We start from the raw sequence: 57,671 nt of genomic DNA, 5'->3' as shown, positions 1-57,671 counted from the left end.
ACCGTTAATCACAAGAATAGAAACCTTAGAAAATAACTCAAATCCCCCCCCAGAAAAAACCAAATTAAAAGAGATAAAAAACCTCAAACCCAGTAAAATAATACCCGAAGAAAAAAGAAAATATTTACCCCGTCATCAAGTATGGCAAATCCTCAAAAAAACTAGCTTCGTGCAACATTCAGGCTACGATAACTTCCTTAAAGCCACTCCCCAAGAACTAGAAAACTACCATATATTCTTCGATACCGATAAAAAAAGATTTTATGTAGAAGAAAAAACTAAAGACGATAATTGACAACAAGTCAAACTTCATATTATGATCGTAGTAAATAAAGAATCATTTAAAAAAATAAAACAACAATGTTAAAAAAACTAGGATTATTCTTATCTTCCTTAGTATTAGCAATGATGGTAGTAATCTCCGCAACTGCCCCCGCTAATGCTGACACCGTAGAAGTAAAAATGGGTGCAGACAGTGGAATGTTAGCTTTCCAACCCTCTGAAGTAACCATCAAAGCAGGGGACACCGTAAAATGGGTAAACAACAAACTAGCCCCCCACAACGTAGTTTTTGATAGTTCAGCCCCTAATGCAGAATCCTTAAGCCATAAAGGTTTAGCCTTCTCTCCCGGAGAATCCTTTGAAGTAACCTTCTCCGAGCCAGGGCAATATAACTACTACTGTGAGCCTCACCGTGGTGCTGGAATGAACGGAAAAATTATTGTTGAATAGTTTTAACCAAAAAAAAATATTTTCGCCCCCACATCCATGGGGGTTTTTTAGTCCTCAAATTTATAGCCTACCCCCACCACTGTTTTTAAAAAGTTAGGCTGAGCAGGATTTATTTCTATCTTTTTGCGTAAACGACGAATATGGGTATCGACAACCCTTTCATCGCCAAAAAAATCAGCCCCCCAAAGTTTATCAATCAATTGGGTACGACTCCATACCTTATGGGGATAACTGACAAAAGTAGAAAGTAAATTAAACTCAAGGGCCGTTAAATCTAACTCCTCCATAAGTTCTCCTTCTAGTTGTCTAGTGGCACTGTGTTCGTCTAAATTGACACAAAAATGAGTTGTTTGATAGATTTGAGCCTGTTGCATCGCCCCATGGCGTAAACTGCGCCTCAACAGCGCCCTTACCCTTGCCACTAACTCTCGGGTGCTAAAAGGTTTTACTAAATAATCATCAGCGCCCGTAGAAAGTCCTACGATGCGATCGATTTCCTCCCCCTTCGCCGTCAACATCAAAATATAAGGATCTTTTTCTAAGGGTTGATTGCGTAAACGATTACATACTTCTAAGCCATCTAATTTAGGCAACATCAAATCCAAAACAATTAAATCAGGTTTAACCTCCTTTGCCTTTGTTAAAGCCGATAAACCATCATAAACCACACTACAATTAAATCCTTCCCTAGTTAAACAGGAGTTGATTAACTGAGCAATTTCCTTTTCATCTTCCACAATTAAGATTTCCATGATCAATTATCAACAAAAAATTCAAACAGCTACAATTAATTTTAATATTCAAAAACAAAAAATCATCCCGCCTAATCTGCCAACACTCACTAGCTGTGTCAAAATAAAGTGCTAAGATACTTTAAAATTTAATTTCTATTTCTAAAATAGTCCCAACCTTAACCTATAGTTACTTTTATGTTTCAAAAACTATTAACTACCAAAACCTGTAAATATCTAATTTTAGCCTGTTCTGCCCTTTGGGTTAGCTCCATTAATCCTGCGGTAGCTCAAAACACCATGGAAACAGAAGAAAACATCATTGCCCCCATCAGTCAAACAGATAATCTTTTAAGTCTTGAAGGAGGGGAAAAATTAATGGCCGAAGCCGAACAAGCCATTAACCAAGGTAATTATGACCTAGCCGAAACCAAATTACAACAGGCGCGCAGGGTATTTAATCAACTATCAAACTTTTATTTACAAATAGCCGACAGTTTTTCGGGTATTGATAATGATATTACTAGCTCCCAACGTTCTGGGGCTTTACGTACCGCCAGTTTAAGGGATGAAGCAACCTATCAATTAGCCTTAGTTCATCGCGCCCAAAATAAACCCGAATTATCCGTACCTTTATTAATTCAAATTATCCGCTCTCAAAATCCCACCAGTGAATTAGGACAAAAATCTTATCAACAATTATACGAAATTGGCTTTGTACAAACCCCCTTTGAAGGTCGTCGTCGCTAAAGTCTTTATCTGTATAGGTTGAATTAATCTCAACCCTAGGTAAAAATAATCACCCACCAATCTTGGCAAGGGTCGATGATATAATCAGTTTTAGTGGTGAAATTTTTTCACCATTTGTCTTTTGCATACTCATTAAATCACAGTAGAATTTATGGTCAGCTTGGAACAAGTAAAACAAATGATTCAATCTCAACTTCCCGATGCAGAGGTTGTGGTTAGAGATTTGACAGGAGGAGGGGATCATTTAGAGGCGATCGTTGTTTCCAAAGAATTTGAGGGCAAAACAAAAGTTAAACAGCATCAGTTAGTTTATGGAGCTTTAAACACCCACCTAAAATCCGAAGCAATTCATGCCCTCGCTCTCAAAACCTTTACCCCCGAAACTTGGGCCACCGCCAGTAAGTAAGTATTACTTGTTTTAACTTTTTCTGTTTGAGAGAATAAAACTAACTTTTACTCTATCCACTATTCAATAAAATAATATGACACCTGAACTAAAGCAACGTATCGACGAAATCATCCAAAGTTCTCCCATTGTGGTTTTTATGAAAGGAAATAAACTCATGCCCCAATGTGGTTTTTCTAATAATGTGGTACAAATTTTAAATACTTTGGGTGTACCCTTTGAAACTTTTGATGTTTTGGCTGATTATGATGTTCGTCAAGGAATTAAAGAGTATTCCAACTGGCCCACTATTCCCCAAGTGTATGTTAATGGCGAGTTTGTCGGGGGCAGTGATATTTTAATTGAACTTTACCAAAATGGTGAATTACAACAAATGGTTGAGGTTGCCTTAGCTTCTTAAGATTCATTGTTTTAAGATTCCCTAAGGCAATAGGGGTTACGTAAAAATTCTGGAAATTTACTAGGGTGGGCAATGCCCCCCTATTTTTTTTAACCAACTAGCACATTAACTAGCTTTGGCAAGATAAACTACAGCGCCCAGACTTGAGGCCATCTCCTCAGGGGAAATTTTACCATCATGGTTAACATCCATGGCATCAAATACAGCGTCAGCCCCAGCCCATTCTTCTCTACTGATAAAGCCATCGCCATCTAAATCATAAACATGGAATATATCTTCGATCGCATGGTTTAAGGTATCATTACCCTCTATTTTTGCTAAACGGGCGCTAAGTAAATTTTCAAGGGTTTCTAGGGCTTTAGTAAATCCTTTAATACCTTCATCTAACTTATCATTAGCCATGATGTCTTTATCGTGCATCTCATCAAAAGTCCCTTTATCCACGGTAATTTTTTCTATTTCCATAGAAGAAGCCGTTTCAGGACATAACTTTCTAGGTAATTCTTGCTCCGTGTTTTTCAGATTTTGCAACAGTTGAGGGGAAATTGTCAATAAATCACACCCTGCTAACTCAGTAATTTGTCCTATATTACGAAAACTAGCACCCATTACCTCGGTTTTATAACCAAATTTTTTATAATAGTTATATATTTGAGTAACAGACTGTACCCCCGGATCATCTGCCCCTGTATAGTCTTTACCTGTATTTTTTTTATACCAATCCAGAATCCTACCCACAAAAGGAGAAATCAAAGTAACTCCAGCTTCTGCACAGGCCACCGCTTGATGGAAACCAAACAACAAGGTTAAATTACAATGAATCCCTTCTTTTTCGAGGATTTCCGCGGCTCTAATTCCTTCCCAGGTAGAGGCAATTTTAATCAATACTCGCTCCCTATCAATTCCAGCCTTTTCATATAAGGAAATAAGGTAACGGGCTTTAGCAATGGTGGCTTCAGTATCATAGGATAAACGGGCGTCAACTTCCGTGGAGACTCTACCGGGTACAATTTCTAAAATTTTTGTTCCGAAGGATACGGCTAACCAATCGATGGCTAGTTTAACAACTTCTTCGACAGGGGCTTTTTCCCCTAATTCCTGTCTGGCTTCGACGAGGGTATCATCAACGATGCTTTGATATTCTGGCATCTGGGCAGCAGTGGTAATCAGAGAAGGATTGGTGGTGGTATCTCGGGGGGTAAATTTTTCGATCGCCCCTATATCACCAGTATCAGCTACCACGATAGTATATTGACGTAATTGTTCTAATAAATTAGTCATTTGTCCTCCTTGGGAATTTTTTTACCAAATATTACTACTCACAAAACTTGAGTGTCTATTTCTGGCTTATCCCTTTGATCTTAGCAACAAAAAGATTTATTCATACTTAAAGGTTATTTTATGATTTTTGGGTGTTGCTAATTTTGAGTATGAAACATTATTGAATTACAGTAAATGTATAGTATTAAAATTATTATTACTATTGCCCATTCCCTGCCGATTCCAGAAAATGTTATATCGAACTCAGGTTAACTAATTACAGCACTTCCCGTGCCTTGAAACATCAGCCAAGAGAGAATAAAATTAAACATAAAAATAGTAATCAAAGAAATAACTACCGCTGCGGTGGTAGATTGTCCAACTCCTTTTGCCCCTCCGCTAGTGGTTAAGCCCCAATTACAACCAATAATCGCCACTACCGCTCCAAAGATAGCTGATTTAATGATACAAGCGATTACATCCCAAGTGCCTAAAAAATTACGAATAGAATCAAGGAAAACCCGACTAGGAATATCATACACAGAATCAGCAATGACTAACCCCGCCGTTACACCCACCACCAGAGAAGAAATGGTCAAAATGGGAAGCATTAAAAAACAAGATATAACCCGGGGAGTTACTAGATAATCCACTGGGTCTGTTTTTAAGATTTGTAAAGCGTCAATTTGTTCTGTTACCTTCATCGTACCTATTTCCGCCGCAAAAGCACTGCCTACCCTTCCTGCTAATACTACCGCCGTTAATACGGGGGCTAATTCACGGGTAAGGGCGATCGCCAGTACCCCCCCCACAGCACTCGTAGCCCCAAAATAAATAAACTCCCTCGCCACCTGAATAGTGAATACCATACCCACAAAAGCCGCCGTAATCAAAGCAATAGGCAAAGAAGCAGGCCCGACAAAAGACATTTGCTCAATGGTATTAAAACGATAAACCTTAAATTGAAGCAGATGAATAAAAATCTGTCCTGTCAAAAAAAGTGCCGAAGATATACGCTGAAACAGTTTATTCATTATTGTATGAGCAATGAGGGCAGTTGTTAATTATATCCTAATCAACATTAAAAGCGAAAAGAAACATTGACATAAGGCCCATTCTGATTAACATTTACCTCAAAATCTGTCGCCCTAGTCAAATTAGAACCATAACTCGTGTAACCAAAACGGTAACCAAAACCCAAGGAAGTCTTACCCTCAGAAAACTTCCAATCAAGCCCCGTGCCTAAATTCCATTGATTTAATCCATCAATGCCAAAACCCGAAAAAGAACCCCCCGTAACCCATGCCCACTGAGGAGAAAGATTAACCCTCGCCCTCGCACCGATAATCGGAGATACCACCGTAGTATTACCATTAAAACGAGCTTGTCCTAGCCCCGGACTACTAAAATTTAAACCTAAATCAACCCCTGTAATATTAACTCCCCCAAAAACATCAAAAACCGATCGCCCCAGGTCAAATTCCGTTTCAACCCCATCAGGATTAACCTTAGAGCGATCGTAAAAACGATAAGCCCCCCCCAAAGACAAAGACCATAACTTGCTATCCGCTGAAGCATCCAACCGCACAGGAATAGAACCTAAGGAGGGGGGCAACCTACGACTTATAGAAGCCCTACTATCCAAGGATAAATAATCAAAATCTGCGAAAACTCCCCAACGATATTCGGGATTCCAAGCCTTCATTCTTCCAAAAAAAGCAAAATTCAGATCATCCTTAATACTTCTTCTAATTTGACTCGCATCTAAAGAAAAATCCCCACTCACGCTCCCCGCCGCGGCATCACCATAAATAGTAAAAGGGACATAAATAGAAGGTTGAATTAAAAAATGCCAAGAGTTGTTAGACGGCCTAACTTCTTCCATCTCCAAATCCGATGCACTCTGAGCCACAAGTTTATTATCATTCCCTAAAAAATCTTGATCCATCATCAATTCCCCATGACCAAAACTAGAATTATCTACCCTTTGGATAACAGTAATGTGGTTATGGTTATACTCTCCCAAAATAACGGGATTAAGAGTCGGCAAAGTTTTTGATTGGATTAACGGTTGATCAACATCAAAAGTAAAATTATTATCTAATAGATTGGTAATCATCAAAGTGTAATTATTACTATCAGACTCTGAAAAATTAATCTGCGTCTCCAAGGCTTGAGAAGCAGAAGCACTAACCACTATTATCGGAGCAACAAACCAAGAACATTGCCACAGACTTTTTTTCAACATCAGAGTTGACCTCTACACCAAAATTATTAAATCATCAAAATTATAAAATAAATAACCTCAGTTCGGGATAATAGTTGTGTTGTATGGTAGGGGATGTACCATGGTACGTCCGTACAGGCTTTTGGTTGCAGGTGGTAAGTCATAGTTTGTTAATGATTCATTGTCCATGGCGAATTCTTCACACCTTTAAAAAGCTAAAAATCTTATTCCTAACTCGAGTTAACATATAGTTTTTGTCAACTTCTTAACCTGATACCCGATACCTGACACCTTATAGATTATCCCTAGTTACAGTTTGGTTAGTTTTTCCCAATTAGTTCGTTTTAGTTTCTGAGCCATACTTTTTGAATTTCATTAATAATTTCAGGGGAAGGGGAAGGTTTAATTTCTACGGGGGGATTTATTTCCATACCAAGAATATTATTACTCCAAGGGGTATCATTAATGGTTGTTAAATTAATGTTATCATTTATGGGTCTAAAACCATATTTTGCTAGAATAATTTGTTGATTTTCCGCTAATAGATAATCTATAAATTTTTCTGCTGATTTTTGTTCAGTTTTGTTTAAGTTATTATTCAGAATTACGGCGGTGGAAAAAGTTTCGATGGTTGGATTGGGATAATAAATTTGATACACTTTATTTTGATTTGTTTGTGACCAGCGATATAAGGCAATGCTTTCGTAAACTAGACCAACATCAGCATCATTTTCCCCTCTGACAATAAATTCTTGTAGTAAAATATCAGTGGATCTTGGTGGTTGATATACGGAGTTTTTAAGTAAAGAAAAAAGTTGCTCTACTTCAGTATTAGTAAGATTATTAATGCCTAAATTATTCTGATTTAGTTTATTTTCTGCCCATAAATTAAGGGTTAATTGTCCACTATTAGAACGGGTGGGATCTGTCATAAGAAGATCAAAACTTCCCCAGTCATTATTACCTCCTATATCTTGCCAATTTTTGCTTATTAATGCTTGTTCTAGTTGTCGCCAATTAAATTGATCGTTAGGAAATAAAATGTTTCCCCTTTCTTGCCATGCGATCGCCACTAAGAGAGTTTTAGCAATGGGTTGAGGATTATTATAAAATGGTTTTTCTTGCCCGATCGCCCTTAATCTTGTCTCTAATTCACTAATTAATTCATCACTAGCAGGAATAATAATAGCTGGTTGAAAATCATTTTTTTGATTAATAATATTATTAATAATATCTTGAGATCCTTGAATTTTTAAGTTTATTTGAATATCGGGATAATTTTGCTCAAAAGTTTGTTCTATTTCTGCTAAAGGTTCTTGTAATTCTGAACCAATGATCACATTTAAAGTTTTATTTTGATTGGGTAATGGTGCATAGGCGATGATGGTAGATATGGTTATAAGGGCGCTGGAAATAATCTTTTTATTCATAACTTTTTACCTAATTATATATAGCAGTCCTGAATTATTTGTCAGATTGTTAAATTAAGTTATCCCTTTTTAAAGGGGGCTAAGGGCGATCGTATTTTCATGACTCAAAATTTAATCAAAAAAATTTAAGTAAATTGGCGAAATTAATTATAGCTCTTATTTTATTAAGACTCTTATGAACAAGGGGTTTAAACCCCTTGCCTAAATCCATTTAATTATGTCTACTTACTTATACCAATACATCCATACTTTCTTGAAAATTATTTAATTCATTATTTAAATCTTTTAATTCTTGTATTTCTTCCGAATTATCTAAATTAGCAGACCTTAATTTATTTTGTAATTGCTGTAAAACCCCTGCAAATTCAGTAATAATAGTGACGATAGAAAAAACTTGAGCTTCCCTTGCGTCTTGTCCTTCTTCTACCAACTGTAAATTATTTTTTAGGGTATTTTCTAATTGTTGTAATTGTATTAAAGCCCTTCCTTTACTATTTTTTTGTTGGCTTTTTACTTGTTGAAGTTGTTTATTTAATTCTTCCCTAGATAATAAAGAATCTCCCCCCGCTAATTTTTGGGTTAAATGATTTATTTTTTCTGGTAGTTCTAAGGTGCGCTGGCAAGTATATTCTACGGCGGTTAATAATTCCATTTGGGAAGAATGTTGTAATAGTTTTTGGGCTTCAATTCTTAAATGTTCTGCCTTACTAATTAATAATTTTGCTTGGATTTTAGCATTATTTAATTCTTGTTCTAAAATAGGGTTATTTAAATTAACTTTGGGTGGTTCTTTTTTGGCTAGATAATCAGCCCCGACAAAAGAAATAGCTCCCGTGATGGGCAACATTAACCAAGGAGAAAGTTTTATCGCCCTTGCCCCAAAAACTAAACAAATACAAGCAAATAAAACTGCCAAAGGATAATTAAGAGGATTAACTATTTTCATAGATTTTTAGATAGATAAAAGTATTAAAATTCTACTTGTAAATTTTCCATAACTTGGGCAATGGTTTCGGGATCTCCTTTACGATAATAACCGCCATTTATCTGGGCAATTTCTTGTAGAATATCAGGGCTAAATTCTCCTTCATTACCATAACCAATGGTAAAAAAAGCAATCCTTTCATCACTATTAAAACCGCTTTTTTGTAATTCCTGTTCTAATTGTGATAGGTTCACCTGTGAGCCTGAATCTTCCCCATCGGTTAAAATTAACACTGCGTTAATGGCTTCATCTTTGAGATTTTCTCTCAACCAATTACGAGCAAAAAGGGCGCTGTCGTATAGTCTTGTACCTCCCCCTGCCTGTAAGGAAGAAATATAGTTAATGGCTCTGAATTTATCTTCTGGTGAGCTACTAACTCGCAAGGGTTGCCCTATTTCACTATTAAAGGGGATGATTACGATTTCTTCTTTGCTACCCAGATTGTTGATATAACTAAGTAAGGTATTTTGAACAGAACTAAATTTAGTTCCCTGCATGGAGCCAGAAATATCTACCACCACCGCCACTAGGGAGGGTTTTTTGGCATAGTTTTGCCAACTTTCTAACATCACTTCTACCACTTCGGGCTGAGGAGGACGATAGGATTCGTAGGTGGGGTTTGGATTTACTCCAAATTCGGCACTAAATTTGTTTCCCAATGGTACTCCAGGCACCCCAGGGCGTAATCCTAGGCTAACGGCGATCGCCTGAATCTCTGGTTGACGCATAAATTCGATGATGGCTTCACTAGCTTCTTTTTCTTGGGGCGTAACCCAAGGGGCATTGGGCAAAATGGAGCGAATATCAGAACTGAAAGTGGATTGGGGATATACCGCTTGATATTTTTGGCTGTTATCCCCTTGACTGTTGGCGGCAATAACCAAAGACTCATAAACCGAACCAACGGAAGCCCAAAATACGCCATTTTCCACCATGGATTGAGCGAGAGAGCCAGTGGAAATTCCGTAACGGGTAACTTTTTGCTGAATCTCCCTCACTTCCTCTTGATGGGCTTCTATGTCGGCGATGGTTAAATCTTCGGGGGGTTTGTTGGCAACGGAAGCAAATTGTGCCACAAGGGTTTGTAGTCCTGAATTAGAGCGGGTGGGGGCGGTTTGTACAAAGTGTATGGGTAGGGGAAGGGCGCTCGAGTCTAGTTGCTGATAGTTATCATATTGTTGTAATACGGTATATAAATTTGGAGCTTTGGCCAAGGCTGGTGCTAATTCGGTGGTGGTCATAAACACCATGGGGCTATACACCAACAGGGGAGAATCGGTAATGGGGGGAATGTAGTTTTGTCCTGGAAATATTTTATCGATTTCGTAAATTAGTTGATTTTGATAGATAGGGCCGTCGAAGGAAATAAGGCTAGGAAATCTCTCATCATCGGGCGAAGTAGAGCCGTTGGCTAGTTGTTGAGAAAGTGATACTACTTCTTGAAATACATCTCCGCTTCCTTTAATGTCGCACACTAGATAATATCTTTCTCCGCTACTCAATTGGGGTTTGGTGGCGTTAAGTTTTTCGGCGGATACTTCGCAAAATTGTTTTAAGTCGCTTCCTGCTAAAAATCTGATGGGAATACCCTGATTGTTGTTGACTTCGTTGGGCATAGACTCACAGCTGATAAGGCCTATGAGAGATGAAATACAAAGAAAACTGATAATTCTTTTTTTCCTAAGCATAAAAAACTAGGGTTAAGGGCGCTGGTATTTTTATTTTAATCAGGAAATGTAAAAAGTTATCATAATAATATTTATCTTAATAAAAAATATTTTTTACTATTAATAAATAGACATCAATTATTTTTATAGTCTTCTGAAATGAACAAACCATAATTGGTTGAAAAATAAAAGAGAATAGGTATTTTTTTTAAATCAACCTGCAAAAATCAAAATAGAAAAAACAGTTAAATATTATTAACGGGGTAAATTCATTAGCCCTGTGATTAATTATAGAGTGGGAAATCGGAAAAATTTCATAATTATTTATTTTCCTAATTATCCCACTTTCTTATTAAACCTTACATCTTATTTATACAGGCTTGTACAAACCCAGAGAATAAAGGATGAGGTTGATTTGGGCGAGACTTAAATTCAGGGTGAAACTGAGTAGCGATGAAGAAAGGATGATTAGGTAATTCCACAATTTCCACTAAACGCCCATCGGGGGAAGTGCCACTAATTTTGTAACCAGTGTCTAGGAATTGGGTACGATAACCATTATTAAACTCATAACGATGACGATGACGCTCATAAATTACCTCCTCCTTATACAAAGAATAAGCGAGGGTATCAGGGGCAAGACGACAAGGATATAAACCCAAGCGCATTGTGCCTCCTAAGTCGATTACGTCCTGTTGTTCGGGTAATAGGTTAATGACGGGATTAGGGGTTTTTTCGTCAAACTCGGCACTGTTAGCACCCTCGAGGTGAGCGATATTTCTCCCCCATTCAATAACACTACATTGCATTCCCAAACACAAACCAAGGAAGGGGATATGATTTTCCCTTGCATATTGAATTGCTTTCACTTTGCCATCTACTCCCCTAGTGCCAAAACCCCCTGGCACTAAAATTCCTTGCACATGGCTAAGATATTTGTCAGCGCCATTAGTCTCTATATCTTCCGCATCCACCCAACATAATTCGATTTCACTATCTCCATGGATTCCTGCATGGATAAGGGCTTCTACCACCGATAAATAAGCATCGCTGAGTTGAATATATTTACCAACGATCGCCACTTTTAACCGATAATTGGGGCATTGCATTTTCTCTACCAAATTTTCCCATTTTGCCAAATCTGGACTACGATTATCCAAACGCAATCTTTGTAATACTTGTTCTGCTAATCCTTCTTTTTCAAGAATTAACGGCACTTCATAAATACTACTAGCATCGGAGGAAGTGATCACTGCCTCAGGATAAACGTCACAAAATTCGGCTATTTTATCCTTGATATTACTGGGTATAGTGCGATCGCACCTACAAACCAACACATCAGGTTGAATCCCCAACGAGCGCAACTCCTTCACAGAATGTTGAGTAGGTTTAGTTTTTAACTCCCCTGCCGCCGTAATCCAAGGAATAAGAGTAACGTGCATATATAAAACATTATCACGACCCACATCCTTCCTAAACTGACGAATAGCCTCAAGGAAAGGTAAAGACTCAATATCCCCCACCGTACCACCAATTTCAGTGATTACCACATCAGGGCTATTATTTTTTGCCACTCGATGAATTCGATCCTTAATTTCATTGGTAATATGGGGAATCACCTGCACCGTTGCCCCCTGATAATCTCCCCTTCTCTCTTTATTAATTACCGATTGATAAATAGAACCCGTAGTAACGCTATTTAACCTTGAACTAGAAGTATCTGTAAAGCGTTCATAATGTCCTAAATCTAAATCCGTTTCCGCCCCATCATCGGTTACAAAAACTTCCCCATGTTGATAGGGACTCATTGTACCAGGATCTACGTTAATATAAGGATCTAACTTCAAGATAGACACAGAATAGTTACGAGACTTGAGCAAACGCCCCAAACTCGCCCCCACAATACCCTTTCCAATACTAGATACAACCCCACCCGTGACAAATACAAATTTAGTCATTTCCAATAGAAATTTGTTGAGAATTTAAAATAATAGTTAGCAATAAAAATAAAGTTACCGAAAGTTAAATCAAGCCCGTGGTAATATTCATCAAAAAAAACCCTTCTCCCCTTAGAATTTTAAACCCTTTTGAGGGCAAGGATATTATATAGCTTGTTATCTTCCCTTCCCATGGCTCAAGTCAAAAGAAGGGTTATATTAAGACACTTGTTTTTCAGTAACATCATAAAAGTCATCCATCCATTGTTAACCCTTGATCGTTTCTTGTCAATCGTTAATAGGGAGATAGGGGGTAGGGGTGATGGATGGGCAATGGTTTAAGTCTTTTGTATTTCTGGGGGGAATCACCCCATGGGAGAGGATATTTATTAACGGGGATTTCATGGCACAATAATCCTAGTGAGTTATTCAGGAGTTATATTTATGCGTCTTTTACACACCATGTTAAGGGTAGGTAATTTAGAAGAATCCATCAAATTCTATTGCGATGTTTTAGGAATGAAGTTGTTAAGACAAAAAGACTATCCTGGAGGAGAATTTACCCTTGCTTTTGTGGGCTATGGGGATGAGGCCGATAATTCCGTCATTGAATTAACCTACAATTGGGGTAAAGATAGTTATGATATTGGGGATGGTTATGGACATATTGCCCTTGGGGTAGATGATATTTATACTACCTGCGACAAAATTAAATCCCTTGGGGGTAAGGTAATCAGAGAACCAGGACCTATGAAACATGGTACTACAGTAATTGCTTTTGTGGAAGATCCTACGGGTTATAAGGTGGAATTGATTCAAACAAAAGATAAATAGGGCAATTACTAATGATTGTCTTTTTTTTTAAAGCCCGATCATTGTTTTTCGGCAATCCTTAGTTTAGCAGAGCGCGATCGCCCATTAACCTCTTGCTCTTGTTTACTGGGGGTGAGGGGCTTTTTGGTAATAATTTTGAGGGCATCGTTATCCCGAAATTGATATTTAACGATTCTATCTTCGAGACTATGAAAACTAATAATAGCGATTCTGCCTTCTGGTTTAAGCCATCTGGGGGCGTTGCCCAAAAAAGTGGTGAGGGAATCTAATTCTTGATTAACCGCAATGCGTAAGGCTTGAAAAGTTCTCGTGGCGGGGTGTATTCTACCATAACGAGCCTTGGGGGGGTAACAAAGGGCGATCGCACTGGCTAACTGAGTGGTAGTGGTAAAAGGGCGTTTTTCGACAATTTTTCGAGCAATGCGACGGGATAACCTTTCCTCCCCATACTGATAAATTAAATCAGCAATTTCCTTTTCTTGCCAATGGTTAACTATTTTTTGTGCCGTCAAAGACTGGTTTTGATTCATCCTCATATCTAAAGCCCCTTCATGGCGGAAACTAAAACCCCGCTCGGGATGATCAAATTGAGGAGAACTAACCCCCAAATCAGCCATAACGCCATCAAATTGATTTTTTTGCCCTTGAAAATCGGCAAAATTACCATGAAAAAAAGTGATTCTTTCTAAATAAGAAGTCGGTAATCTATCACGGACAGAGGCGATCGCATTTTCATCCAGATCAATCACCGTCATTGTAATAGTATCATCATAACCCAATAAAATTTCCGTATGTCCTCCCCCCCCTAAAGTAGCATCAAGATAATGACCATGGGGCTTAGGATTAATGGCCTCCACCAACTCTTGAGCGAAAACAGAAACATGGAAAAAATCAGCGGGAGATGAAGTCATAAAACAGCATAGTAAATATTAATTACATTGTTCGATTTTTGTCATTCCTTGTCAACATTTAATTGTTAATATAAAAATGCAGAACACATTCTAAAGTCATGACCAAGGCTGTTGTTTATCCTATTGTTGTTGCCACCATATTCGTTAGTGGTTGCTATCCCATCGAGAATATTAAACAAAACTCCCTAGCCAATCAACAACAAACCTCCTACGCCGCCAACAATTCTCCAGAGGACGAAATACCCACCGATATTTTTAGCATCATAGAAAATGAAAAAAGAAATAACATAAAACGTCCCACCAATACTGCCGAAAGACGGCAAATGTTTTATGATGAGTTACCCCCTAATTTTCATCAATTGCCAAGGAGTGAACAAATTAAAATTAGAGACAGACTCATTTATTCTACCATGGTAGAATTTAGGGAACAATCAGACATAAATAGTGTAAATGAGGATATTTATGAATATGATTTACCATCCTCTGAAAATAGCAACACGGGTAGTTCATCTTCCCATGTAAATGTCTTTGATTACGGTATTCCCTATAGCGGTTCAGGGGCAGAATAGATTTTTAATATTAACAGAAATAATCAAAAAAACTAGAATACCAAATCTTAAAAGTGGTAATTTATCTAATATTTAAAATTAAGTTCAACGACCATCCATAAAATTAGTTTTTTAAGCTAAACTGTTGATAGCTTATATTATAAAAAACTAACTAAAAATCGTGGATAACAACAAAGCTGATAAAAATGATATGCTCTATCCTCGTAGTCCCTACCATGGAGAATTTACCCCAGAAAACTTAGTTTTTAACGCTAACTTACAAGAATTTGCCCAAAAAGTAAGTTATATCTGTAACCTCGAAACCAACGGTAAAATATCCTCCAATCAAGCCTATCAACAAATTAGGGTTTTATGGAAAGAGTTGAAAAACAGTATTAAAAACCTGAACCTAGAAGAATAAATTTCCCCAAAAAATTGGGCAGACTATTGCCCCATAAGGTGACATTTGGTTAAAAAAAGTTAATAATTAATATCAAGTCACCCATAACTGATAGATAATGCAGCCAACTGATCCGAATAAATTTACTGAGAGTGCTTGGGATGCCATCGTGCGATCTCAAGAAGTATGTCGTAACTTCAAAAATCAAAACCTAGAAGTAGAACACCTTATTTTGGCGTTATTAGAAGAAAATAGCATCGCAGGGCAAATATTCACCCAAGCTAAAATAGATTTACCTACCCTAGAAAAACAATTACGCACCTTTGCCACTCGTCAGCCAAAAATGTTCAGTGTCAATCAACTGTATCTAGGACGGGGCTTAGATTTACTCTTAGATAGAGCCGAGGCTTGTCGTGATAGTTGGCAGGATGACATTATCGGCGTATCCCACATCTTAACAGCTTTTTCAGAAGATGAACGCATCGGCAAGCGCACCCTACGCACTTTTAATCTCGATGCCCAAGATTTTCAGTTACAAATAAAATCTTTTAAAACCAGCATCGAACAGGCAGAAGAAACTACCCAAGAGCAAGAAAATCAGGAAGGAGAAGAAAAAGAAGGCGCTCCCCTAGAAAAATATGGTAGGGATTTGACCGAACAAGCCAAAGCAGGAAAACTTGACCCCGTCATTGGTAGGGATGATGAAATTAGGCGAGTAATTCAGGTGTTATCCCGTCGTACGAAAAATAATCCTGTGTTGATCGGTGAGCCTGGGGTGGGTAAAACGGCGATCGCCGAGGGTTTAGCCCAAAGAATTGTCAATGGAGATGTACCAGAATCTTTAAAAAATCGTCAACTGATTTCCCTTGATATGGGAAGTCTCATTGCAGGGGCAAAATATAGAGGACAATTTGAGGAGAGGTTGCGATCGGTATTAAAAGAAGTAATCGAATCCGATGGGCAAATCATTCTTTTTATCGATGAAGTGCATACCGTCGTCGGTGCTGGTTCACGGGAAGGGGGTGCCATGGACGCAGGAAACCTTCTTAAACCCATGTTGGCAAGGGGCGAATTAAGGTGTATCGGTGCCACCACCCTAGATGAATATCGTAAGCATATAGAAAAAGATCCCGCCCTAGAGCGTCGTTTTCAACAGGTATATATCAAACAACCCACCGTAGAAGATACTATTTCCATCCTACGGGGTTTAAAAGAGCGTTATGAAGTCCATCACGGGGTTAAAATTACTGATTCAGCACTTGTTGCTGCGGCTACCCTTTCCCACAGATATATCACGGATCGTTTTTTGCCCGACAAAGCCATCGATTTGGTGGATGAAGCCGCCGCAAGGTTGAAAATGGAAATTACCTCCAAACCTTTGGAATTAGAGGCTTTAGATAGACGCATAATGCAGTTACAAATGGAGAAACTGTCTTTAGAAGGAGAAAGTCAACGCTCTGGAATGTTGGTAGTTGGTCGAGGATCAAACGAAAGACTAGAGCGTATTCAAACAGAAATTAATGAGTTACAAGACAAACAAAAAGAATTATCTTCTCAATGGCTGGAAGAAAAGGAATTATTAGACGAAATCAAAGCCTTAAAAACCGAAGAAGAACAGAAACGCCTAGAATTGGACAAGGCAGAAAGAGCCTATGACCATGAAAAAGCGGCTCAAATTAAGTACGGTAAATTAGAAAGTGTGCAGCGCAATTTAGAAGCAAAGGAAGCAAAACTACTGGAAATTCAGTCAGAAGGAACTGGATTACTAAGAGAACAAGTTTCTGAATCAGATATTGCCGAAATCGTTGCTAATTGGACGGGAATTCCCATGAATCGCCTTTTAGAAACCGAGCGTCAAAAGTTACTTGAATTAGAATCCCATCTCCATGAACGAGTTATTGGGCAAGGGGAAGCCGTGGCGATCGTTTCTGCGGCCATCAGAAGGGCAAGAGCTGGAATGAAAGATCCTAGTCGTCCCATCGGTTCATTCCTGTTTATGGGACCCACAGGGGTCGGAAAAACTGAATTAGCAAGGGCGCTGGCTGCCTTTCTCTTTGATTCGGAAGATGCCATGGTCAGAATTGATATGTCGGAATACATGGAAAAACATTCCGTATCTCGGTTGTTAGGAGCGCCCCCAGGGTATGTCGGCTATGAAGAAGGAGGACAACTTTCCGAGGCCATTCGCCGTCGCCCTTATTCTGTGGTGCTACTGGATGAGGTAGAAAAAGCTCACCGTGATGTATTTAACATTCTCTTGCAAGTGTTAGATGATGGCAGAATTACCGACAGTCAAGGGCGATTGGTGGATTTTCGTAACACTATTATCGTGATGACTTCTAATATCGGTAGTGAGTATATTTTGAATTTAGGAGAAAACGATGGCAATTATGAGCAAATGCGCAGTAAAGTTTTAACCTCCTTGCGTAAACATTTTCGCCCCGAATTTTTGAACCGTATCGATGATTTAATTATCTTCCACAGTCTCAAGAAAGAGGAGTTACGCCATATTGTTACTTTACAATTAGCCCGTTTACAAAGTCTTTTGGGTGAGCAACAAATTAAAATTGAATTAACCCCAGAGGCTCAGGACTATATTGTTAATGTGGGTTATGATCCTAATTATGGAGCTCGTCCTCTCAAACGGGCAATTCAAAAGGAATTGGAAAATCCCCTTGCTACTAAAATTCTTGATCTTACTTTCTCTGAAGGGGATACGGTTTTGGTTAAGTATGAGGATGAGGAGTTAGTTTTTGCCAAAGCAGAGTAACTAATAACTAATTATGGCAATGTCACAATGTTAACAATTCCCCCATTGCCTATCTCAAACACTTTTTCAAAAATCCCTAAATAGAGCGAGAGTGATAAGATAATTGTTTGTTGAAAAAAATATAGTTATTAATTTTTTGATTATTCTGATGTTAAAAAGAGTTATTTTAATTTTTTTGTCCTGTCTTTGTTTATGGGCTAGTTATCCTTTAAGTAGTATGGCAGAGATAGATAGCGATCGCTACGATGGTAATATTTTTGTGGTATATGCTGGAAATGGCTCATTAGTACCCCCCCGTCTTACTCTCAAACAATCTTTTGAACGGCAATTACCAGCCATCTTGGTTTATTATTTGGATGACAATAGCGACTCCAAGGAATTTGCTTTTATTGTTTCTCGTTTTCAAGAATTCTATGGACGGGCGGCAAGTATCATCCCTGTCAATGTCGATACTATTCCCATGAAAAAAAGTTATAGCCCCGATGAGGTGGGGTACTACTACGAAGGTGTTATCCCTCAGACAGTAATTTTAGACCAGAATAAAAAAGAGATTTATAACGGCAAAGGTATCATCGAGTTTGAAGAAGTGGACGATGTTTTAAGAGATTTATTTAATCTTTTACCTCGCTCGGAATCTGTGCAACTAAAAAGAAAAACTTTCAATGAGTTTAATAGTGAGTTAGTGCCTGAAGATAGATAACGTCAATATTTCCTGAAAGAGGATGGGGGTTGAACATATGATATTGAACCCCCGCGGTGCATACTATAATTTAGATTTGATATTAAGCAAGTATAAACGTTGTAGGAATGAAAGCAAACGAAACAAAAATAATTCAATTTTTAGAGCAGTATAAAACTCAGTTTGTTATCCCCGTTTATCAACGAAATTATGATTGGTCTATTCCTCAATGTGAGCAACTTTTAAATGACATCCTAGACATAGGAAATAATGATAATATTAATACCCATTTTATTGGGGGAATTGTTTTTATTCATGATGATTTACATACTGTTGCTACTGTCAGAGAGTTAACTATAATTGATGGGCAACAACGTTTAACGACTATTACTTTAGTTTATTTAGCTATTTATCATTTAGCGAAAAAGTTAGGTATTGAAGAAACTGCAAATGAGATTCTTAATACTTACATTGTTAATCAATATGTTAAACAAGATGAACAAAAAGTAAAGTTAAAATTAACTTCAGATAATGACGGAGCTTTAAAATATTTGATTCGGGGCGATCGCACAGAAGAAATTACAAGTTATTCTAAAATAATTGACAACTTTAACTACTTTGAAAAAAATATTATTGAAGATAATTATAAAGTAGTTTTAAAAGGTTTAGAGAAACTAATATTTGTAGAAATATCTTTGGAAAGGGGAAAAGATGATCCTCAAAGAATCTTTGAAAGCCTCAATTCTACAGGATTAGATTTGTCTCAAGCTGATTTAATTAGAAATTATATTTTAATGGATTTAAACCTTGATGAGCAACAAAGAGTTTATCAGGATTATTGGCTAATTATTGAAAACTTAGCTAGGGATGAGGTAAAAAATATTAGTAAAGTATCTGATTTTATTCGAGATTATTTAACCTTAATCCATAAAAATATTTCCAATAAGTCAAAAGTTTATGAGGAATTTAAAAATAAATATCCAGATAAAGTTAATTTAGAAGAAGTTTTAAAAACCATCAAAAGGTTTGCTAAATACTATAATAAATTAATCAACCCTAAAAATGAAAAAGATACAGACATCAGAAAAGACTTAGAGTATATAAATCGCCTTGAAATAAATGTAGCTTATCCTTTTCTAATGCAGGTTTATTTTGATTTTGAAGAAACAATAATAGACAAACATACTTTTATTCAGATTCTTCTTGTGGTTCAATCTTTTGTGTGGAGAAGATTTATCATCGGCTTAAGTACCAATAGCTTAAATAAAATTTTTATGAATTTGTATGAAAAAATAGATACAAATAATTATTTATTTTCTCTACAAAAAGCCCTATTACAAAAAAAAGGAAGTCAAAGATTTCCCAACAACAAAGAGGTTTTAGACGCTCTCAAATTTAAAGATGTTTATAATATAAAATCTAAAAATAGGACTTATTTATTAGAAAAATTAGAATATTACCAAAACTTTGAACCCGTAATATTAGATAATAAAATTACTATAGAACATATTTTTCCTCAAAATCCAGATCCACAATGGTTAAAAGATTTAGGTAAAGAGGAATTTGATGATATTAAAAATAATTATTTACATACATTAGCAAATTTAACCTTATCTGGGGTAAATGCTCAGTTAAAAAATAAGTCTTTTCTTGAAAAAAGAGACTTAAAAGACTATGGATATAAACACAGCAATTTAAACCTTAATAAGTATTTAGAGGATCTTGATAAATGGGATAAAAGTGAGATTCAGAAACGTTTTAATGATTTGGCTAAAAACTTTTTAAAAATCTGGTGTTATCCTGATATTGATATTAACGATAAAGAAACAGAGGAAGTTAATATTTTTGATGCCGATGAGCCAAAGGGTAAAAAACTTGAGTATGCAATTTTTTGTGATGAGAAATTACAAATTAAAGAAGTAGCTAAACTATATGCAGAAGTATTTAAAAAATTATTTGAGCAAAATTCAGAAATATTTTTTAATTCCGATTTAGGGCAAAAAATTATTTTAAAAGATGAAAAAAACAAAAATAGTTTAAGGCAAAGTGTACCTATTAGCAATAATTTTTATATAGAGGGAAATTTAGATAGTAATAGTAAATTTGAAAAAATTAAATATGCTCTAAAATTATTTGATTTAGAAGAAGAATTAATTATTAAATATGCCAAGTAATCTGTAGGGTGGGGCAATACCCACCTTTTTTGATCTATATATTAAGATTAATTAGCTACATCATTGAGATTGAATAAGAAAGGAACACTATTTTTAGAGTCTCCACCCATAACCAATACTTTAGGCATCTGAGAACCACCGTTGCGCCATGCTTCGATCGCCTCTTTTTGTAACACTAGGTCGCCTCCTTGTGCCTTAAGGGTTTCAGCTAATAACCTTTGAGCTTCGGCTCTACCTTTAGCACGGTTGATGTCGGCTTGGGCTTCTTGTTCGGCTTCTTTGGCAATATAAACAGCCCTTTGAGAACGTTGTTCAGCGATTTGTTTATCTTCCACCGCCTTAGCAAACTCGGGAGAAAAAGCAAGATCAACTACACTGGTATCCAAAACAATGATACCGTATTTATCCAGACGAGAATTAAGGGCATTATCAAAATCCTCCTTTAACTCACTTCGCTTGGTGATTGCTTCTTCCACGGTGCGCTTAGCCGCCGCAATTTTAAAAGATTCTTGGGTTTGAGGAGCAATAATTTTAGCTACAATATTTTGTAGAGTTCCCTGAGTTCTTCTAATTTCCACTACTTTAACAGGATCAAGACGGAAGTTAATGGCAAAACTAGCCGATAAATCTTGTAAATCTTTGGTAGAACTTTGGGCAGGTACTTCAAATTTTTGTACCGTGACATCATAAACATCCACCGCTGAGATAACGGGAGGTTTAAAGTGGATACCCTCTAACAATGGTTGATCTTGGGCTTTACCAAGGATGCTTAAAACTCCTGTTTGCCCAGGGTTAATGATGACGAAAGAATTAAGTCCAATAAATACAATAAAAGCGGTTACTATAGCTGCTATTAGTGAAGATATATTGGTTGTTTGACGATTCAAAACTCGTTTACTCCTATTATTTCTAATCTATATTTTTCATTGTATAGCACTAGCCATGGAAGTCTGAGTTTTCTTAATTAGCTAATGGGGGGGTATCGCTACTTTCTAAAAATTAAGTTTTGTAAAAAAAACTAAACCTTACAGTTAACTAGAGACTTTATGCTGATATTAGTGAGCAAAAATGAGCATAAATAATGGTTAGGAATACACAGGAAAAAGAAACTCTGAAATTAGAGGGCATGGGGTGCGCCGCCTGTGCTGGGAAAATTGAAAATTCTATTAATAAGGTGGTAGGGGTAGAGGAATGTATGGTAAATTTTGCCATTGCGGAAGCGACGGTTAAATATAACCCTCAACAAACCACCGTGAAAAATATTATCAAAGCGGTGCAAGATGCAGGTTATCAAGCGTTTGCCTTGCCCCCCGAAGGCATAAATCCAGAACAAGAGGCGATCGCCCATAAACGTCACGAAAAGATACTATTAAATAGATTAATTATCGGGATAATTCTCAGCGTTTTGCTGATGATTTCATCCTTACCCATGATGACAGGGTTAGAAATACCATTTATCCCCATGTGGTTTCAAAGCCCCTTATTACAGTTAGTTTTAGCCACTCCCGTGTTATTCCTGTGTGGACAATCCTTTTGGCAAGGGGCGATCGCCTCTATCCGCCACGGTAGCGCCACCATGGACACCCTTGTATCCCTTGGTACAGGTGCCGCCTATTTTTATTCCCTCTTCATCACCTTCTTTCCAGAAATAATCGAAAGAGAAGGAATCCATGCCATGGTTTACTACGAAACCGCCGCCGTCATTATCACCCTATTATTACTCGGCAGACTGCTCGAACATCGAGCCAAAAGACAAACATCCGAAGCCATTACCCAACTATTGCAACTGGGAGCAAAAACCGCTCGGGTAATCAAAGACGGAAAAGAGCAAGACATTCCCATCGAGGACGTACAACTAAACGATATTATCCTCGTACGTCCGGGAGAAAAAATCCCCGTAGATGGCATCATCACCCAAGGAGAATCCTCCATCGATGAAAGCATGGTGACAGGGGAATCCGAACCCGTACGCCGTAACGTAGGGCAAGAAGTCATCGGCGCCACCATCAACAAAACAGGTAGTTTTCAATTCCAAGCTACAAGGGTGGGCAAAGACACCGTTTTAGCTCAAATTGTCGAACTGGTAAAACAAGCCCAAGGCAGTAAAGCACCCATCCAAAAATTAGCTGATCAAATTACCTCATGGTTTGTGCCAGTGGTGATTGTCATTGCCATGGTTACCTTTCTAGCATGGTGGTTGATAGGAGGTAACTTCACCTTTGCCCTCATCGCCTCGGTTACTGTATTAATTATCGCTTGTCCCTGCGCCCTTGGTTTAGCCACTCCCACATCTATCATGGTTGGCACAGGATTGGGAGCAAAACAGGGTATCTTGATTAAGGATGCAGGTAGTTTGGAGTTAGCCCACCGTATCAAAACCATTGTCCTTGATAAAACAGGTACTTTAACCGAAGGAAAGCCCGTTGTCACCGATTTTATCACCCTCAAGGGTAGTGCTTTTGAACAAAATATATTGCGTTTGGTGGCAACCCTCGAAAAAAATTCGGAACATCCTTTGGCAGAAGCCATCGTCGCATATGCCAAAAAACAAGAAATTAGTCTTGATGATGGGGTGACTGATTTTGAAGCGGTGTCAGGATGCGGAGTGCAAGGTTTTATTGATGGTCATTTTGTGCAAGTGGGTACGCAAAAATGGTTTGAGAAGTTGGGCATTGATACCGTGAAGTTAGAAAATATTATCCCTGAGGAAGTATTTACGAAAACCAATGCTTGGATAGTGGTTGATCAAGAAATTGAAGGGTTAATGGCGCTCTCTGATGCCCTGAAAGAAAGTTCTCGGGAGGCGGTGCAACAACTACAAAGGCAGGGTTTGGAGGTGATTATGTTGACGGGGGACAATCAACGCACCGCAGAAAACATTGCCTCAGAGGTGGGTATTCGTCGTTTCTTTGCCCAAGTGCGTCCTGAGGAAAAAACTGACAAAATTCGGGAAATACAGCAAAATACAGGGCATCTGGTGGCGATGGTGGGGGATGGCATCAATGATGCTCCTGCCCTAGCTCAAGCAGATGTAGGCTTTGCCATTGGTACGGGAACAGATGTGGCGATCGCCTCTAGCGATATAACTTTAATCTCAGGAGATCTAAAAACCATTGTAAAGGCGATCGCCCTTAGTCGAGCAACTATGAATAACATCAAACAAAATCTCTTTTTTGCCTACATCTATAACGTGATTGGGATTCCCGTAGCCGCAGGGGTATTTTATCCCTTCTTCGGACTACTTTTAAACCCCATCATCGCAGGGGCTGCCATGGCATTTAGTTCAGTTTCTGTAGTCACAAACGCCCTCAGACTCCGTAAAACCAAAGTTTTTAGTTAAATAAATAACTTGAGTTTGAGATAACCTTCTAAGGTTAACACGGGAGATAATTGACAATGAACAATTATCCTTTACTAGATAAATGATCACTCCCCATCTCCCTTAGCCCTTATCAATTTAATACTTACAACCTGTAAACCAAAAACCAACCATACTTTTAACTATAGTCATCAACGGAGATTACTTAAAAGCGAGAAATAGCAAAATTTACTATCATCTAAGAGTTTGATAAATGGTCAATTTTTATTATTGAGATTTTTGTTAATTTCAGATAAAAAACTGAGATTGAAGATCTCTTAATTGTCCATTGTCCATTGTTCATTGTCAATTATTTAGTGTTTCCCGTGAAAACGAATACCAAGGAAAATATCATAAAGGAAACTGCCAAAATTCTTCCCATTCATCAAATCCAAAGATTGATCACAACCTTTTGCATCTAAAATAGGTTTCGCCGCATAATAAGCAGATTGATATTTATACCAAGGAATAGAAGGCCAAAGATGATGAATTAAATGATAATTCTGCCCTAAAATCAAAATATTTAATATCTTGCCAGGATACACCCTTGCATTTTTCCATCGATTGGTTTCCTTAAAAGGGCGATGAGGTAAATAATCAAAAAATAACCCCAATGCAATACCTACCACCAAAGCAGGTACAAACCAAAAATTCATCACATAGCCAATAAAACCATAGTGAATTCCGAGGAAAACAATAGTAAATAAAAATAAACGACTTAAAAACCACTCCAGAAGCTCATATTTACGCCATAATCTGCGTTTGAAGAAAAATATCTCATGGTAGAAAAACCTAGCGGCAATCATCCACAAAGGTCCCCCTGTGGAAACAAAATGATCAGGATCATTCTCAGGATCATTAACATTAGCATGGTGTTGTAAATGTACCCTTGTAAACACAGGAAAAGCAAAGCCCAACATCAAAGCGCTGCCATGACCCAAAATTGCATTTATAATACGATTGCGGTGTCCACTATTGTGGGAAGCATCATGAATTACCGTGCCTGAGAGATGCAACGCTAAAACGTTGGCACAAAAACAAACCCAACCAGGTAATCCCCATAAAAAATAACCACAAGTGGAGAGAGTAATTAATAATATTGCGCTGATGAACATGATGACATTAGGATTAAGGCCATCGGGAGCTTTTAAATATTCTTTTGGTATTGTTGTTCTCAATACAGATGCGGACGACTGCATTGCTATTGTTTTCTCCTTCCTTTAGTAATTTATTTTCTTGTGGTAGTTTACAATATTTTTGCCTATTCCGTAAAGTTTTGTAAATTAATCTCAGTCAATCGTCTATGGACGGGAAATAACATTGTGCCTTATAATGTAAGATGCTGTTTTTTTTACTAAGGATTATCAGGAGGAAAAATTGAGTAAGCATACTTTAAACGGAACTAGACGTAAACAAAAAAGAACTTCAGGTTTTCGCGCCCGTATGAGAACCAAAGATGGACGCAAAGTGATTCAGGCTCGTCGTCGTAAAGGCAGACAAAGATTAGCTGTATAAGAAAATAATTGATTTTTTTTTCATTCGTCCAATCCATTTATCCTCTAAATTCAAGTGGGATTACCGTCACGACATCGACTTACAAAGCGGTCGGATTTTCAAACTGTTTACCAGCAGGGTATTCGCCGCTATAGTCGTCATCTAATTATTAGAGCCTTGCCCATTGTTTCAGACTCTTTAGTATGTCCCGTTTCTACAAAGCTGGGAATTTCTATTAGTCGTAAAGTTAGTAAAAAAGCCGTTGTGCGTAACCGTATTAAAAGACAGATAAAATCTGCCTTCAGGTCTTTACTTCCCGATGTTTCCTATAACTGGCTAATCGTGATTACCGTTAAATCTGATGCCAGGGAATGCAATTATGAGCATTTTTTGAGAGAATTAAAAGAGTTACTAATTAAAACAGATATTATTTATGGGAATTAAAGAAGAAGTTTATTATGAAGGTGGTCCTCATATTGGAGATTTGATCTTTAATGTGTTACTTGCTTTTACCGTAATTTGTTTACCTTTGACAGTGGGGGCTATTGCTCGAGCTATTTGGTTGCGTTATCGTATTACTGATCGTCGAATCTCTGTAACTGGGGGATGGCAAGGGCGCGATCGCACCGATATTATTTATTCTGAAGTGATCAAAGTGGCAAAAATCCCTAGGGGTTTAGGTTTTTGGGGTGATATTGTCGTGACTCTTAAAGATAGAAGTCGTTTAGAATTAAGAGCTATGCCCAATTTCAGAGATGTTTCTGATTATATCGCTCAGAAAGCCGCCGATAAAACTGGTAGATCCGTAGAGGCGATCGCACCTTAAATAATTAAGAATGAGCAATTGACATTCAAGTATTTACTCAATCACAATAACCATAAAGATAATTAAACATTCTTTAATCATTGTCCATTGTCAATTGTCCATTGTCAATTATCCACCGCACACTGTAAATTATTAGCATATAGTAAGGAAATAAAATAAAAATGGATTTTGGTATAGGTTTTATATCAACAAACATCATGTTGCCAATCCTAGATTTTTTCTATGGAATTGTGCCAAGCTATGGTTTTGGAATTATTGCCCTCACCCTTGTGGTGCGTTTCGCTGTATATCCCCTCAGTGCCGGGCAAATCCGCAACATGAGAAAAATGCGCATCACCCAACCCCTGATGAAGCAAAAACAAGACGAAATTAGAAAAAAATATAAAGACAATCCCCAAAAACAACAAGAAGAAATGGGGAAAATTATGCAAGAATTTGGTAATCCCCTCGCAGGATGTTTACCCCTTCTATTGCAAATGCCTATCCTTTTTGCCCTGTTTGCAACCCTCAGAGGATCACCATTTGCCAACATAAATTATAATGTTGATGTGCAAGTTTTTCCTCAAGAACAAGTAGAACGCATCGTACCTCAACCCTACAGCACCAAAACTCAAAACGTTTTTGTCAGTGATGGAGTACATAACAAAATTGCCGCTATTCTTCCTACGGGTAATAAACTGGTAGTGGGTGAAACAGAAAAAATTGAATTTCAAACCCCCGAAGGTAAATCCCTCCAAGAATTAATTGCTCAATATCCTAACGATGAAGACATATTACCCCGTTGGGAAATAACTAAAGGACAAGAAAGAATTTCCATAGACGAAAATGGAAACATTACCGCCCTCGCCACAGGAGATGCCACCATTCAGGTAACTTTACCCGGTATCGCTGCTGACAAGGGCTTTTTATTCATTGAAGCCTTAGGACGCATTGGGGTGACTGGGGAAAATGGTAAAATCCATTGGGATATTCTAGGTATGATTATCTTTTTTGGAGTTAGTATTTACCTTAACCAAGAATTATCAGGGGCAGCCCAACCCAACACAGGTAATGATCAACAAAAAAGCATTAACAAAATCACCCCTGTTATCTTTTCAGGAATGTTTTTATTTTTCCCCCTTCCTGCCGGGGTGTTAATGTACATTGTCTTGGCTAACGTTTTTCAAACCATCCAAACTTTGATTTTAATGCGCGAACCTTTGCCCGAGAATATCCAAAAAATTCTTGATGATCAAATCAAAGCAAACAAAGGCAGGGAAGCAATTCCATTTGAGAAAAAAAGTAAAAAGAAAGAAAAAACTTCAGGTTAAATTAGATTACATATAGATTATGGATGAACAAGTCCAACGGGGCAAACAGTGGTTAGAAACTCTACTCAAATTAATGAACATTCCTGCGGATGTACAAACGGGTAGGGTGGAAGAAAATGGACAACAAGGCATTTCCTGTTGGTTAACCATTGATGAGACTAATTTAGATCAAAATCAGATTAATGCTTTAATCGGTAAGAAAGGTGACACCATCGATGCCATTCAATATTTAGCTAATTCTTTGTTAAATATCGGCTTGGGTGATAATTCCCCTTGCTTTTTTACCGTGGAGTTGAATGGTTATCGCATTCGTCGTCAAGCGGAATTAATGGCGATCGCCCAAAGTGCGGCCGCTAAAGTTAGAGAAACAGGCACACCAGAGGAAATTAAATATTTATCCTCCGTAGAAAGACGGCAAATTCACAGTATCCTTGAATCTTCCGAAGATTTAACCACCGAAAGCCAGGGTAACGAACCCGAACGACGATTAATTGTTAAATTACGTTAATTTAGATGAAGACGGGCTTTTGCCCGTTTTTTTCTATTCAAAAATAAAGGTTTTTAAAGGGCGGACATTTTTAATGGTTTCAAAATCCCGATCATTATGGATTAAAACTAGGTCATAATTTAAAGCTAATTGGGCAATACAGCAATCAATAACACTTCTTACAGTAAATCCTTTTCTCCTTAATTCGTAAAAGATACGAGCTGAATTTATAAAATTATCAGGAGTTGCTAAAATATAATCTTGGTGACTCAAATATAACTTTAAAAGTTGCCATTCTTTTTCATTCTTAGCTCCCTGTAACAATTCCATCTGTGTAAAGTTGGTTAAGAAAATTGCCTCATCTTTAATATGACCTTCTAACTTGGTTCTTAATAGATTACTTTTATCTCTAAAAATATTGATCAAAATAGAAGTATCAATTAAATACATTTTTTATCTAAATTCTTTATAGTTATAGTCCTCTGCAAAATCAATTTTTCCGCTCAGATCTAGTAAATTTAACTTTTTTTTATTCTTAATCAATTCCTGTAACGCTAGATTTACTAACTCTTTTTTAGTTCTAACACTGGTCAAGCTAAACGCTTCCTCTACTAATTTATCATCGAGATCAATGTTTGTTCTCATAACAAAAAACATAATGTGTAATTTTTTGTATATTATACACTTAACAAGGGGTTATGGTCTATTTTTGAAGATGTCTAAAGAATTAACCCAAATCTGCTAAATTAATGATTGATGAATCAATGACGGTTAAAAGGATGGAAAGAATATACATTCCCCAATTGCTAAAAATGCCTCAGCAAATGGATAAATTTACCTTTAAAGAAAATATAAAAGGTTTTAAAACCCTAACTCCCATCAAAGGTAGTTTAGCAGTCTATCATCGAGGGGGATTTTTAGAAATAGAATTAACCGCTGATACTATTTTGACTCTAAAGTGCGATCGCTGCTTAAAAACCTTTAATCATCGTTTAGAAGTCGATACATCAGAAATTATCTGGCTCAGCGATCAATTTGAAGATCCCAATAATTTACCCCTAGAAAGAGAAATCTCAGGGGACGACTTATGCGAAAGTTTACCCCCCGACGGTTATTTTGAAGTACAAGAGTGGGTTTATGAACAACTATCCCTAGCCTTACCCCTAAGGCAATTGTGCCATAATGAAGACTGTGAACCACCCACCATAGATGACTCAGCAACCATCGCTGATAGCCGTTGGGCTGCCCTTACCGCCCTCAAATCATTAAGCGATTAACCCTGAAAATCCCCAATCAAAATAAACCCTATCTCCCTAACCCCTTGGCAATATAAAACCAACCCTTGCCTATAATAGAAATAACGATCTAATAAACGAATTAAGCCTTAGTCAAAGAAATCGAAATGCTAAATAATAACTCCCGTAAAAGAAATCAAATCCTTACCCTAATCATTAGTAGTCTTTTGTGGGGACAAACCCTGATCACAGGCACTGGGGTTGCCGTTGCTCAAAACAGAGAAGAAAACCAACAATTTAGCTATAGTCAATTATTGAGCAAAATTGATACGGGGGAAGTAGAAAGAATTCAAATAGATCCAGAAACCAATGTAGCAAGAGTATTTTTAGTGGGAGGAGAAGAAAATAACCCTGAAATTGTTTATTTATTCAACGATAATCGAGAATTAATTAGTCTTATCCGAGATAAAGAAATAGATTTTTCTGTCCAGTCTTCAGGGGCTTCGGCTTCGGCGGTGATTAGCAGTGTACAGTTAGCATTGTTGTTATTTTTGATCATTGGTTTATTCATCTTAATTCGTAAATCAGCTAATTCGGCCGCAGGGGCAATGAACTTTGGAAAATCTAAGGCAAAATTTCAAATGGAATCCCAAACAGGAGTGGAATTTAGGGACGTGGCTGGGGTAGAAGAAGCCAAGGAAGAATTACAAGAAGTAGTAACCTTCCTGAAAACCCCCGATAAATTTACAGCGATTGGGGCAAGAATTCCTCGGGGTTTATTATTAGTAGGCCCCCCCGGTACAGGTAAAACCTTGTTGGCAAAGGCGATCGCAGGGGAAGCCGAAGTACCTTTTTTTAGTATTTCAGGCTCAGAATTTGTGGAAATGTTTGTAGGGGTTGGAGCTTCGAGGGTTAGAGATTTATTCCGTAAAGCCAAGGAAAATGCACCTTGTTTAGTGTTTATCGATGAAATTGATGCGGTGGGCAGACAGCGAGGCAGTGGCATTGGTGGGGGTAACGATGAGCGGGAACAAACCCTTAATCAATTGTTGACGGAAATGGACGGTTTTGAGGGCAATTCAGGAATTATTGTAATTGCGGCCACCAACCGCCCCGATGTCCTTGATAGTGCTTTGTTACGCCCAGGGCGTTTTGATCGTCAGGTAATTGTTGATTATCCCGATTTAGAAGGACGTTTGGGTATTTTAGATGTCCATGGGGCTAATAAAAAAATTGATACTCAAGTGGATTTAAAGGCGATCGCCCAGCGCACCCCCGGATTTTCTGGTGCAGATCTTGCCAATCTACTCAACGAAGCAGCCATCCTAACCGCCCGTAAACGTAAAGACGCCATCACCATGGCAGAAATTGATCAAGCCATAGACAGGGTAATTGCAGGGATGGAAGGCACTCCCCTAGTAGATAGTAAAAGTAAACGACTCATCGCCTACCATGAAGTAGGTCATGCCGTGGTTGCCACCCTTACCCCAGGTCATGATCCCGTAGAAAAAATTACCCTCATTCCCCGTGGACAAGCCAGAGGCTTAACTTGGTTTACCCCCGATGAAGAACAGGGCTTAATATCCCGAAATCAATTATTTGCCCGTATTACAGGATTATTAGGGGGTAGAGCCGCCGAAGAAATGATTTTTGGAGAAGATGAAGTAACCACGGGAGCGAGTAATGATATTGAGCGTGTCACCAGTTTAGCCCGTCAAATTGTCACTAAATTCGGTATGTCAGATTTAGGCCCGATCGCCCTTGAAGGAGACGAACAACCCGTTTTCCTAGGCAATGATTCCATGAGTCGTACGGAATATTCTCAGGACATAGCCCAAAAAATTGATTTACAAATTAGAGCCATTATTAATCAGTGTCACGAAAACGCCAAGACCATTATTAACGAATATCGACCCGTCATTGATTCTTTAGTTGATTTATTAATTGAAAATGAAACCCTTGATCGTCATACCTTTGAAAAGGCTTTAGGGGTAAATGTAGAATAATCTCAATACCTAATTCGGGGAATATGGGTTAGATTTGAGATCAATAACAAACATTTTAATAATATCTAACCCCATAATGAAAGCTCTTTTAATTTATCCCATTTTTCCGCCAACCTTTTGGTCCTATGAAAAAATCCTCGAATTAGTTAACCGTAAGGTATTATTGCCTCCTTTGGGCTTAATTACCGTAGCGGGTATCTTACCCCAAGAATGGGAATTTAAGCTGGTAGATCGCAATATTAGAGCGGTTACGGAAGAAGAATGGGCATGGGCTGATGTGGTGATTATGTCAGCCATGATCGTCCAAAAAGATGACCTAATCGAGCAAATTAAGGAAGCGAAAAAAAGAAATAAATTAGTAGCTGTGGGTGGCCCTTATCCTACCTCTGTACCCCATGAATTAGAAGAAGCAGGGGCAGACTTTTTTGTTTTGGATGAAGGGGAAATCACTTTGCCCATGTTTGTCGAGGCCATCGAGAGGGGAGACACTGCAGGTGTTTTCCGCACCACAGAAAAACCCGATGTTACCGTTACTCCTATTCCCCGTTTTGATTTATTGGAATTAGATGCCTATGATTCCATGTCGGTACAATTTTCGAGGGGTTGCCCTTTCCAATGCGAATTTTGTGACATTATTGTTTTATATGGTCGTAAACCACGGACAAAAACCCCTGAACAGTTGTTACAAGAGTTAGATTATCTCTATGAGTTGGGTTGGCGTCGTAGTGTGTTTATGGTGGATGATAATTTTATCGGTAATAAGCGTAATGTGAAATTGTTATTAAAAGCCCTCAAGGAATGGCAACAGGAGCATCAATATCCTTTCCGTTTTAATACCGAGGCTTCCGTGGATTTAGCCGATGATCCTGAGTTGATGGAATTGATGGTAGATTGTTATTTTGATGCGGTATTTTTGGGCATTGAAACCCCTGACGAGGAAAGTTTGGCCATGACCAAGAAGTTTCAAAATACCCGTAGTTCTCTAGCTGAGGCGGTGGATAAAATTATCCGTACGGGATTACGCCCCATGGCTGGTTTTATTATCGGTTTTGATGGCGAGGAAAAGGGTGCGGGCGATCGCATCGTAAGATTTGCAGAACAAGTAGGAATTCCTACCACCACCTTTGCCATGTTACAAGCTCTCCCCAATACTGCATTATGGCACCGTTTAGAAAAAGAAGGTCGTTTGAATACAGGGAAATATGGTAACATCAACCAAACTACCCTGATGAATTTTGTACCCACTCGCCCCGTAGAAGACATCGCCAATGAATATGTAGATGCTTTTTGGCGACTTTATGATCCCCATGCCTACTTAGATCGAACCTATCGTTGTTTCCTCAAATTAGGAGCACCTAAAGCCCATCCCCCAGCAAAATTACCCACTTGGGTAGATTTAAAAGCCCTGGGTATTGTATTATGGCGACAAGGTATTAAAAGGGATACTCGCTGGAAATTTTGGCATCATCTCTTTAGTGTTATCAAAAATAACCCCGGTGTTTGGGAACACTATTTAACTCTGTGCGCCCACAATGAACATTTTTTGGAGTATCGAGAAATCGTCAAAAATGATATTAATGCTCAATTACAAGAATATTTAAATAATTATCGTTCTCCTGATGATGTTGTGGGCGATGAAAAACAATTAGTGGCTTAACATAATTTATCTTTGCACTAAAGAAAATTTCTAGGGTGCGCCCTAGAATTGGTATTTATATCGAGTTTGGATAATTCGTTATCAATAGATTGTATCTTCGTAACCCCACCGTGTAATTCATTACACGGCTAACGGTGGTTCGTTCAATAAATTGAACTGATTGATATTACTAATTGGTAAGTGATCAAGTGGACTTGATATTAAGAAGATGTTTTATTCTTCTCCTTTGTTTGCCTTAATTCACCTACTTTTTTATTAGACCTTAAATATTGTTTGGGCGCACCCTATTTTTTATTAGATAAAATCTTTTATTTTTCATGTTTTTAGAGCAGTTAAATCTTCAACATTTTAGAAATTATATTCAAGAAGAAATAAAATTTACTAATAACAAAATTATTTTATTGGGGGATAATGCTCAAGGAAAATCTAATATTCTTGAATCCGTTGAACTCCTTTCAACCCTTAAAAGTCATCGCAGTACCAAAGACCTAGAATTAGTTTATAAAGATCGTTTTTTTGGGCAAATAAAAGCAACAGTTCAAACTAAGTATGCAGATTATGATTTAAGTATTACTATTCCCACTAAAGGTAAAAAAGAACTAAAAATAAATCAAGAAAAAGTTAAGCGAAATTTTGATTTCTTAGGTTTGATAAATACCGTACTTTTTTCCAGTCTCGATATAGACTTAGTTCGGGGAGCTCCAGAATATAGAAGAAATTGGGTTGATAATTTATTAATTCAACTAGAGCCTATTTATTATCAATTAATTAAAAATTATTATCATATTTTAAAACAAAGAAATGCCCTACTCAAACAAATTAAAAAAATGGGTATTAACACCGCCGAACATTTACAACAAGATTTAAGGGCGATCGAGCTAGAATTGTGGGATAAAAAACTAGCCGAAGCAGGATCAAGAATTAGCAGAAGAAGGGCAAGAGTTTTAAATAAAATAGAACCTTTAGCCAAATTTTGGCATAATCAAATTAGTAATAAAACCGAAAAATTAATTATTAGATATGCCCCCAATATTTATAGTGAAAATGATAGTCCTGAAAGTGTACAAAACGCTATAAAAGCGGAAATAGAACAAAAAAAAACCGCTGAAATTAACTTAGGAAATACCCTAGTAGGACCTCATCGAGATGAAATAGAGTTTATAATAAATAGTGATATAGCTAGAAATTATGGATCTCAAGGACAGCAAAGAACTTTGGTTTTAGCCCTTAAGTTAGCCGAATTACAATTAATAGAACAAATAGTTGGTGAACCACCCTTGTTGCTTTTAGACGATGTCATGGCGGAATTAGATTTAAACCGACAAAGACAATTATTAGATTCCCTGGGCGATCGTTTTCAAACTATAATAACAACAACACACTTAAATTATTTTGAAACTAATTTATTAAATCAAGCTCAAATTATTAAAGTTCAGGGGGGAAAACTATATTTTTAGCTCAAAGCGTAAAGATCACAAACTAATCTTTTTCTCCTATCGCACAAAGTCAAATAGTTAAATTTTGACAAACAAGAGTAATTCAAATAAAAATAATAGTTTAGCTCTAATTATCATTAATGGCTGAATATAATCCAAAAAATTTTTTAATTCTAGCAGTGGATGATAACTCGATAAATCGTATCATGCTAGAAAAAATACTCACTAAAGCTGGGTATCAAATTAAGGTACTTGGAGATAGTGAAGAATTTTTAAATTTAATTAATAACATTAAGCCAGATTTGATGTTGCTAGACTTGATGATGCCCAAAATTGACGGTTTAGAATTATGTCGATTAATAAAAGCAAAAAAGCACTATCAAGAAATTCCCATCATCTTTTTAACCGCCAGTGACGCCAAAGAAAACGTTATTGAAGCCTTTCGCTCAGGGGCAGTAGATTACGTTACCAAACCTTTCAATAATGAAGAATTGTTAGCCAGAATACAAACCCATATCGAACTTAAGTTTACAAGGGATCAACTTAAAAAAGCCCTCGTAGATTTAGAAAAATTAGCCACCACCGATGAATTAACCCAAATATCCAACCGTCGTCACTTCCTCAATCTCGCCAATCGAGAATTCAATCGAGCCAAAAGACAAAACATCTTTTTCTCCATGATTATCCTTGACATAGATTATTTTAAAAATATTAATGATAGTTATGGTCATCCCGTCGGTGATATTGCCATTAAGTTAGTGGCCCAAAAATGTCAACAGTCTATTCGAGGGGAAGATTTATGCGCCCGTTGGGGTGGGGAAGAATTTATTGTGGTAGTTTATGACGCCCTTATTGATGAAGCGAAGCACGTGGCGAATCGAATTCGGGAAAAAATAGCCGAGATAGCTTTACCCATAGATGATGAACAATTTAAAATAACGGTTAGTGTGGGCATTGCTCAATATCAAGATACCGATCAAAATATAGATCAAATTGTCTCAAGGGCTGATAGAGCATTATATCGAGCGAAAAACCATGGCAGGAATAGAATAGTTTTAGAAAATGAGTTGTTAGATGTTTCTGCAGATATTTAGAATTTTTTTCTCTCAATCATACTCAGAAACCTTTATAATTAGAGGTATTTGTTTGATAACTGAATTAATTTTTTGATTATGACCGCTAATTCTAACCCCCCTCAAGGGCAAAACACCAATGACTTCTCTATGGATGATTTCGCTAAAGCCTTAGAGCAGGAGCAATATGATTATCATTTTAATAAAGGAGAAGTGGTAAAAGGGAAAGTCTTTCAGCACGACTCTAGTGGTGTTTATGTGGATATTGGCGGTAAATCTCCTGGTTTTGTGCCTTTAAGTGAAGCTGCGTGGCAATCCTTTCATGATGTCAGTGAGGTTTTACCCTTGGATGGAGAGTTTGAATTTCTAATCATTAAAGAGCAGGATTCTGAGGGGCAAGTTAAGTTATCTCGTCGTCAATTATACATCGATCAGGCTTGGGATAATTTAACAGAAATTGAAGAAAAGGGTAAATTAGTGCAAATGTTGGTGACGGGGGTGAATCGTGGTGGTGTCACTGGGCAAATTGATGGTTTACGGGCTTTTATTCCGAAATCTCATTTGATTGAGAAGGAAAGTTTAGATGATTTGTTAAATCAAACTATTCCCGCTAATATTTTACAGTTGGATAGGGGACAAAATAAGATTGTTTTAAGTCAAAGAAATATTGCTAAATCCTCTGCCATGGCTCAGTTACAAGAAAATCAGGTAGTACAAGGCAAGGTAGTTAAACTTCAGCCTTACGGGGTTTTTGTGGATTTTGGTGGTGTGGCTGGATTGTTGCACGTCAAACAAATTAGTGCGGGGCATATTGATTCTATTAATCATGTGTTTAAGGTGGGGGAAGATATTAAGGTGGTGGTAATGGAAATTGACACAGTAAAGAATCGTATTTCTCTTTCTACGAAGGTTTTAGAGACTTATCCTGGAGAATTTTTGGAGAAAAGAGAAGCTGTGATGGAAAATGCGGAGGAAAGATGGGCCAATCATAGTGCTAAAAAAGAGGAAAACTAAATTAATTGTCGTGATTTTAATTTAATTGCAAAGTATTGCAACAAAAAAGGTTGTTTTTCTTCCGTTGCGTTTAAAATGAAGACTTTGAAAACCGTTTTAAATATTTTAGGAAAAGTATTAAATGTTTCAATTTACTTCTATCATTGCCACTGCAATCCCTACTACCATTGAATGGAGTCCTAATGTTGCTTTTACCATGATTGTTTGCAATATCGTTGCGATCGCCATTGGTAAATTTACCATTAAATATCCTAGCGAAGGGCCTCAACTCCCCTCCCCTGCTCTTTTTGGGGGAATGGGTTTTCCTGCATTATTAGCTACCACTAGCTTAGGACATCTTATCGGTGTGGGAGTAATCTTAGGATTAGCGAATCTAGGTGCATTATAATTCCACTCTAAACAAGGGGACTTTATATTATAAAGTCCCTCCCAAGTTGTTAATTTCCGATAGATAAATTAATTCTTTTCTGAGATTCCTCGAGGGCATCTGCGGCCGATTTTTGACCTAACAAAGTAGATTCGATCGCCCTTCCCAAATTTTCAGAAATAGTAGGATAATCAGCAATAATAGGACGAGTATAAGCATTGTCCATCTGTGACAAAAACACTTCTAAAACAGGATTTTCCGCCACAAAACTTTGATACTCAGCACTATCTTTCACTAAGCGATTAATGGGTAAATAACCAGTCTGTAAAGCCCATTGCCGTTGAAACTCTTCCCCTAAAATATACTCTAAAAATCGTAAAGAAGCCTCCTCCCTCTCAGGATTAGTCTTAAACACAAACAAATTTTCTCCCCCCAACACCGTGGCAGGTTTATCAACAATAGGTAGAGGAAAAACACCATAATCGATCGCACTTTGTTTCAACTGAGCCAAAGTCCAAGGCCCAGTAATTTGCATTGCCACTCTACCACTAATAAAATCGTCTAACTCATAACCACGATCAGGAGCAGATAATACCGCATAATTACTATTAACCAAATCAGCCCCTAAACTTAACGCCCTTTGCGCCCCCTCATTTACCAAATTAGGTTGATCATTTTCCACAATAAAACCATCAGCCCCGTAAATAAAAGGCAACCAGACAAAAACCGTAAATTCCCCTTTGCCTGATGATAACAACATCCCATGTTGACTATTATCATCTTTTGTTAGACGACCTGCCACCTCTACAAACTCATCCCAACTAGAAGGTAACTCATCAATTCCCGCTTCCTCAAATAAACTAGGTCGATAAAACATCGCCGTATTATTAGTGGCAAAAGGTACAGACCAAATTTCATCCCCTAAGCTCATGGTAGCAACCATAGCGGGTTCAATTTCATTCTTTATGGTCAAACTATCAAACCATTGGGTTAAAGGCTTAATAGCCCCCAAATCCACTAGCTTTCCTGTTAATTGGGGAACATACCATAATATATCAGGGGGTTGATTACCCACCACCGAAGCAATAATTTTTGGTAACTGCTCATCGGGCTGCCCCACATATAAACTTTCTACTTCTATATCGGGATTATTTTCATTAAACTGATTCAGTAACTGATTAAAAATTTCCCGATTCTCAGGGGGATTAATACCATGCCAAAAAGTAATCTTGGTAACACCATCGGCAGAAGTTCCCCCCGTAGGATTTTGACAACCTGTCAGTAAGGGGATAAACAGAAATAAAACACTTAGAAAGACAAGAAAATTTTGTTTAATTCTCACAATAAAAAATACTAAAATAATGGGGTTTAAACATAGTTTAACCCTTCATAAACTTATACAATCGATAAAATAAAATTAAACACAAGGAATCAAGGAGAAAAACCTTAAAATAAAATATTAATTGTCATGGCCTGTTTTTTTCCCTATGCTTGATTCATATAGGTTGATCATTCCTCGTTTAAATAAAAAATCATCTTTAAAATCAGCAATTTAAGCGTAACTATTCATCGTCAAAAGAATCATCCGCACCAGATAAAGCCTTTTCAAAATCCATTCTCTGTTCTGCATTACGTAACAAATAGCCACTCATCATCGCTGAAGCCAGTAGTTTGCCCAAATTTTCTCGGCTAGTGCTGACCATTACTCCGAAGCCTTCTGCGGGTAAATTACCGAGTAAACCCACAATATTTTTTTCCATCACCTGAAACACTTCTGATGATTTGGGTTGTGATAAATTAGCAATAGTTTCAGGGCTTAAAGACTGGAGATATTTTAACAAGTTATTATCTCTATCTTGTCCATCAAAATAATTAGATTGGCGATTAAATGATTGATTCATTATTTGTCTCCTCAATAGTTATTTTATTTTTTAACTTTTAAATTGACTAACTTTTAATATAGAAATTACTATGTATAGTTTTAATTTACTTTTTTTTAAATGATGAGATTAGATAAAACCGATCCAAAAAAGTGTTAATATCACGGTATAGAAAACTATATTTCCTTTTTCATTCTTTCTAGGGTTTGATTCATTTGCATAAACATTTGATCGGGGGTTGTACCAAATTGACTAAGTTGGGTTTTTAATTGTTCGATGGTCATTTTTGCCATAAAGTCTTCCGAGAGTTCAAATCTTTTCATGAAAATACGATAACGTTCCATCATATCTTCCATTCTTTCGATAAAGATTTTTTTTCCTTCCCTGTCAAATTTGCCGAATTCTGAGCCTAATTTACTCAAAGATTGGTAATCTTCAAATAATTGTTTAGCTTCTTGTTGGACTACTTCTGAATCAAAAAAACTCATGTTTTTAGCTCTCCTATAGGATACTATATCTGCTACGGTGAATAAAGTTCTGCGATTTCTTTATTTTAATTATATGATTAGATAGATAAGTTTTTTTATACGGATTTCCGTATTACACTTTAATTATGCAATCTTCTACCAATCCTGTTGACAGTTTTTCTAAGAAGAAAATTATCAGTATCATTCTTGCTTTTCTTGGTACAATTTCCCCCCTTGGTGGTTTACATAAATTCTATTTAGGACAACCTATTTGGGGAGTTTTATACTTAGTGTTGGGTTGGAATAGTCCTTTGGTGAAAATTGCTTGTGCGGTGGATGTGGTGTTGTATCTTTTGCAATCTCAGGATATGTTCTCTTTTAATTCTAGCAAGGAAGATGCTCAAGGTGCTAGTTTGCAACAAAAATCTTTGGTGGCACAAAATACAGTGGATGTGGTATCTGCCATTCGAGAATTGGAGAGTTTGAGGCAGGAAGGGTTAATTTCGGAGTTTGAGTTTGAGCAGAAACGCCGTGGTTTACTAGAATAAACAAGGGGTTTGAACCCCTCGCCCATGGAATCAAAAACCAAGATTAGAAACTAAAAGTAGTTCTCAAAGTACCGATATAAATAGGATCGTTAGCTCCACTATTTTGATTAGGTGCAGTTAAGACAATTAATCCTGGGGTGAGGCTGATGCGATCGTTGATGGGATATTTATAGGAAACTTCGACGTGTAAAGGAGTATCTTTGGCAAAATCAACGGCATTAGGTACACTCAAACCCGTTAAATAGGGTTCAGCACCGACAATAATCGCTCCTAAACTGCCTTCTTTACCCAAATCGGGAAATGCGAGGGCGACGGCATAGTTCCAAATTTCTGCACTGCCTGTTTCTATTAGTCTGGCGTTGGTATAACCTCCCCAAGCACGAAGACTGAATTTAGGACTAATATCAAATTGACCTTGAACTCCATAGGAGTTACTGGCTACGGGAATTCCATCCAATCCTAACCCTTGTAGGTTACCAAATCTAGTGCCAGTGCCACCAAAGTTAAAGGCTGAACCTGCGCCATTGGGGTCATAACTGTTAATGTAGGTTAAACCAAGTTTAAATCGATTACTAGGTTTAAAGACTAATTGTCCCATGGCTGAATAGTTACCATTGAGTAAGCCTCTACCTTCGGCGGGGTTGTTACCTCCTCTAGCTAAATAACCTGCGGAAAGCTCAAATTTGTCGCCTAGTTGGGTTCTCAATCCTAAACCTTGTCCTCCTAAACCTAGACGATAGATGGGATTTCGTTCGCCAAATCGGGATAATGCACCCCCTGCGCCTCCCCCTGCTTCTAAACCTGAATTAAAGGTATCGGCATAGAAGTGATGTCCTCCTAAACTTGCCATGGTAAATACTCGCAAGTTACGGGTGGGGGAAAAGTAGTAGTGAAGACGATCTAGGGTGAGGTTATTTCCTGCTTGTCCATCGTAGGCGAAACGTCCTTCATTGGTGAAGGTTTGACTGGCGAAGGAATTTTCAAGGTTACCTGCGGTTAGGCGGGTGTATAATACGTCGTTGCCTGTGAAACTGGTGGACATTTGTAGCCTTACTCGGGAAGTAAAGGTAGTTTGGGCGCTAAAGTCTTCCCTTAATCCTGTGGTGGGGTTGGTGACATCTCCTCCGAATGCATCGGCTAGGGTAAAGGCGACTTCTCCTGCTAGTTTGGTGGTGGTGGAAAATTGATTGTCTTCTAAAAAGGCGACTCTACCTTCTAGGTTGTCAACTCTAGCACCAAGGGCTGCTAGTTCGGTTTCAAATTCAGCAATTAACCTTCTCAGGGCGGCAATGTCTTCTTCGCTTACTCCTCCTGTGCCGATTAGTCTTTCAATGGATTGCATACAGGCGTTTAAACCCGCTGCGAATTCATAACGGCTTAAGGCTCGATTTCCTCGGAAGGTGCGATCGGGATAACCGACTATACAACCATAGCGCTCTACTAGACTTCTTAGGGCTTCATAGGCCCAGTCTGTGGGTGATACGTCACTGAGTTGGTTTACGGAGGTGACTTGCCCCATAGAATTTTGGTTGTCTATGTCTATGAAGTTGGTTTCTGCATGGGCCGGGTTGGTTGCGACTAAGATACTTAGGGCTGCTATTAGTTGATATTTGGTGCTTTTTAGACTAGATTTAAGGGCGATCGCACTTATAGTTTTCAATGATAATTTGTTCAATTTTTTGGACATTAAAACCTCACAACATTTATTTATTTAAGAAATGGTTAAGAACTGACAACGGAAGTGTAACGAATTCTTAAAAACTATTTTTGTATTGCTGAATACCAACACAGAGGTTATATGCACTAAGGACATGAATTGAATGAATATATAGAATAGGAATAATCTTAAGTTTGGATAATTAGTTATAAATAGACTGTATCTTCGCCGCCTCTCCCTGTAAACAATGAACAATTGACAATGAACAATAAATAATCAAACTATTATCACCCCTACCCCCCATCACCTCTACTGATAAAATTTGGTATTTGTATCAAATTTTCATAGATGGATTGGATGATTTATGATCAATGATGGAATTCTATCTTTTGATTTTTATTTATGTCAGAATCAAAGAAAAAACCTGCTTTTTTGCCCAAAATTTTTCGACGTTTTCAAAAAACTTTATCTTCATTTATAAATGCGATCGCTGAAACCATTACAACCTCAGTCCATATACCTGAAATTGCCATTGGACCTATTATAGGTTCTTTAATTACTTCAGCGACAACTTTAATTATTGGCTTTTTAACAATTTCTAATATATTTAGTGAACAATTTCTATATCGTCCTTTACAAATTCAAGATAACAATGCCAGTTACACCCTACAATTAGAAACCTATCGTCAGACTATTTTAACTAACTATTTAAATCAAACCACTCAATTAACTCTCAATTATCCTCTTTGGCAATTACAGCAAAATTATAATCTTCTTAGGGCTAATACACAATCAGCACTCAAGGAACTTGATGGAGAGAGAAAACGTTATATTATTATATTCCTCAAAGATAACCATTTATTGACTTTTAATAATAACCATCGTTCTAGTAATCTTTTAGAAAATGCCAATTTAGAAGAAGCTAAATTAAATGATTTGGACTTATCTTTTGTTAATTTGAGTAATACGAACTTAAGGAAATCTAATTTAAATCATGCTAATTTTCATCAAGCAAATTTATTAAGAACTAACTTGGAGGATAGTAGTTTAATAAATGCGGATTTAACTGGAACTAATTTAGAACAAGCTAATCTTAATAATGTTATCTTAACCAATAGTTGCTACAATATTTTTACTCAGTTTCCTCTTAATTTTGACCCTATTAAAGCCAAAATGAATCTCATTAGACCTTTTCATAAATGCCCTTTTATTGTCATAGAAGAAGAAAAGAAAAAAACTAAATAATTAATATATCATAATTAGTTATTCTTAGATTAAACTATGAAAAAATAGCATTATGGTTAAAAATAATCTATTTTATGGTAATAATAAATAATATTCAATCTTTGCTCTAATTAATATATTTATTTTAAAATGATGTTTTAACCATAATCAATTATGTATTATATTTTAAGTAAATTTATAAAATAAATAATAGTTATTACTCTACTGATTATTTTGTCGATAAAGAGTTTAAAATTATGGTCTAAATTCATTTATCTTTGCTAACTAATAATAATAATTTTGGGTTATTTTCAATAATGTGTATATTGATTCCCTAAAAACTTATGATACTTTATGGAAAATTTGTCTGGAAAAAATCAAGATTTAATCCCTAAGGATAATAAACTATTGCCCGTGCCATCGGGTTTATTAAAAATAGATTGCCTTGAGTTACTCCAAAAATATGATTTATCTTTAGAAGAAAAAATTTATACTGTGGCTTGTGCTTCTGATTATCCTATCTGGTTTTCCCTAGTATTACCTACTTATCAAGAGGCTAATAATATTGAGGATATTGTTAGTAAAATATGTTGCATCCTAGATAATCTGATTCCTTGCCGTTATGAATTAATTGTAGTAGATGATGATAGCCCCGATCGCACTTGGGAAAAAGCATTAAAATTAACAAAAAATTATCCTCAACTAAGGGTAATGCGAAGAAAAAATGAGCGCTCTTTATCTACCGCCGTCATCAGAGGATGGCAAGGGGCAAAAGGAGAAATTTTAGGGGTAATTGATGCAGATTTACAACACCCCCCCGATATTCTTTTACAACTATTAGGCGCTATTTGTGATGGGGCTGATTTAGCCGTAGCTAGTCGTCATACCAAAAATGGTGGCGTAAGTGATTGGAGTGTCGGGCGCCGTTTTTTGTCTCGGGGCGCTCAAATTATCGGTTTAATTATTTTACCCCATACCATTGGTCGAATCTCAGATCCCATGAGTGGTTATTTTGTACTACAAAGAAGGGCGATCGCCCATTGTATGTTATCCCCAGTGGGTTATAAAATTCTAATAGAAGTAGTTGCCCGAGGATATTTCCGCAACATCACCGAAGTGGGTTACGTATTCCAAGAAAGAGTCCAAGGAGAAAGCAAAGTCACATGGAAACAATATCGAGATTATATTCACCATCTATTACGATTAAGACTCGCCCTATGGCCTTTTAATCGTTTTATCCGTTTTGGTATTGTTGGTTTTTCGGGAGTGTTTGTGGATATGGCTTTATTGTATCTATTAAGTGACCCCAACGCCCTACAATGGGATTTAACCCTAAGTAAAATTATAGCGGCTCAAGTGGCGATCATTAACAATTTTATTTGGAATGACCGTTGGACATTTAGAGACTTTTCCCATTCTCATTTGAGCAAAAAAGACACCTTAAAAAGATTTTTAAAATTTAATCTTATCTGTTTTGCAGGATTATTTATCAATGTCATTATTCTTAACCTCATGGTTAAATTCATCATCCCTAATCCTTATATTGCCAATTTAGGTGCGATCGCCCTTACCACCCTTTGGAATTTTTGGCTAAACTACAAATTAAACTGGGGCAATAGCACTAATTAATTGTTGAACCTCCACTGCCTGAAGGCGAGTGGATTCCCATATAGACTCTTAACTAGACCGTAGTCCCCGTCAGAACGCCATTACTGGGCTGTTTCTTTTACTTCCACGAGCGTACCGGCCGCGTGAGGTGATTTAAATATTTTATTTTATTGTGGCTGTGCCTCTGAAGCTAACTCTAATATCCAGTCGCGTCACCATTACAATTTCTAGGGTGATATTTGTCTCGACGTACTGAGAGAAGGGAAGCCAATCCCCCAATATCTTACGCACATTACTGCATTAGTATTATAGCGCATTATACTAAAAATCAAGAAATATAAAGCCGTCATGAATGCCGGGGTTTTAGACCCATTTTTTTTGATAATTGATAATGAATCCTTATTAGATGAACTTGGGATAAATCATGAAAATCGCCTCGTAGTGAGGGCTTCAGCCCGAAACCCCAATGATTATTACTTTTCCCCCTTTTTTTGCTCATCACTTTGATGATGTAAAGGAGAAGAAGGATAAATCGGATTTTCAATGGGTGAAGGTTGCCAATGGGTAGGAATAGCAGGGCGAGAGGGTTTTAAACCTTGTAAAACCTCCTGCAAATTCAAAGACTCCAAAGGTTTAGATTCCCTTAACTTATGCCATACCGAGCGAGACATAAGCAAATTTTGCTCAACTCTAGTCGCCCCAATTTTTTCTAAATACTCCTCCCTTTCCGGTTGATAATCTCCCGAAGAAACCAACAAACACTGACTAGGAAAACGCTCAATCACCGATGCCATTTGCGTTAAAAGTTTAGGATATAACCATGTATAGGCAGGATGCACCGTTAAATTAGCCTCATGGGGTTTTGCACCATTCTGGGAAAGGGTTAACTGAAAATAGCCAATCGCAGCCTTTCTCTGAGGCTCAAAAACATAAGCCTTAATGGTTTCTTCCTTACTCCAAAAAGACTTAATCGCCTGAGACACATACGCCAAAAAGCTAGTTTTAAAATCCTCTAAATGTAAATCAAAAACCTGTCGAATGGTAGGAGGTAAAGAAACACAATCTAACTGATACAACAAACGAGAATCCGCATTACTCACAGGTAAGAGATTTGGCAAACTAGGCTCTTTTTGTGCTAATTTTGCTAAAACCTCCCCATCACATTGCCAATTGGTAATTTGAGCCAAAGGACTAAATCCATTTTCCCGATATAATCCTAAGGTACTCTTTTCATTAATATTTACCTCTAGTATCCATGTTCTAGCTTCCCAAATTTTTTCAAAACAATAACGTAACAATTGAGAGCCAATGCTACAATTACCGATTAGTAAATGGCTCAGGGAAGTATTATGATTGATTATTACTAACTCAACTTTCCATGTGCTACGATTTTGATTAAACGGGGCAACCTGAATTAATCCTTGAATTTGTCCATCTTTTTCCGCCACATATACATAAAAATCCCTATTCCAACTAGAGGGTAACATTTGCGAAAATTGCAACAAACCATAACAGCTTTGATACTTTTGTACTTGTTCTAAAAGAGAAGCGAAACGGTAGTTATTTTCTAATGATAGTCTTTCTTGGAGCAAAGAGGCGATCGCACTTAAATCTCGATATTGAACTCCTCTAATTTTGAGACTAGACTTAGGTAATGTAGATGTATTCATAATGTTATTTATATATATATTTCCAAAAAACTTATAACCAAAAAAGTAACTGTCAAAAACTACAAAATTTCCATCAACTCCTCCATACAATTATCAATCTAAATAATTATTATCAAAGATTAGCTTAACAAGTAATTCTTTCAAGCCATTTTCTAATCACCACTAAAAACTTAGATCAACAAAAATACCAATCACCTCAAATACAATTACTTTTCGTCTGATACTATCTTATCTCAAAAATTTTTGACTAAAAAAAGATCCCTTTTCAGAAATCAACACTAAAATTGAAAGTTAAAATAAATCAATCCTACGGAAGAGACTATCCCATGAATAACATCAAACCATTTATCAAAAATCAAAACTCCTCCAACACCATTGACACCGTTTCCCTCCAAAGACAAGAAAGAGAAGCCCAAAAACGTCTCAAACAATACTGCTTCCACCGTAGCCTTGAAAACATTTTTAAAATAAGTTTAAACTTAGGTATCATGGCACTATCCATAACCAGCGTCAAAAACCTTCTACCATATAACGAGATTCAGCAATCCCAACTTAATCAAATTGAACAAGAAATCAACGAAATTGCCCCCAGAGTAGAAAGATTAGAAGAAAACTTTGCTACCACGTTTGATCCTAAATCCTCCAGAAGAGTTATGAAAGAAAATACCTACAAAGTTGATCCTAATTTGCGACCTATTTTTTTTACCGAAAATTAATCTCAAAATAGGGGTTTTTCACCCCCTTTATATTATTATCAATAAACAGGCTTTTCCTGAGCATAAGGCATACATTCAAAAGGCTGGAATCCGATTTCTGGTAATTCTTCTTCCTGAGAACTAAAAATCGTTGCAAAACCTTCAGTTAAATAATTGGTCATTGCTTCTAACATTCTCAAAATATTCATAGGACAATTCCTCCTAAGTTCATAAATAAGAATTGAAAGATAATTTTCTTCTTTTATCTTAATCCTTATACTCTTATTATTAATGATCAATACCCCCATTATTAGAGATCCTTAATATTTATTTGAATTTATTCGCATTACTTCACACAAAAAAAGGTAAAATTACCTACTAAAATTTATTTTTAGGGTTGCTTAATTATTCCATAAAATACCATTGAATAACCCTAAAAGTTGAGACATCAAAATATTATCGCCCTTTCCCGTAGTTGATGAGCCTATTTGAATCATGGTTGATGAAAATAGTTAAATGATTCCTCCCTTAAATGAGCAATACAATAAATAAATGTACACCGTCAAAAATAGTTTTCCAAATTTAATAAAATACGATGAGTAACAAAATAGCTATCATTGGTGCTGGAATATCCGGGCTAACCCTAGCCACAAAATTGCAAGAAAAAGGAGTAGATGTTCAAGTATTTGATAAAGGACGAGGGGTAGGGGGTAGAATGTCTAGTCGTCGCACCGACTGGGGTTACATTGATCATGGTACTCAATATTTTAGTTTAAGTAATCCTCAATTTGAGGAGTTTATTAGTATCTATGGTGATGTAATGCAACCATGGCAAGGTAAATTTGCCTCTTGGAAACAGGGTAACTTTCAAGAAGATATGTCCTCAAAAATTAGATACGTACCCCATGAAGCGATGAATCGTCTTTGTAAATATTTAAGTAACGATACCACCGTTAAACTGAAAACAAGAATTGTTTCTCTCTCAAAAAATCAAAATTCTTGGACATTAATAGATGAAAAAAATCATAGCTACGGTGATTATGATACGGTAGTTATCACCGCACCTCCGAGCCAGACAGCGGATTTATTACCCGATGATTGTGTTTTTAAACAAGAAATTAGTCATATTGAAATGCTTCCTTGTTTTTCTTTGATGCTTATTCCCCAAGAAAAAGTCAATCTACCCTTTGAAGGTGTACAATTTGATCATCCCATACTCGGTTGGGTAAGTTCTAATGACACTAAGCCTAGTCGTGGGGATGGCGGGGCTATCGTCATTCAATCCAATTTTACCTATGCCACAGAACATCTCGAAGATGATCGAGATAAAATAAGTCAAGATTTGTTGACACAAACCCAAGCAGTTTTCGATCTTAAATTTTCCTCTTTTCATTACCAATCTCTACATTTATGGCGTTATGCCTTACCAAAAAAATCTCGTCAGCAAGGTTATTACTATGATGAGGATATGGGATTGGGCGTTTGTGGAGATTGGTGTTTATCGGGTAAGGTTGAAGGTGCTTTTTTGAGTGCCAGTGCGATCGCCCTTAAAATAAAATAACCATAACCCCTTAATATCACTTTAACTTTTTCCTGCTATTAATTGTAATAGGGCGAAAAATATCGGAGCATAGACAAAGTGGTATCATTACAACAACAAATAGCATTATCAGAACAAATAAGAGTAGGAGACAACATCAGGCTACAAAAAAAAACTAGCCAAGTAGCCCAAGACGTACTCCGAATGGGTGCATTAGTCGAAGAATCCTTTCGCTATAGCCACAGAGCCCTATTTGAACAAGAATTAGAAGCCGTCCAAAAAATCATCATCCAAGATCAAGAAATAGATAAATATTACCGTCAAATAGAACTAGACTGCTCCAATATTCTCACCAGCCAAAGCCCCTCCCCTAAAAACTTACGCATCCTCAGCGCCTTTATGCAATTAGTCAGAGATTTAGAGCGCATCGGAGACTATGCCCAAGACTTAGGGGAAATCGCCCAAAAACTCATCCTCTACCCCCCTCATCCTTGCATGAAGGAAATCGCCACCATGTCTCAACAAGCCCAACTAATGCTGGCCAAAAGTATTGTCGCCCTTACCGAATTAGACGCAGAAGCAGGAGCAAAAATCAAATTTCTCGATGACACCATTGACGACGCCTATGATAACCTTTACGCAAGACTAGCTCACCAAGAAAACGTCCCAGGCATAGTTGAACCCATCGTACTTCTAATTCTTGTTATTCGTTACTTAGAGAGAATGGCGGATCATTCCACCAACATAGCCCAAAGAGTTTCCTTCATCGTCAACGGTTATCGTAATTAGGCTTAAGGAAGTTCGGCAAACAGCAAAAGATTAAAAATTTTATTCCGAACTCAAGATAAATCATCAGAAAATCAAGCAATTGACAAAAAAAGAAAAAGTGGGGTATGATCAGAGATTGTCACTAGAAATTATCCTAGGGCAAACTATATTTATATATACATAAAATAGTGTATAAAAAGCATACCTCATGCCAACTATTCAACAATTAATTCGGAGTGAAAGATCCTCCATCCAGAAAAAGACAAAATCTCCAGCATTAAAAGAATGTCCTCAGCGTCGTGGTGTTTGTACTAGGGTATATACCACCACCCCCAAAAAACCTAACTCTGCCCTCAGAAAGGTAGCAAGGGTTCGTTTAACCTCTGGGTTTGAAGTTACCGCTTACATTCCTGGTATTGGTCACAACCTCCAAGAACACTCTGTAGTATTAATCAGAGGCGGAAGGGTGAAAGATTTACCTGGGGTAAGATACCACATCGTTAGAGGAACACTAGATGCTACTGGTGTAAAAGACAGAAAACAAGGACGCTCTAAATATGGGGCAAAACGTCCTAAAGCATAAATGAAGTAAATAAATTTTAGGATATAGAAAATGTCTCGCAGAAGTAAAGCTAAAGTGGTGGACGTTCCACCCGATGCAGTATATAACAGTCGTTTAGTCAGCATGACTATTCGTCGCATCATGAAAGATGGCAAAAAATCCTTAGCCGCCAGAATTCTTTATGATGCCATGGCCATCATCGGTGAAAGAACTGGGGCAGAGCCCATGGAAACTTTTGAACAAGCCATTAAAAATTTAACTCCCCTCGTGGAAGTTAAAGCCAGAAGGGTAGGTGGTGCAACTTACCAAGTACCCATGGAAGTCAGACCTTCTCGCGGAAGCAGTCTTGCCCTCCGTTGGTTAATTCAATTCTCCCGTAAAAGAAGCGGTAGAACTATGTCCATGAAATTGGCTAACGAAATCATGGATGCCGCCAATGAAACTGGGGGAGCTATCAAGAAAAGAGAAGAAACCCACAAGATGGCCGAAGCAAACAAAGCATTTGCTCATTACAGATACTAAATACAATTTATCGGTCACTTTTTCCCACATAGCCAATTTTATTGCTAAAAAATAAAAAGTTATGTTAAGAAAAGTGTAAAATTGTAAATAGTTAAAGACTAAGTAAAAAATTCTAGCGCAGATTTCGACAACAGGAGGTAACTGTGACCCGTTCCATTCCCCTTGAAAAAATCCGCAATATTGGGATTGCAGCCCATATTGATGCGGGAAAAACTACTACAACAGAGAGAATTTTATTCTACTCCGGTATTGTTCATAAAATCGGGGAGGTTCATGATGGCAACGCTGTTACGGACTGGATGGAACAAGAACGGGAAAGAGGAATCACCATTACTGCAGCGGCTATCAGCACCGATTGGCTAGGACATCATATCAATATTATTGATACCCCTGGTCACGTGGATTTTACCATCGAAGTAGAACGCTCTATGCGGGTGCTAGATGGGGTAATTGCGGTGTTTTGCTCTGTGGGTGGGGTTCAACCTCAGTCGGAAACCGTTTGGCGTCAGGCTAATCGTTATCATGTGCCTCGTATTGCTTTTGTCAATAAAATGGATCGTACGGGAGCTAATTTTTTCCGTGTTTATGAACAGGTGAAAGAAAGACTCCAAGCCCCTGCTGTAGCCATTCAAATTCCCATCGGCAGTGAAGATCAATTTTCTGGCATCGTGGATTTGGTCAAAATGAAAGCTAAAATTTACGAAGATGATTTGGGTCAACAAATCAAGGAAGTTGATATTCCTGATGAGGTGGCAGAATTAGCACAGGAATATCGGGGTTACCTCATAGAGGCGATCGCTGAGTCAAACGAGACTTTACTAGAGAAATACTTAGCAGAAGAAGAAATCAGCGAAACTGAAATAAGACAAGCTATTCGTCAAGGTACTTTAAAGGGAACTTTAATGCCTATGCTCTGTGGTTCTGCCTTTAAAAATAAAGGAGTTCAACTTTTACTAGATGCAGTGGTGGACTACCTTCCTGCTCCCAACGAAGTTCCCGCTATAAAAGGGGTTTTACCCGATGGAGAAGAAGGGGAACGCCATGCAGGGGACGAAGAACCGTTTTCGGCTTTAGCGTTTAAAATTGCCTCTGATCCCTTTGGAAGACTAACTTTCCTGAGAATATATTCTGGAGTTCTTAAAAAAGGTAGCTATGTTTACAACTCTACCAAGGATATTAAGGAGCGTATTTCAAGGTTAATTATTCTTAAATCCAATGACAGGATTGAGGTTGAAGAATTAAGAGCAGGAGATCTAGGAGCGGCGATCGGCTTGAAAAATACCACCACAGGTGATACACTATGTGATGATAGTGAGCCGATTATTCTCGAATCTCTCTATGTGCCTGAGCCTGTAATCTCAGTGGCGGTAGAACCAAAAACTCAGCAAGATATGGATAAATTGTCCAAAGCCTTGCAGTCCCTTTCTGATGAAGATCCTACTTTCAAAGTTAGTATAAACCCCGAAACTAACCAAACAGTAATCGCAGGAATGGGAGAGTTACATTTAGAAATTCTGGTAGATCGGATGTTACGGGAATTTAAGGTAGGGGCTAATGTGGGACAACCCCAAGTAGCTTACCGAGAAACCATCCGTAAAGCCGTACAAACAGAGGGTAAATTCGTCCGTCAAAGCGGGGGTAAAGGGCAATATGGTCACGTGGTAATCGACGTTGAACCAGCCAAAGAAGGAAGTGGATTTGAGTTTGTCTCCAAAATTACTGGGGGTGCAATTCCTAAAGAATATATTCCTTCGGTGGAGCAGGGTATTAAAGAAGCCTGTGAATCTGGTATCATAGCTGGTTATCCTCTTATTGATGTAAAAGTTACTTTGATTGACGGTTCTTACCATGACGTGGATTCTTCCGAGATGGCGTTTAAAATTGCAGGGTCTATGGCAATTAGAGATGCCGTGAAGAAAGCACAACCTGTCTTACTAGAACCAACGATGAAAGTTGAGGTGGAAGTCCCTGACAATTATGTTGGTGATATTATAGGAGATCTCAATTCTCGTCGAGGCATTATCGAAGGCATGGAAACGGAAAGCTCACTGGCTAAAGTGTCGGCTAAAGTTCCCCTAGAAGCAATGTTCGGTTATGCCACAGATATTCGTTCTAAGACCCAAGGACGTGGTATATTTAGCATGGAATTCAGTAAATACTCTGAAGTTCCTGAAAATGTAGCTCAAGGTATTATTACCAAAAATACAGGATACGTATAAATTTATTAATTAAATTAGGAAAAGACAAAGAAAATGGCACGGGAAAAATTTGAAAGAACGAAACCTCACGTTAATATTGGTACTATCGGTCACGTTGACCACGGTAAAACTACTTTAACCGCAGCTATCACTTTAACTCTATCTGCAGCTGGTCAGGCGAAGGCTCGTAAATATGATGAAATCGATGCTGCTCCTGAAGAAAAAGCACGGGGTATCACCATCAACACTGCTCACGTAGAATACGAAACTCCTGGTCGTCACTATGCTCACGTGGACTGCCCCGGACACGCTGACTATGTTAAAAACATGATCACTGGTGCGGCTCAAATGGATGGAGCTATTTTAGTAGTGTCTGCGGCTGATGGCCCTATGCCCCAAACCCGTGAACACATCCTTTTAGCTAGACAGGTTGGTGTACCTAACCTCGCTGTGTTCTTAAACAAGCAAGACCAAGTTGATGATGAAGAATTATTAGAGTTGGTTGAGTTAGAAGTTCGTGAACTCTTAAGCGAATATGGTTTTGATGGTGACAATATTCCTATTGTTTCTGGTTCTGCCCTCAAAGCTGTAGAACAAATGACTGCTAATCCTACTACTCAAAAAGGTGAAAATGAGTGGACTGATAAAATCTGGACTCTCATGGATGAAGTAGATAGCTACATTCCTACCCCTGAGCGTGATGTTGATAAGCCTTTCTTGATGGCTGTAGAAGATGTATTCTCCATTACTGGTCGTGGTACTGTTGCTACTGGTCGTATCGAGCGTGGTAGAGTAAAAGTTGGCGAAACCGTAGAGTTAGTTGGTATTCGTGATACTCGTAACACCACTGTAACTGGTGTTGAAATGTTCCAAAAAACCTTGGATGAAGGTATGGCTGGAGATAACGTAGGTTTATTACTTCGTGGTGTTCAGAAAGAAGACATCGAGCGTGGTATGGTTTTAGCAAAACCTTCTTCCATCACTCCTCACACCAAGTTTGAAGCTGAAGTTTATGTACTTAAAAAAGAAGAAGGTGGTCGTCATACTCCTTTCTTCCCTGGATACCGTCCTCAGTTCTACGTTCGTACCACTGACGTAACTGGAACTATCAGTGACTTCACCGCTGACGATGGTAGCGCAGCTGAAATGGTAATGCCTGGCGATCGCATCAAAATGACCGTTGAATTAATCAACCCCATTGCGATCGAGCAAGGAATGCGCTTTGCGATTCGTGAAGGTGGTCGTACCATCGGTGCTGGTGCTGTAGCCAAAATTTTACAGTAGGAAGCATTAAATAATAATTGGGGCGTTACTCAGATTAAGTTCTCTGTACGCCCTAATTTTATCCCTACTAAAAATATAATTGTCAATTGTCAATTGTCAATTGTCAATTGTTTCGTACCTTGAAAAATTAATCTCAGTAAATAACTACAAAAATCATGGCAACTTTACAACAACAAAAAATTCGTATTCGCTTAAAAGCATTTGACCGTCGTTTACTCGATACATCTTGTACTAAAATTGTTGAAACGGCTAATCGTACTAATGCTCAGCCAGTAGGTCCTATCCCTCTCCCCACAAAACGTAAAATCTACTGTGTGTTAAGATCTCCCCACGTTGATAAAGATTCGAGAGAACATTTTGAAACCCGTACTCATCGTAGGGTAATTGATATTTATCAACCTTCTTCTAAAACTATTGATGCTTTGATGAAGTTAGACTTACCCGCTGGGGTTGACATCGAAGTTAAACTGTAATTTCGAGAAGGGTTCTCCTTTTTAAGTAATTGTGGTTTATCTCTATCAGGATGACCATAAAAAAATGTATAATTGTAAATTGTGCTAATTTAGATAAAACTATGCCTAAAGTAAAAACTAAAAAATCCGCTGCTAAACGTTTTCGTATCACTGGAAGCGGAAAGAAAATTATGCGTCGTAAAGCAAATAAGAATCACTTGTTAGAGCATAAAAGTGCAGAACAAAAACGTCGTCGTCTTAGCAACATGACTTTGGTTCATGAAAGTGATGAAAAGGAAGTACGTTTAATGCTTCCTTATGGTACTAAGTAGGAATAAATTTTCTTCTATTAAACCTTGTAACATTAATTTAATTGTAAAAAAATGAGTAGAGTTAAGAGAGGTAACGTCGCCCGTAAAAGACGTAATAAGATTTTAAAGTTAGCTAAGGGTTTTAGAGGTTCTCACTCTAAGTTATTCCGTACAGCTAATCAGCAAGTCATGAAGGCGTTACGTAATGCTTATCGTGACCGTCGCAAGAAAAAAAGGGATTTTCGTCGTCTTTGGATTACCCGTGTTAATGCGGCGGCAAGAATGCACGGCATTAGCTATAGTCAGTTAATTTATAAGTTAGATAAAGCTAATATTTCTCTTAATCGTAAGATGTTGGCTCTTTTGGCTGTTCAGGATATGGACGCATTTAAAAAAGTTGTGGAGTTAGCACTTCAAGCCTAAATTTGTCTATGATTTTTATATAAGGTGTTCTTGGGCTTTGTTTTTATGGGGCTTGAGAACACTTTTTTATTTAAAGGATATTTTTGTTTTCGTTTGATTTATGTATTCTAATGGATGAGTTATAGTATTTTCCCAGTTGCCTCACTGTATAATAAATTGCATGGCTAACAGTTAACCTTCCATTAACCGAAAGCAAGTTAGTTATTTTAGTATATTTGTTAATTAATTTGGCGTTGGCGAATTAAGGTATGATTTTTAGTTGAGTTTGGCAATAGGGAATGGGCAATAGTAATAATAGTTTTAATACTATACATTTACTGTAATTCAATAATGCTTCATACTCAAAATCAGCAATGCCATTAATTTTATTAGTTTACTATGCTGATCGAATTTGGTATTAAGTATAATAATGGAGGTGAATCATAAAGTCTGTTTAATGTACACACTTTGAAATGAATGGGATTAAAGATGTTTAATTAAAATTCCTCCCCATTGTTTGTTAAGGTATTCTGCTAACAACCTTCTGTGACAGTAATGAGGTTCTTTTTCACTACATAATAAACATCCATTTTCAAATAGTTTGGGGGATATTGTTTTATCAATTTTGCGATCTTGTATCAATTTTAAATAGTGTTTTTCATATTCTTTCCATGATATAGTTTTTTGTTTTTTAAATTGGTCTAAAATATCTTTGTTAGGTGCTAAATCTTTTATATGAACATAATTTATATTACATATTCTTTTTAAAAAATATTGAAGATCATTTTTTTTTGCATAACCAGAAAGTTGAGAAGAGTTGTTTAACCTTACATCAATTAAAGTTGTAACTTTATTTTTTGTTAAAGAATCAAAAAATTGTTCGGCTGATGTTTGTGTAAAACCAATGGTAAATAATTTCATTTTTATTTTCGTAAATAAGCTATTTTTGTTCCTTGTATGTGATAAGCATCTTCAATTAAATCATCTTCGGATTGGGAATTTTCTTGGCTGAAATCAAATAGATTTAATTGTTTAGGCGTATTTAATCCTAGTAAATCAAGTAAACGTTTTTCTAGTTGATTTTGTGATTCTAATTGACCATTAGATAAAATATGTAATATTGTTATATTCTGTTTTGATAAATACCTAGATATTAATATGGCACGATGGCAATTAATAGGGTCTTTTTCGGCACACATTAAAGCTATATTATGTTTATTCGTCCCTTTTATTAATCTTGTTAATCCTTTCAAAAATTCTTCTGTCTGGGCTATTTTTTCATATATGGCTTGATTTTTTACATAACAATTAGGATTTTTACTTCTTGCCCCTAATTCATCTCCTAAAAAACTATATGCAATTTTGTTTTGTTTTAGTTTATTTTGCAAATTTTTTTGATTGTATTGTTGATTATATCGAGAATAGGGGATGGAGCGAACATCAGCGATCGCCGTTACTTGATGTAATTGTAATAAAAAGATAAATTGTTCGATTTGATGATTACTATGCCCAATGGTAAATATTTTCATTGATTAAAAAGTGTATTATTCTACCGAGTCACATAGGGAATAACTGCAGCTATGAGTTTATAACAATGACCTTTATAGGGTACACCCAAACTAATGGTAAATAAAAATTGCACCTCTTGAGACAACCCAATATCTTTTGAACTGTAACAACCGAGTTCAAATTTTGTTAAATGTTCTAGCCAATTAGGATCTGTTACCACTAAATTATATTGAACATTATGTAAAGAAAATATTGCCCTAATTTGTCGATTACCTGAGTAATTATTGTTTATACACCATGTAATATTGAGGGGTTGAATGATTTCTAAAGAACTTTTGGCAGGATTTTGCTGTAATTGATGGTAAGAAATGCGATCGCCCCTTGTTCCAAATATACTATCACCCTGAAAAAAAGCATTTTCGATTAATTGTAAATGAGACTTATTAAGAGTTTTACCAACCAATTGCCAAGGAATTCTCTCAGTTAACCAATTTTCTGGTTGATATAATTGGGGTTTGGGGGTAGAAATAGCAATTTGAATAACAGACAATATCTGGGGTTCACTACCATTTGATAGAGTATAATCATTAGCAAAAAGAGTTCCATCATTATTATTACTGCCTACAGGACGTATCCAACCCTTTCCATCAGTCCTTATACCCGCAATACAGCGCCCACCAAGTTTTTTGGAATTCGCCAAGCAAATAATCTCTACTTTTGGCATTATTTACTTACAAATAAGTTAAGTTATTTACTAATAGTTTAGTAACTCTTTTTTTATTAGTTTATTTATTCATGCGAATAACAATATTAGGACTGAAAATAAAAGATTGTAAAATTGTGTTTTAATTTATTTTCTCCCTTGGTCGTTAAATAAACTACGACTCGACAAAATCACGATAAAAAGAGAAAGAATAGCCACACGATATTAAGGATAGCGACTCGTAGGGCTCAGGAGTTTCTTATCAAGGAAAATGATGAACGTTTCCATTAATTCCACTACCCCGAAGGATAGCGACATTAAAAGGTCAAAAAATGTCCGAAACTTCTGATTTCCGTGCGTTTCCATTAATTCCACTACCCCGAAGGATAGCGACAAGCGGTAACGCAGATGTTCAAGATTTCGCCCAAGTGTTGAGCGTTCTCAGCAGTTTCCATTAATTCCACTACCCCGAAGGATAGCGACCCCTGATGTATTTGAGGAGTTAGCCGAGTCAGCAGGGGGAGCCGTTTCCATTAATTCCACTACCCCGAAGGATAGCGACACCTT

Annotated in this window: 59 protein-coding genes (1 of these 59 only partly in view); 37 read left to right on the top strand and 22 right to left on the bottom strand. The window is 37.2% G+C overall.

Translation table 11 applies throughout. The features are described from left to right. Both IQ215_RS03885 and petE read left to right on the top strand, forming a co-directional pair. Positions 1 to 295, top strand: the 3' portion of a protein-coding gene (locus tag IQ215_RS03885; RefSeq protein WP_193800008.1) for a hypothetical protein. The gene continues 221 nt to the left of window position 1, outside the view; only the last 295 of its 516 coding nucleotides appear in the window; its start codon lies off the left edge, out of view; its stop codon occupies positions 293 to 295. Positions 296 to 360: 65 nt separating this feature from the next. Next, a complete protein-coding gene (gene petE, locus IQ215_RS03880) occupies positions 361 to 732 on the top strand; it encodes a plastocyanin (RefSeq protein WP_193800007.1) in 372 nt (123 codons plus the stop codon). Positions 733 to 779: 47 nt separating this feature from the next. On the opposite strand, the gene IQ215_RS03875 is transcribed toward petE, so the two are convergent. Further along, positions 780 to 1,484, bottom strand: coding sequence for a response regulator (locus IQ215_RS03875; RefSeq protein WP_193800006.1), 705 nt, complete (start codon positions 1,482 to 1,484; stop codon positions 780 to 782). 177 nt (positions 1,485 to 1,661) lie between these two features. On the opposite strand from IQ215_RS03875, the gene IQ215_RS03870 reads away from it, so the two are divergent. The 3 genes from IQ215_RS03870 (at position 1,662) to grxD (ending at position 3,019) form a co-directional block, all read left to right on the top strand. Beyond that, positions 1,662 to 2,213: a hypothetical protein gene (locus IQ215_RS03870; protein WP_193800005.1), complete on the top strand. Its 552-nt coding sequence runs from the start codon at positions 1,662 to 1,664 to the stop codon at positions 2,211 to 2,213. A gap of 151 nt (positions 2,214 to 2,364) precedes the next feature. Next, the gene (locus IQ215_RS03865; RefSeq protein ID WP_193800004.1) at positions 2,365 to 2,619 is read left to right on the top strand and encodes a BolA family protein; all 255 of its coding nucleotides are present in this window, start codon (positions 2,365 to 2,367) and stop codon (positions 2,617 to 2,619) included. A 76-nt stretch (positions 2,620 to 2,695) separates the two neighbouring features. After that, the gene (grxD, locus tag IQ215_RS03860; protein WP_193800003.1) at positions 2,696 to 3,019 is read left to right on the top strand and encodes a Grx4 family monothiol glutaredoxin; all 324 of its coding nucleotides are present in this window, start codon (positions 2,696 to 2,698) and stop codon (positions 3,017 to 3,019) included. 105 nt (positions 3,020 to 3,124) lie between these two features. Here grxD and IQ215_RS03855 read toward each other — a convergent pair whose 3' ends face one another. The 7 genes from IQ215_RS03855 to IQ215_RS03825 form a co-directional block, all read right to left on the bottom strand. Continuing rightward, positions 3,125 to 4,300, bottom strand: coding sequence for a transaldolase (locus tag IQ215_RS03855; RefSeq protein WP_193800002.1), 1,176 nt, complete (start codon positions 4,298 to 4,300; stop codon positions 3,125 to 3,127). Positions 4,301 to 4,548: 248 nt separating this feature from the next. Then, complete coding sequence (locus tag IQ215_RS03850; RefSeq protein ID WP_193800001.1) at positions 4,549 to 5,313, bottom strand: MlaE family lipid ABC transporter permease subunit; 765 nt, start codon at positions 5,311 to 5,313, stop codon at positions 4,549 to 4,551. Between the two features lie 47 nt (positions 5,314 to 5,360). After that, positions 5,361 to 6,527: an outer membrane protein gene (locus IQ215_RS03845; RefSeq protein WP_193800000.1), complete on the bottom strand. Its 1,167-nt coding sequence runs from the start codon at positions 6,525 to 6,527 to the stop codon at positions 5,361 to 5,363. A 323-nt stretch (positions 6,528 to 6,850) separates the two neighbouring features. Beyond that, positions 6,851 to 7,936: a substrate-binding domain-containing protein gene (locus IQ215_RS03840; RefSeq protein ID WP_193799999.1), complete on the bottom strand. Its 1,086-nt coding sequence runs from the start codon at positions 7,934 to 7,936 to the stop codon at positions 6,851 to 6,853. 229 nt (positions 7,937 to 8,165) lie between these two features. After that, positions 8,166 to 8,882 (bottom strand): hypothetical protein, encoded by a 717-nt coding sequence (locus tag IQ215_RS03835; protein WP_193799998.1) that lies wholly within the window; start codon positions 8,880 to 8,882, stop codon positions 8,166 to 8,168. A 23-nt stretch (positions 8,883 to 8,905) separates the two neighbouring features. Further along, positions 8,906 to 10,537 carry a VWA domain-containing protein gene (locus tag IQ215_RS03830; RefSeq protein ID WP_241735246.1) on the bottom strand — a complete coding sequence of 544 codons (1,632 nt, stop codon included), beginning with the start codon at positions 10,535 to 10,537 and terminating at the stop codon, positions 8,906 to 8,908. Between the two features lie 410 nt (positions 10,538 to 10,947). Continuing rightward, positions 10,948 to 12,546: a CTP synthase gene (locus IQ215_RS03825; RefSeq protein ID WP_193799996.1), complete on the bottom strand. Its 1,599-nt coding sequence runs from the start codon at positions 12,544 to 12,546 to the stop codon at positions 10,948 to 10,950. Positions 12,547 to 12,969: 423 nt separating this feature from the next. Here IQ215_RS03825 and gloA point away from each other — a divergent pair, with 423 nt between their 5' ends. Beyond that, a complete protein-coding gene (gene gloA / locus IQ215_RS03820) occupies positions 12,970 to 13,359 on the top strand; it encodes a lactoylglutathione lyase (RefSeq protein WP_193799995.1) in 390 nt (129 codons plus the stop codon). Positions 13,360 to 13,397: 38 nt separating this feature from the next. Here gloA and rsmH read toward each other — a convergent pair whose 3' ends face one another. After that, positions 13,398 to 14,270 (bottom strand): 16S rRNA (cytosine(1402)-N(4))-methyltransferase RsmH, encoded by an 873-nt coding sequence (gene rsmH, locus IQ215_RS03815; RefSeq protein WP_193799994.1) that lies wholly within the window; start codon positions 14,268 to 14,270, stop codon positions 13,398 to 13,400. 98 nt (positions 14,271 to 14,368) lie between these two features. Here rsmH and IQ215_RS03810 point away from each other — a divergent pair, with 98 nt between their 5' ends. The 5 genes from IQ215_RS03810 to IQ215_RS03790 all read left to right on the top strand — a co-directional run bounded on the left by IQ215_RS03810 (position 14,369) and on the right by IQ215_RS03790 (position 20,841). Then, complete coding sequence (locus IQ215_RS03810) at positions 14,369 to 14,839, top strand: hypothetical protein (protein WP_193799993.1); 471 nt, start codon at positions 14,369 to 14,371, stop codon at positions 14,837 to 14,839. Between the two features lie 190 nt (positions 14,840 to 15,029). Continuing rightward, a complete protein-coding gene (locus tag IQ215_RS03805; protein WP_193800038.1) occupies positions 15,030 to 15,239 on the top strand; it encodes a DUF7219 family protein in 210 nt (69 codons plus the stop codon). Positions 15,240 to 15,336: 97 nt separating this feature from the next. Beyond that, entirely contained in the window at positions 15,337 to 17,988 is a 2,652-nt protein-coding gene (gene clpB / locus IQ215_RS03800; protein WP_193799992.1) for an ATP-dependent chaperone ClpB, read from the top strand. 148 nt (positions 17,989 to 18,136) lie between these two features. Further along, positions 18,137 to 18,688 (top strand): thylakoid membrane photosystem I accumulation factor, encoded by a 552-nt coding sequence (locus IQ215_RS03795; RefSeq protein WP_193799991.1) that lies wholly within the window; start codon positions 18,137 to 18,139, stop codon positions 18,686 to 18,688. Positions 18,689 to 18,795: 107 nt separating this feature from the next. Continuing rightward, on the top strand, positions 18,796 to 20,841 hold the full coding sequence (locus IQ215_RS03790) for a DUF262 domain-containing protein (protein ID WP_193799990.1): 2,046 nt from the start codon (positions 18,796 to 18,798) through the stop codon (positions 20,839 to 20,841). A 47-nt stretch (positions 20,842 to 20,888) separates the two neighbouring features. Here the strand turns inward: IQ215_RS03790 and IQ215_RS03785 are convergent, their stop codons facing one another. Further along, positions 20,889 to 21,728 carry a prohibitin family protein gene (locus IQ215_RS03785; RefSeq protein ID WP_193799989.1) on the bottom strand — a complete coding sequence of 280 codons (840 nt, stop codon included), beginning with the start codon at positions 21,726 to 21,728 and terminating at the stop codon, positions 20,889 to 20,891. 194 nt (positions 21,729 to 21,922) lie between these two features. Here IQ215_RS03785 and IQ215_RS03780 point away from each other — a divergent pair, with 194 nt between their 5' ends. Then, on the top strand, positions 21,923 to 24,181 hold the full coding sequence (locus tag IQ215_RS03780; RefSeq protein ID WP_193799988.1) for a heavy metal translocating P-type ATPase: 2,259 nt from the start codon (positions 21,923 to 21,925) through the stop codon (positions 24,179 to 24,181). 332 nt (positions 24,182 to 24,513) lie between these two features. Here IQ215_RS03780 and crtR read toward each other — a convergent pair whose 3' ends face one another. Further along, positions 24,514 to 25,398 carry a beta-carotene hydroxylase gene (crtR, locus tag IQ215_RS03775; RefSeq protein ID WP_193799987.1) on the bottom strand — a complete coding sequence of 295 codons (885 nt, stop codon included), beginning with the start codon at positions 25,396 to 25,398 and terminating at the stop codon, positions 24,514 to 24,516. Positions 25,399 to 25,576: 178 nt separating this feature from the next. Between crtR and rpmH the strand changes: the two genes are divergently transcribed. From rpmH to IQ215_RS03750, 5 genes are all read left to right on the top strand, one after another. Beyond that, positions 25,577 to 25,714: a 50S ribosomal protein L34 gene (gene rpmH, locus IQ215_RS03770; RefSeq protein ID WP_015222019.1), complete on the top strand. Its 138-nt coding sequence runs from the start codon at positions 25,577 to 25,579 to the stop codon at positions 25,712 to 25,714. Between the two features lie 54 nt (positions 25,715 to 25,768). Then, the gene (gene rnpA / locus IQ215_RS03765) at positions 25,769 to 26,137 is read left to right on the top strand and encodes a ribonuclease P protein component (protein WP_193799986.1); all 369 of its coding nucleotides are present in this window, start codon (positions 25,769 to 25,771) and stop codon (positions 26,135 to 26,137) included. Further along, positions 26,127 to 26,519, top strand: a complete 393-nt coding sequence (locus IQ215_RS03760; RefSeq protein ID WP_193799985.1) for a PH domain-containing protein — start codon at positions 26,127 to 26,129, stop codon at positions 26,517 to 26,519. Before rnpA ends, IQ215_RS03760 begins: the two co-directional genes overlap by 11 nt. A 161-nt stretch (positions 26,520 to 26,680) precedes the next feature. Then, positions 26,681 to 27,829 (top strand): membrane protein insertase YidC, encoded by a 1,149-nt coding sequence (gene yidC / locus IQ215_RS03755; protein ID WP_193799984.1) that lies wholly within the window; start codon positions 26,681 to 26,683, stop codon positions 27,827 to 27,829. A gap of 19 nt (positions 27,830 to 27,848) precedes the next feature. Further along, positions 27,849 to 28,337, top strand: a complete 489-nt coding sequence (locus IQ215_RS03750) for a protein jag (RefSeq protein WP_193799983.1) — start codon at positions 27,849 to 27,851, stop codon at positions 28,335 to 28,337. A gap of 33 nt (positions 28,338 to 28,370) precedes the next feature. On the opposite strand, the gene vapC is transcribed toward IQ215_RS03750, so the two are convergent. Both vapC and IQ215_RS03740 read right to left on the bottom strand, forming a co-directional pair. Beyond that, on the bottom strand, positions 28,371 to 28,766 hold the full coding sequence (gene vapC / locus IQ215_RS03745) for a type II toxin-antitoxin system VapC family toxin (RefSeq protein ID WP_193799982.1): 396 nt from the start codon (positions 28,764 to 28,766) through the stop codon (positions 28,371 to 28,373). 3 nt (positions 28,767 to 28,769) lie between these two features. Continuing rightward, positions 28,770 to 28,961 (bottom strand): type II toxin-antitoxin system VapB family antitoxin, encoded by a 192-nt coding sequence (locus tag IQ215_RS03740; RefSeq protein WP_193799981.1) that lies wholly within the window; start codon positions 28,959 to 28,961, stop codon positions 28,770 to 28,772. A gap of 134 nt (positions 28,962 to 29,095) precedes the next feature. Here IQ215_RS03740 and IQ215_RS03735 point away from each other — a divergent pair, with 134 nt between their 5' ends. From IQ215_RS03735 to psaK, 7 genes are all read left to right on the top strand, one after another. After that, entirely contained in the window at positions 29,096 to 29,593 is a 498-nt protein-coding gene (locus IQ215_RS03735; protein ID WP_193799980.1) for a YceD family protein, read from the top strand. 125 nt (positions 29,594 to 29,718) lie between these two features. Continuing rightward, positions 29,719 to 31,557, top strand: a complete 1,839-nt coding sequence (gene ftsH, locus IQ215_RS03730) for an ATP-dependent zinc metalloprotease FtsH (protein WP_193799979.1) — start codon at positions 29,719 to 29,721, stop codon at positions 31,555 to 31,557. 76 nt (positions 31,558 to 31,633) lie between these two features. Further along, positions 31,634 to 33,214 (top strand): B12-binding domain-containing radical SAM protein, encoded by a 1,581-nt coding sequence (locus tag IQ215_RS03725; protein WP_193799978.1) that lies wholly within the window; start codon positions 31,634 to 31,636, stop codon positions 33,212 to 33,214. 317 nt (positions 33,215 to 33,531) lie between these two features. Beyond that, positions 33,532 to 34,671, top strand: a complete 1,140-nt coding sequence (gene recF, locus IQ215_RS03720; RefSeq protein WP_193799977.1) for a DNA replication/repair protein RecF — start codon at positions 33,532 to 33,534, stop codon at positions 34,669 to 34,671. A 119-nt stretch (positions 34,672 to 34,790) separates the two neighbouring features. Further along, entirely contained in the window at positions 34,791 to 35,744 is a 954-nt protein-coding gene (locus tag IQ215_RS03715; RefSeq protein WP_193799976.1) for a diguanylate cyclase, read from the top strand. Positions 35,745 to 35,822: 78 nt separating this feature from the next. Beyond that, on the top strand, positions 35,823 to 36,737 hold the full coding sequence (locus IQ215_RS03710) for a S1 RNA-binding domain-containing protein (protein WP_193799975.1): 915 nt from the start codon (positions 35,823 to 35,825) through the stop codon (positions 36,735 to 36,737). A 121-nt stretch (positions 36,738 to 36,858) separates the two neighbouring features. After that, complete coding sequence (gene psaK, locus IQ215_RS03705) at positions 36,859 to 37,125, top strand: photosystem I reaction center subunit PsaK (protein WP_193799974.1); 267 nt, start codon at positions 36,859 to 36,861, stop codon at positions 37,123 to 37,125. Between the two features lie 49 nt (positions 37,126 to 37,174). Here psaK and IQ215_RS03700 read toward each other — a convergent pair whose 3' ends face one another. The 3 genes from IQ215_RS03700 to IQ215_RS03690 form a co-directional block, all read right to left on the bottom strand. Continuing rightward, positions 37,175 to 38,446, bottom strand: a complete 1,272-nt coding sequence (locus IQ215_RS03700; protein ID WP_193799973.1) for an extracellular solute-binding protein — start codon at positions 38,444 to 38,446, stop codon at positions 37,175 to 37,177. A gap of 220 nt (positions 38,447 to 38,666) precedes the next feature. Beyond that, on the bottom strand, positions 38,667 to 39,005 hold the full coding sequence (locus IQ215_RS03695; RefSeq protein ID WP_193799972.1) for a DUF760 domain-containing protein: 339 nt from the start codon (positions 39,003 to 39,005) through the stop codon (positions 38,667 to 38,669). A gap of 155 nt (positions 39,006 to 39,160) precedes the next feature. Further along, the gene (locus IQ215_RS03690; RefSeq protein ID WP_193799971.1) at positions 39,161 to 39,472 is read right to left on the bottom strand and encodes a DUF1825 family protein; all 312 of its coding nucleotides are present in this window, start codon (positions 39,470 to 39,472) and stop codon (positions 39,161 to 39,163) included. Positions 39,473 to 39,597: 125 nt separating this feature from the next. Here IQ215_RS03690 and IQ215_RS03685 point away from each other — a divergent pair, with 125 nt between their 5' ends. Next, on the top strand, positions 39,598 to 39,999 hold the full coding sequence (locus IQ215_RS03685) for an NINE protein (RefSeq protein ID WP_193799970.1): 402 nt from the start codon (positions 39,598 to 39,600) through the stop codon (positions 39,997 to 39,999). A 43-nt stretch (positions 40,000 to 40,042) separates the two neighbouring features. Here IQ215_RS03685 and IQ215_RS03680 read toward each other — a convergent pair whose 3' ends face one another. Next, positions 40,043 to 41,686, bottom strand: coding sequence for an iron uptake porin (locus IQ215_RS03680; RefSeq protein WP_193799969.1), 1,644 nt, complete (start codon positions 41,684 to 41,686; stop codon positions 40,043 to 40,045). A 372-nt stretch (positions 41,687 to 42,058) separates the two neighbouring features. Between IQ215_RS03680 and IQ215_RS03675 the strand changes: the two genes are divergently transcribed. Both IQ215_RS03675 and IQ215_RS03670 read left to right on the top strand, forming a co-directional pair. After that, entirely contained in the window at positions 42,059 to 42,901 is an 843-nt protein-coding gene (locus IQ215_RS03675; protein ID WP_193799968.1) for a pentapeptide repeat-containing protein, read from the top strand. 333 nt (positions 42,902 to 43,234) lie between these two features. After that, positions 43,235 to 44,509, top strand: coding sequence for a glycosyltransferase (locus IQ215_RS03670; protein ID WP_193799967.1), 1,275 nt, complete (start codon positions 43,235 to 43,237; stop codon positions 44,507 to 44,509). Positions 44,510 to 44,961: 452 nt separating this feature from the next. On the opposite strand, the gene IQ215_RS03665 is transcribed toward IQ215_RS03670, so the two are convergent. After that, a complete protein-coding gene (locus tag IQ215_RS03665) occupies positions 44,962 to 46,158 on the bottom strand; it encodes a GNAT family N-acetyltransferase (protein WP_193799966.1) in 1,197 nt (398 codons plus the stop codon). Between the two features lie 326 nt (positions 46,159 to 46,484). Here IQ215_RS03665 and IQ215_RS03660 point away from each other — a divergent pair, with 326 nt between their 5' ends. Continuing rightward, positions 46,485 to 46,874, top strand: coding sequence for a hypothetical protein (locus IQ215_RS03660; RefSeq protein WP_206688493.1), 390 nt, complete (start codon positions 46,485 to 46,487; stop codon positions 46,872 to 46,874). A 38-nt stretch (positions 46,875 to 46,912) separates the two neighbouring features. Here the strand turns inward: IQ215_RS03660 and IQ215_RS14465 are convergent, their stop codons facing one another. Continuing rightward, positions 46,913 to 47,047, bottom strand: coding sequence for a hypothetical protein (locus tag IQ215_RS14465; RefSeq protein ID WP_277815522.1), 135 nt, complete (start codon positions 47,045 to 47,047; stop codon positions 46,913 to 46,915). A 401-nt stretch (positions 47,048 to 47,448) separates the two neighbouring features. On the opposite strand from IQ215_RS14465, the gene IQ215_RS03650 reads away from it, so the two are divergent. The 9 genes from IQ215_RS03650 (at position 47,449) to rplT (ending at position 54,913) form a co-directional block, all read left to right on the top strand. Next, positions 47,449 to 48,414, top strand: a complete 966-nt coding sequence (locus tag IQ215_RS03650) for an NAD(P)/FAD-dependent oxidoreductase (protein ID WP_193799963.1) — start codon at positions 47,449 to 47,451, stop codon at positions 48,412 to 48,414. Between the two features lie 99 nt (positions 48,415 to 48,513). Continuing rightward, positions 48,514 to 49,182 (top strand): phosphate signaling complex protein PhoU, encoded by a 669-nt coding sequence (gene phoU / locus IQ215_RS03645; RefSeq protein ID WP_193800037.1) that lies wholly within the window; start codon positions 48,514 to 48,516, stop codon positions 49,180 to 49,182. A gap of 187 nt (positions 49,183 to 49,369) precedes the next feature. After that, positions 49,370 to 49,744, top strand: coding sequence for a 30S ribosomal protein S12 (gene rpsL / locus IQ215_RS03640; protein ID WP_015223305.1), 375 nt, complete (start codon positions 49,370 to 49,372; stop codon positions 49,742 to 49,744). 30 nt (positions 49,745 to 49,774) lie between these two features. Next, on the top strand, positions 49,775 to 50,245 hold the full coding sequence (gene rpsG / locus IQ215_RS03635; RefSeq protein WP_193799962.1) for a 30S ribosomal protein S7: 471 nt from the start codon (positions 49,775 to 49,777) through the stop codon (positions 50,243 to 50,245). Between the two features lie 143 nt (positions 50,246 to 50,388). After that, positions 50,389 to 52,464, top strand: coding sequence for an elongation factor G (gene fusA, locus IQ215_RS03630; RefSeq protein WP_193799961.1), 2,076 nt, complete (start codon positions 50,389 to 50,391; stop codon positions 52,462 to 52,464). A gap of 33 nt (positions 52,465 to 52,497) precedes the next feature. Beyond that, entirely contained in the window at positions 52,498 to 53,727 is a 1,230-nt protein-coding gene (tuf, locus tag IQ215_RS03625; protein ID WP_193799960.1) for an elongation factor Tu, read from the top strand. 155 nt (positions 53,728 to 53,882) lie between these two features. Then, positions 53,883 to 54,200, top strand: a complete 318-nt coding sequence (gene rpsJ, locus IQ215_RS03620; RefSeq protein ID WP_015223309.1) for a 30S ribosomal protein S10 — start codon at positions 53,883 to 53,885, stop codon at positions 54,198 to 54,200. 101 nt (positions 54,201 to 54,301) lie between these two features. Further along, the gene (gene rpmI, locus IQ215_RS03615) at positions 54,302 to 54,511 is read left to right on the top strand and encodes a 50S ribosomal protein L35 (RefSeq protein ID WP_193800036.1); all 210 of its coding nucleotides are present in this window, start codon (positions 54,302 to 54,304) and stop codon (positions 54,509 to 54,511) included. Positions 54,512 to 54,562: 51 nt separating this feature from the next. Continuing rightward, positions 54,563 to 54,913 carry a 50S ribosomal protein L20 gene (gene rplT / locus IQ215_RS03610; RefSeq protein WP_193799959.1) on the top strand — a complete coding sequence of 117 codons (351 nt, stop codon included), beginning with the start codon at positions 54,563 to 54,565 and terminating at the stop codon, positions 54,911 to 54,913. 462 nt (positions 54,914 to 55,375) lie between these two features. Here rplT and IQ215_RS03605 read toward each other — a convergent pair whose 3' ends face one another. From IQ215_RS03605 to IQ215_RS03595, 3 genes are read right to left on the bottom strand one after another with little or no spacing between them, the layout of a single operon-like run. Beyond that, positions 55,376 to 55,813 carry a DUF488 domain-containing protein gene (locus tag IQ215_RS03605; RefSeq protein ID WP_193799958.1) on the bottom strand — a complete coding sequence of 146 codons (438 nt, stop codon included), beginning with the start codon at positions 55,811 to 55,813 and terminating at the stop codon, positions 55,376 to 55,378. A 2-nt stretch (positions 55,814 to 55,815) separates the two neighbouring features. Beyond that, positions 55,816 to 56,421, bottom strand: coding sequence for a DUF488 domain-containing protein (locus tag IQ215_RS03600; RefSeq protein WP_193799957.1), 606 nt, complete (start codon positions 56,419 to 56,421; stop codon positions 55,816 to 55,818). Positions 56,422 to 56,441: 20 nt separating this feature from the next. Beyond that, positions 56,442 to 57,125, bottom strand: a complete 684-nt coding sequence (locus IQ215_RS03595) for a dual OB domain-containing protein (RefSeq protein ID WP_193799956.1) — start codon at positions 57,123 to 57,125, stop codon at positions 56,442 to 56,444. Positions 57,126 to 57,671 lie beyond the last annotated feature (546 nt).

The sequence above is a fragment of the Cyanobacterium stanieri LEGE 03274 genome (assembly GCF_015207825.1).
GTDB classification, from domain to species: Bacteria; Cyanobacteriota; Cyanobacteriia; order Cyanobacteriales; family Cyanobacteriaceae; genus Cyanobacterium; species Cyanobacterium stanieri_B.
The sequence above is the reverse complement of the archived record's forward strand: the minus strand, read 5'-3'. Positions and strand labels throughout refer to the sequence as shown.

Bases quoted from the DNA above. Each gene is read 5' to 3' on its own strand.
- petE (WP_193800007.1), top strand. From the start codon at position 361: ATGTTAAAAAAACTAGGATTATTCTTATCTTCCTTAGTATTAGCAATG.
- IQ215_RS03875 (WP_193800006.1), bottom strand. From the start codon at position 1,484: ATGGAAATCTTAATTGTGGAAGATGAAAAGGAAATTGCTCAGTTAATC.
- IQ215_RS03870 (WP_193800005.1), top strand. From the start codon at position 1,662: ATGTTTCAAAAACTATTAACTACCAAAACCTGTAAATATCTAATTTTA.
- IQ215_RS03865 (WP_193800004.1), top strand. From the start codon at position 2,365: ATGGTCAGCTTGGAACAAGTAAAACAAATGATTCAATCTCAACTTCCC.
- grxD (WP_193800003.1), top strand. From the start codon at position 2,696: ATGACACCTGAACTAAAGCAACGTATCGACGAAATCATCCAAAGTTCT.
- IQ215_RS03855 (WP_193800002.1), bottom strand. From the start codon at position 4,300: ATGACTAATTTATTAGAACAATTACGTCAATATACTATCGTGGTAGCT.
- IQ215_RS03850 (WP_193800001.1), bottom strand. From the start codon at position 5,313: ATGAATAAACTGTTTCAGCGTATATCTTCGGCACTTTTTTTGACAGGA.
- IQ215_RS03845 (WP_193800000.1), bottom strand. From the start codon at position 6,527: ATGTTGAAAAAAAGTCTGTGGCAATGTTCTTGGTTTGTTGCTCCGATA.
- IQ215_RS03840 (WP_193799999.1), bottom strand. From the start codon at position 7,936: ATGAATAAAAAGATTATTTCCAGCGCCCTTATAACCATATCTACCATC.
- IQ215_RS03835 (WP_193799998.1), bottom strand. From the start codon at position 8,882: ATGAAAATAGTTAATCCTCTTAATTATCCTTTGGCAGTTTTATTTGCT.
- IQ215_RS03830 (WP_241735246.1), bottom strand. From the start codon at position 10,537: ATGCCCAACGAAGTCAACAACAATCAGGGTATTCCCATCAGATTTTTA.
- IQ215_RS03825 (WP_193799996.1), bottom strand. From the start codon at position 12,546: ATGACTAAATTTGTATTTGTCACGGGTGGGGTTGTATCTAGTATTGGA.
- gloA (WP_193799995.1), top strand. From the start codon at position 12,970: ATGCGTCTTTTACACACCATGTTAAGGGTAGGTAATTTAGAAGAATCC.
- rsmH (WP_193799994.1), bottom strand. From the start codon at position 14,270: ATGACTTCATCTCCCGCTGATTTTTTCCATGTTTCTGTTTTCGCTCAA.
- IQ215_RS03810 (WP_193799993.1), top strand. From the start codon at position 14,369: ATGACCAAGGCTGTTGTTTATCCTATTGTTGTTGCCACCATATTCGTT.
- IQ215_RS03805 (WP_193800038.1), top strand. From the start codon at position 15,030: ATGCTCTATCCTCGTAGTCCCTACCATGGAGAATTTACCCCAGAAAAC.
- clpB (WP_193799992.1), top strand. From the start codon at position 15,337: ATGCAGCCAACTGATCCGAATAAATTTACTGAGAGTGCTTGGGATGCC.
- IQ215_RS03795 (WP_193799991.1), top strand. From the start codon at position 18,137: ATGTTAAAAAGAGTTATTTTAATTTTTTTGTCCTGTCTTTGTTTATGG.
- IQ215_RS03790 (WP_193799990.1), top strand. From the start codon at position 18,796: ATGAAAGCAAACGAAACAAAAATAATTCAATTTTTAGAGCAGTATAAA.
- IQ215_RS03780 (WP_193799988.1), top strand. From the start codon at position 21,923: ATGGTTAGGAATACACAGGAAAAAGAAACTCTGAAATTAGAGGGCATG.
- crtR (WP_193799987.1), bottom strand. From the start codon at position 25,398: ATGCAGTCGTCCGCATCTGTATTGAGAACAACAATACCAAAAGAATAT.
- IQ215_RS03760 (WP_193799985.1), top strand. From the start codon at position 26,127: ATGGGAATTAAAGAAGAAGTTTATTATGAAGGTGGTCCTCATATTGGA.
- yidC (WP_193799984.1), top strand. From the start codon at position 26,681: ATGGATTTTGGTATAGGTTTTATATCAACAAACATCATGTTGCCAATC.
- IQ215_RS03750 (WP_193799983.1), top strand. From the start codon at position 27,849: ATGGATGAACAAGTCCAACGGGGCAAACAGTGGTTAGAAACTCTACTC.
- vapC (WP_193799982.1), bottom strand. From the start codon at position 28,766: ATGTATTTAATTGATACTTCTATTTTGATCAATATTTTTAGAGATAAA.
- IQ215_RS03740 (WP_193799981.1), bottom strand. From the start codon at position 28,961: ATGAGAACAAACATTGATCTCGATGATAAATTAGTAGAGGAAGCGTTT.
- IQ215_RS03735 (WP_193799980.1), top strand. From the start codon at position 29,096: ATGGAAAGAATATACATTCCCCAATTGCTAAAAATGCCTCAGCAAATG.
- ftsH (WP_193799979.1), top strand. From the start codon at position 29,719: ATGCTAAATAATAACTCCCGTAAAAGAAATCAAATCCTTACCCTAATC.
- IQ215_RS03725 (WP_193799978.1), top strand. From the start codon at position 31,634: ATGAAAGCTCTTTTAATTTATCCCATTTTTCCGCCAACCTTTTGGTCC.
- recF (WP_193799977.1), top strand. From the start codon at position 33,532: ATGTTTTTAGAGCAGTTAAATCTTCAACATTTTAGAAATTATATTCAA.
- IQ215_RS03715 (WP_193799976.1), top strand. From the start codon at position 34,791: ATGGCTGAATATAATCCAAAAAATTTTTTAATTCTAGCAGTGGATGAT.
- IQ215_RS03710 (WP_193799975.1), top strand. From the start codon at position 35,823: ATGACCGCTAATTCTAACCCCCCTCAAGGGCAAAACACCAATGACTTC.
- psaK (WP_193799974.1), top strand. From the start codon at position 36,859: ATGTTTCAATTTACTTCTATCATTGCCACTGCAATCCCTACTACCATT.
- IQ215_RS03695 (WP_193799972.1), bottom strand. From the start codon at position 39,005: ATGAATCAATCATTTAATCGCCAATCTAATTATTTTGATGGACAAGAT.
- IQ215_RS03690 (WP_193799971.1), bottom strand. From the start codon at position 39,472: ATGAGTTTTTTTGATTCAGAAGTAGTCCAACAAGAAGCTAAACAATTA.
- IQ215_RS03685 (WP_193799970.1), top strand. From the start codon at position 39,598: ATGCAATCTTCTACCAATCCTGTTGACAGTTTTTCTAAGAAGAAAATT.
- IQ215_RS03680 (WP_193799969.1), bottom strand. From the start codon at position 41,686: ATGTCCAAAAAATTGAACAAATTATCATTGAAAACTATAAGTGCGATC.
- IQ215_RS03675 (WP_193799968.1), top strand. From the start codon at position 42,059: ATGTCAGAATCAAAGAAAAAACCTGCTTTTTTGCCCAAAATTTTTCGA.
- IQ215_RS03670 (WP_193799967.1), top strand. From the start codon at position 43,235: ATGGAAAATTTGTCTGGAAAAAATCAAGATTTAATCCCTAAGGATAAT.
- IQ215_RS03665 (WP_193799966.1), bottom strand. From the start codon at position 46,158: ATGAATACATCTACATTACCTAAGTCTAGTCTCAAAATTAGAGGAGTT.
- IQ215_RS03660 (WP_206688493.1), top strand. From the start codon at position 46,485: ATGAATAACATCAAACCATTTATCAAAAATCAAAACTCCTCCAACACC.
- IQ215_RS14465 (WP_277815522.1), bottom strand. From the start codon at position 47,047: ATGTTAGAAGCAATGACCAATTATTTAACTGAAGGTTTTGCAACGATT.
- IQ215_RS03650 (WP_193799963.1), top strand. From the start codon at position 47,449: ATGAGTAACAAAATAGCTATCATTGGTGCTGGAATATCCGGGCTAACC.
- rpsL (WP_015223305.1), top strand. From the start codon at position 49,370: ATGCCAACTATTCAACAATTAATTCGGAGTGAAAGATCCTCCATCCAG.
- rpsG (WP_193799962.1), top strand. From the start codon at position 49,775: ATGTCTCGCAGAAGTAAAGCTAAAGTGGTGGACGTTCCACCCGATGCA.
- tuf (WP_193799960.1), top strand. From the start codon at position 52,498: ATGGCACGGGAAAAATTTGAAAGAACGAAACCTCACGTTAATATTGGT.
- rpsJ (WP_015223309.1), top strand. From the start codon at position 53,883: ATGGCAACTTTACAACAACAAAAAATTCGTATTCGCTTAAAAGCATTT.
- rpmI (WP_193800036.1), top strand. From the start codon at position 54,302: ATGCCTAAAGTAAAAACTAAAAAATCCGCTGCTAAACGTTTTCGTATC.
- rplT (WP_193799959.1), top strand. From the start codon at position 54,563: ATGAGTAGAGTTAAGAGAGGTAACGTCGCCCGTAAAAGACGTAATAAG.
- IQ215_RS03605 (WP_193799958.1), bottom strand. From the start codon at position 55,813: ATGAAATTATTTACCATTGGTTTTACACAAACATCAGCCGAACAATTT.
- IQ215_RS03600 (WP_193799957.1), bottom strand. From the start codon at position 56,421: ATGAAAATATTTACCATTGGGCATAGTAATCATCAAATCGAACAATTT.
- IQ215_RS03595 (WP_193799956.1), bottom strand. From the start codon at position 57,125: ATGCCAAAAGTAGAGATTATTTGCTTGGCGAATTCCAAAAAACTTGGT.